Below are 46009 nucleotides of genomic sequence, written 5' to 3' on the forward strand. Positions count from 1 at the left end.
GGGCCACGCGGGCCGGGCACCTTGTCCAGTACCCGCTCCGGCACAGCCGAGAACCTCAGGCCGGCAGCACCGCGAACTGGCGCACGTAAAGATCCTTGTACGTGACCGGGCCACGCGGGCCGGGCACTTTGTCCAGGTTGATACCGGTCTCGGGCACGGCCAGGAGCTTGAACCCGTCGAGCAGCCGGGTCGGGGCGTTCCAGAAGACACCGGTGCCGGTGTAGCCGTCGAAGAAGGCCTCCGCGGCGGCGCTGTCTTCGGTCGCGATTCCGGCTGCCAGACCCGAGGTCTGCTCGTTCGCGATCCGCACGGCTTCCGTCAGCGTTTCCACCCGCGCGACGGTGACCGTTGCCTCACGGTCGGAGTCCAGCGCCCACTCGTAGCCGATCGCATGGTCATGCGGCGCGAGCGAAGGCATCACCTTCCGCTCCGCCAGCGCCTCGGCGATCACCGGCCAGACCCGGTCGTACACCGCCGAGTGGATCAGCAGGAGGTTCAGCCTGTTGCACACGCCAAGCCGGTCCAGGCTGGTGAACACCAGGGACCGGACCTTTTCGGCGTCCGCGGCCACGTCGACGTACAGCACGCCGCCACCGTCGGCATGGGCCAGCGTGCGAACACCGTGCGTCGCGGCCTCGGTGGCCAGCGACCTGGTGCTCTCGCCGCTGCCACGCAGAATCACCAGCGGAACCAGATTCGGCAGCTGGACCAGCGCACCCGCTGCCTCACGCTCCACGCGCGGCACGAGTTGGATGACGTCGGAGTCGATCCCGGCCTCGGCGAGCGCGGGCGCGATCACGACGTCCAGCAGGCGCTGCGCCGACCCCAGCGCGGCCGATCCGGTGCGCAGCACGCCCGCGTTCCGCGACTTCACCAGCTGCGAGGCCACATCGACCGTGACGTTCGGCCGCGCCTCGTAGTTCGCGCCGATCACGCCGACCGGGCGCCGCCGCTCGACGAGCCGCAGCCCGCCGTCCAAAGTGGACACCGGGATGGACCGCTCCTGATGCGGCGCGCCCGCGAGCAGTCGCAGCTGCTCGGCCATTCCGGTCAGCCGTTCGCCGGTGATGGTGAGCCTGTCCAACAGTCCCGCGCTCATGCCGTCCTCGCGGGCCTTCGCGACGTCGGCACGGTTGGCCTCGAGCACCGTCTCGCGATTCTCCAGCAGCAGGCGCGCCATCGCCTTCAGTGCGCTGTCGATCGCCTCGTCCGGTGCCGTGGCCAGCGCCGGCGCCGCCACCTTGGCCGCCCGCGCGCATTCCTCGACCGCCTTGGCCACCTCGTCGGGCACAGCGCACCTTCCTTTCCCCGCTTTCGCGGACTCCAGTGTGCCGTACCGGCAGCTCACCGCTGCAGCGCGGGCTCCAGCAGCCACGCACCGCCGATCAGGAGGCAGCCGACCGTGATGACGACGAGCATCAGCACCCACAGGGCCGCCGGCGTGCCGGTCAGCCTCGCGAGCTGATCCGCGTCGGAATCGCGGGCCGCGCCGCGACGCCGCTTGCTCTGCAGCTCGAACACCGGCCGGATGCCGCCGAACAGCAGGAACCACGTGATCAGGTACACGAACCAGGCCTGCACCTGAGGCCCGGCGACGAGCGCCACCGCGGCGAGCCCGCTCGCCGTGAGCACGACGGACAGCACGCCATAAGCGTTGCGCACCATCACCAGCACGCCGAGCAGCAGCATCGCGGCGATGGCGAGCAGCACCGTGACGCGATCGGCGGCGACCAGCGCCGCGAACCCCAGCCCGAGCACGGCCGGCGCGGGGTATCCGCCGAGTGAGGTCAGCACCATGCCCGGCCCGGACGGACGGCCGCGCGAGAGCGTCACCCCGGACGTGTCCGAGTGCAGCTTGATGCCCTGCAGGCGCCTGCCCGCCAGCACGGCGACCAACGCGTGCCCGGCCTCGTGCACGATCGTGATGATGTTGCGCGCGAGCCGCCACGGAGCGCCCGACAGCACCAGCAGTAACGCGAGGCCGCCGGTCACGAGCGGCACCCACACCGCCGGATTCGGCTGCGCGCCGAAGATCCCGACCGGCGAGACGAGATCACCTGTGTCCGCGAGATGCACGGGCGCAGCTCACCACATCGGATGTCGGGCCTCTGTTATCACCCCCGCCCGGACGTAGGCCGACACGATCGACAGGAGGCCAACCTCCATGCCATGGCTGTTGCTGCGGCCAGCCGTAGCCGTGACTGTGGCCGTGCCGTGACTGCGGCTGCGGCCGTGCCCTGGCCGGGGCCGCACCGTGGCTGCGGCGGTGACCGTGCTCTGGCCGTCTCTGGGCGTGGCCGCGACCGTGAACGCAACCGTGGCTGTGGCCGCGCCATGGCCGGGGCTGGGCTGCGGCCACGGCGTGGTCTGGCGGTGGCCACGACAGACGGTCGGCTCGGCATCGGCTCGGCATCGATCGGCGCGGTATCACCTCCGCTCGTTTGGCATCACCCCTGTCCGACGCTCAGGCGCGCCGTTCAGGACTGCTCGGCCAGGCGGGCCTCCCGGTGACTCCGGAACAGCAGCGCGACCCAACTTCGGTACGGGCGCCAGCCGTCCGCGACCGCGGCTAGATCGGCCGCCGTGGCCGCCGGCAAGGCGTACAGCTCGCGCATTTCCTCATGCAGCCGCTGCTCCTTGTCGGGGAAGACATCGGGGTGGCCCGCGCCGCGGACGAGGATCAGCTGCGCGGAGAACGGCCCGATACCCGGCAACTGTTGGAGGCGCTCTAACGCTTCCCCGGGGTCGAAGGCGCGCAGGGACTCCGCCTCGAGCAGCCCTTCCTGCGCAGCGCGGGCGATCGCGCGCAACCGTTCGATCTTCACCTCCGGCAGGCCCATCGGTTGCTCGATCGCCTGCAATGCCCGGGGCTCGGGGAACGACGCGAGCCGCTGGCCACCGACCTCGACGGCCTCGCCGTGGCGTTCGGCGATGCGCTGTTTGATGCGCGCCGCCTGGGACATCCGGATCCGATTCCCGATGATCGTCCAGCATGCCGCCTCGTACGGCGAATGGAACAGCACCGGGCGCAACCCCGGATACCGCGCCTGCAGCCGCCCCACCACGGGATCTCGCTCACCGGCCGCGAGGAAGCCCTCGCCGTCCACATCCAGCGAGAGGATCCGCCGCACCTGACGGACCACCGCCTCGGCCTCCTCTTCCCCCGCCACAACGGAAACCTCGACGCTGCCGAGCGTTCTTTGCCGCACCAGCGCACCAGCATGCCGCCAGCTCCCCTCGACTGGGAACGCGAGCCTCAGCACGCCCGGCTCGCCCGCCGCGTCAGGCCTCGCCGCGGGCGTGAACCCTTCGAGGAAGCGTGCGGACGCAGCGAGATCGAACGGGCCCTCGGCGTGCAGTACGGCGGGCTGGTGCAGGGTGCTCGTCATCAGGAACCTCCATGGTCGGATCGGATGCGGTCACCATAACGACGACCACCGACAATTCCGGACGGCCCGAAAACCGGTTGCCCCGGTTGCTAGCGTCGAGGCCATGGGAACGTTGTGGGAGTCCTGCGTGGTGTGCGCCCGGCCCCGGCCGCGGCTCGCCTGAACGCAGCGGCTTTCTCGCAGCCTTCGGCCCGGCCGCTGCGTCATGAGCTCTCCTTCCCTTCTCATGACGTGGAGTCTTCATGCCAGCGGCACCCCGTGCCCGGCATTCCGGTGGTGTGCATTTCCTTGCCGTGCCCCGGATCGCCCGCAAACTCGTCCAGTCCTGCCCACTCGATCACACCGATCTCGTCGTCGAGTTCGGCGCCGGTCAAGGCGCCATCACCACTCATCTGGCGGAAACCGGCGCGCGCATCCTCGCGGTCGAACGAGATCCCGAATTCATCCGAAAGCTGCACAACCGGTTCGCTCAGCGTGACAACGTCCGGGTAATCCAGGCCGACGCACGACAGGTTCCTTTGCCGCACAAGCGGTTCTCGGTCGTCGCGAGCATTCCGTATGCTCTCTCGACCGCCCTGCTCCGGCGCCTGCTCGGCTCGCGGCGCACGACGCTGACGCGGGCCGCGCTGATCGTCGAATGGGGCTTCGCCAGGCGGCTGGCCGCCACGGTCCCGCGAGATCTCGAGCAAGCCTGGTGGGCCGCGCGCTTCGAAATCCGGATCGCCTCGCGGATATCTGCGCACTGTTTCTCCCCACCACCGCGCGTCGATTCTGCGCACATCGTGGTCACCCGAGGGAAGCCGGTGCCGGAAAGACCACTGTGGACACTGTTGGCGACCGCGTACCGAGACCCGCACCAACCGGTTCGCCGAGTCGTCGCGCGCCCGCGAACCCTGCGTGCGGCCGGAATCGATCCCACCAGGCCGGCGGGCCTCGTGGCGCCGACCGCCTGGGCCGAACTCGCCCGGCACCTCGCCGCGGACCGCGGCCTGCACTGGCCGCCGTTGCCCCGAAGAATCCGCTGAGAATTCTCAGGAAATTCTTCTCAGCTATTTTCCAGGTTGTTCCACAGGTATTTCACAACAACCAGTCCGAAGCTGGATGCCATGAGCGAGAACGACTTCCGGCCGGGCCACGCGGACGGGTACCAGCCGCAGCAGCAGAGCTACCCGTACTACTACGCCCACCAGCCCACCCCGGCCGGGCCCGCCCTCGCACCCCCGCCCCGCAAGAAGAAGCGGGTCGCGGCGCTGGTCAGCGCTACCGCGGTCGCGGCGGCGCTGGTCGGCGGCGCCAGCGGTGCCGCCATCGTCGGCCTCGAGGGTGGCTCGTCCGCGGGATCGAACTCCACCGCGGCCGCCACCGCGGTCTCCGGGACCACCAGCACCGACGTCAGCGCGGCCGCCGCGAAGGTGCTGCCGAGCGTCGTTCAGGTGAACGTCACCACCAGTCAGGGTGAAGCCATCGGCTCGGGCGTGATCCTCAGTGCCGACGGCAAGATCCTGACCAACGCGCATGTCGTGTCCGGCGCGGTCGGCAACGTCACGATCACCCTGTCCGACGGCACGAAGTACCAGGTGAGCGTGCTCGGCGCCGACACCAAGGCGGATATCGCCGTCCTGCAGGCGAAAGGCGCGAGCGGCCTCACCGCCGCCACGCTGGGAAACTCGAGCCAGCTGCAGGTCGGGCAGGAGGTCGTCGCCATCGGATCGCCGGCCGGGCTGCAGAACACCGTCACGTCCGGCATCGTCAGCGCGCTCAACCGGCAGCTGTCGGACATCGGCACGGGCGGGCAGCAGTCCTCACCGTTCGATCAGACGTCCGCCCGGTCGGGCGACTCGCCCAGCTACACCGCCATCCAGACCGACGCCGCGATCAACCAGGGCAACTCGGGTGGCGCGTTGGTCAATATGGCCGGCCAGGTGATCGGCATCAACTCGGCGCTCTACAGCCCGTCGTCGTCCGCGGGATCGGTCGGCATCGGGTTCGCGATCCCGATCAACGACGCGAAGACCATCGTGAACCAGATCGAGAACGGCTGAGCGGGTCGGGGAACAGCGGAACGGGCCGTGGTCGGGGGCGGCCCGTTCCGCTGTGTCGTGTCACCTGCGGGCACCCGGGCGCGTTAAGGTTTTTCGGTGACCGACCGTCTTGTCTGGATCGACTGCGAGATGACGGGGCTCGACCTCGCCAAGGATGCGTTGATCGAAATCGCCGTCCTGGTGACCGACGCCGAGCTGACCGTCCTCGGCGACGGCCTCGACCTCGTCATCCACGCCGACGACGAGATGCTGGCCAGCATGCCCGACGTCGTCCGCGAGATGCACGCCAAGTCCGGGCTCACCGACGAGGTCCGCCGCTCGGCGATCACCCTCGAAGAAGCGGAGCAGCAGGTCCTCGCCTACGTCCGCCGGTACGTGCCGGACGCCAGGAGCGCGCCGCTGGCGGGCAACTCCATCGCGACCGACCGCGGGTTCATCGCCCGCGACATGCCGGCCCTCGACGCCCACCTGCACTACCGGATGGTGGACGTGTCCTCGGTCAAGGAGCTGGTCCGGCGCTGGTACCCGCGGATCTACTACGCCAAGCCCGAGAAAGGCCTCGCCCACCGGGCCCTCGCGGACATCCGCGAGTCCATCGGCGAGCTCGACTACTACCGGCGGACGGCGTTCGTGCCGCAGCCGGGGCCGACCAGCGACCAGGCTCGCTCCGCGGCCGCTGAGGTGCAGCGGCAGCATGGTGGATAACCCCGTGCGCACCCGCCGGAGCGGCACGCTACGATATCCCGGCTGAGGTTGACCGGCGCCGGTTCCTCGCATGGTGGGTGTAGCTCAGATGGTAGAGCACCTGGTTGTGGTCCAGGATGTCGCGGGTTCGAGTCCCGTCACTCACCCCATGGCCCCACCACGCTCGCCGCTTGTTGCGGCTTCGCGTGGTGGGGTTCGTTGTATTTCCCGGTGGCCGAGCCCCCGGAGCCCCGCGGTGCGGCTTGTTGCGTGGGCGTGCGCTGGGGGCGTTCCGTGAGGACCAGCATTGGGTTGGGCCGGTGGGGACCCTCCGTGAAGGCGGGTGTCCGGGCGTGCTAACCTTTTCCTCGTCGCTGAGGGGAAAACTCCTCGCGGGCGCCATTAGCTCAATTGGCAGAGCAGCTGACTCTTAATCAGCGGGTTCGGGGTTCGAGTCCCTGATGGCGCACTCTTTCCCCAGGTCACAGGCCTGGGGTTTTTGCTTTCAAGGTCACGGCCAACCGAAACCCAACCCTTCCCCGCTGACTACGTACCCAAGCCCTCCCGAAAACGTCCGCAGCGGCGGGGTTGGCGACCTTCCGGCCCACGTACACGTCCTGGGTTAGCGAGGGCCACGCTACTGGGCGTGAGATCCCAGTCCAGCTTTGCGAGCCGTCGCCTACGGCGGAGCATGTTCACGGCGAACGCAGGCAGCGGGAGCGTCCGTTCGCCGCTGTCGGTCTTCGGCGGCGTCGGGCGGCCAGGCCCATGATCCCGGAGAAGACACTACGCACCGTTTTCGTCGTGGACGCGGTCCGCCGCTTGCGGATCGTCTTGAGCAGCGTGTCCACGCGCGGCGTATCGACCTGCTCCAGCGAGTTCGGCGCTATCTCCCTCGCGTCCACTGAGTCCTGCAGCTCCGTCAACCGGAGGTCCGCGACCACGGAGGACTTGCTGTCTGCCGTGATCGTCGCTCCCGTCGAGGCGCCTGCCCGGTCACGAAGTGCGGTGAGCAGGTTGTTGGTCGCCGCCGACTCGCTGGCTCCGGTACGACATCAGGCGGTGGATCAGTCCGGAGGTTGCGACCCCACCACGGCTAACGATGTCCATCGCGTCGCACGTGCACCGCCACTCGCACTCGGGATCGACCCGATCTGCAACTCTGTCGACAGTGACGTACCGCTCGGCTGTGATGCTTTGCTGAGTACGCGGCAGACGACGATGATTAGCGGCTACTCCGGCGGCAGGTCAACGGCGGGGGTCGCGAACAGTCTCGAAGTAGGCTCGAATGCTGTCCGTTTCCCTTTCTGCTCGAGAACCCGGAAGCCGCTTAGGCTTGATAGGCGCCCCGAGTGACCTAATCCGGAGTTGTTTCCCGTCGTTCAGTTTTAGTACCGGGCCGTACAGGGAACGGCCAGTGCGACCCGTTGCGCCGACCCAACCGAGTTCCACGGACTCCACTTGATCCCACGTGACGTGCTTGCGACGTGTCCAGCCTTGTTCGGTGACGCCCGTCTCATCGAGGGTGACGCCCCTGAAGCAGGCAGCGAAAAGCTGCCACAGCCCCGAGACGAGCCAAACTCCGAACCACAGACGTTCGAATATCGGGGCACCTTCCATGAAGGCGCCCAGGCCGATGAGAACGAACACCAGCCCAAGTGGCACGCCAATGACCCGACTGCCCGCAGGCCGCATTCGCACAGCGTCCAACATACGTCCGACGCGCGGCCAGAAGGTACCGGAGACGCGTAACGGTTTATCGCGTCAGCATGACGCACGGTTCGTCCACAACGGGGACATGGCTTTCTTGTTCGCCGATCGGCGGTATTGTCGTTTGACACGGCGAATTGGGGTCTCAGATGAAGCTGAAATGGTGGAAACGGGACAAAACGGCCACGCGAAAAGTTGCACTCCAAGCTATGAAGGCTATCCGTCGGCAGCAACGGTCCAGCGGCCCTCTCGGACGCCGGGATCCATACCACTCCCCCATCGACAGCCCAAACTTCTCTGGAGGCGTCTCCGGGGGCAACAATCTTCCCGGTTGACGGGCCCCGCCAACCGAAAGCCAGTAGTCACTAGCGCTGACGGAGCGTTACGGCAAACATGAGTGTCCGTGGTCGAGGGAGTCCCGCTCAGGACACCGGCATCGACGGGGCCGCTGTCCTCGGGTCGCGGGAAAGGCGGTGATGGCGATCAAGCGGATGACCTTCTTCGACCTACGAGCGGTACCTCACGGCGAACGAGCGGTCGCCGGTCTCAGCATGGTTGGTCGTCTCTTGGCACCGGCCGAAACGCCTCTTACGCTCTAGCCGACGAACGGCTCGGCAACCGAAACGCCTTCGCTCCCCCGCGAACGACGGCCGAGTTTCTGTGCGCACGGCAGAGAGGAAGTGTGGGAACCATGGAGTCCGCTGCATCCCCGGCGTGGGAGACCCCCGAGTTCGACGAGGTCGCGGTCGCGCCTGAGGTGACGATGTACCTCGGCAGTCTGGAGGACTAGCAGGTTGGGGCGGAGGTCGGAGAATGTGGTTGCGGGTACTGGGTTCCGCGGCGGGCGGAGGCTTCCCCCAGTGGAACTGTGACTGCCCGGGCTGCCGCGCCGCGCGCGACGGTTCCCGGCCCTGCCGCCCCCGGACGCAGTCTTCGATCGCGGTGAGCGCCGACTACCGCCACTGGTTCTTGTTCAACGCCTCTCCCGACATCCGGGCCCAGATCGAATCGTTTCCCGCCCTGCATCCGCGGGACGGCAGGGAAACCCCGGTCGAGGCGGTACTGCTCACCGACGCCGAACTGGACCACACACTCGGACTGCTGCTCCTGCGGGAAGGGCGCGGAATACCGCTCTACACCACGGAAGCAGCGCGGCAGACACTCGAGTCCGGGTCCGGGATATCGCGCACTCTCGAACGGTATTGCCCGGTCGATTGGCGACCCGTCGTCCCCGGCGTCGAGGAACCGCTCGGCGGCGGGTTGTCCTACCGGGCCTTCGATGTGCCCACCACCAAACGGGCCCGCTTCGGCACCACAAGCGATGTGGTCGGGTATCGCCTGACCGATCGGCGTACCGGCCGGGCCGCCGTGTACCTGCCCGGAATGCAGCAGCTCACCCCGGACGTGCTGGCACAGCTTGACGATTGCGCGTGCCTGCTCATCGACGGGACCTGCTGGAGCGACGACGAGATGAGCGAACTCGGCCTGGCCGGCAAGACCGCGCGGGCGATGGGACATCTCCCGATCGACGGCCCCGACGGGAGCCTCCGGCAGCTGTCCTCGCTACCCATCGAGCGGAAGGTCTACCTGCACGTCAACAACACGAATCCCATCCTGCTGGAGGATTCGCCGGAGCGACGGCTCGTCGAGAAACAAGGAATGGAAGTCGCGGTGGACGGGCTTGAGATCGAGGTGCGATGACGATGACCACTACGGTGACGGCGACGGACAGCTTCATCGACGCGCTGCGCTCCCACGCGCGGCGGTACCACGACCACCACCCGTTCCACGTCGCGATGAACGAGGGGCGGCTCAGCCCGCCGCAGATCCGGGGCTGGGTGGCGAATCGCTTCTACTACCAGCAGAACATCCCCCGCAAGGACGCCGCGATCCTGTCCAACTGCCCCGACCGTGAAGTACGGCGAAGGTGGATCCGGCGCATCGTCGATCACGACGGCACGGTCGGCGGTGAGGGCGGCATCGAGGCATGGCTGCGCTTGGGCGAGGCGGTCGGCCTGGCCCGCGAAGAAGTCGAAGACGGCCGGCACGTGGTGCCCGGGGTGCGGTTCGCCGTCGATGCCTACGTGACGTTCGCGCGCACCCGGCCGTGGGTCGAGGCAGTGGCGTCCTCGCTGACCGAACTCTTCGCGCCGGATCTGATGGCCGAGCGACTGGCCGCGTTCGAGCGCTACTACACCTGGATCGACGGCAGCGGCCTGGCGTACTTCCGCGCCCGGCTGCGGCAGGCGCCTCGCGATTCCGAACACGCCCTCGAGGTGGTGACCGAGTACTGCCGGTCGGCGGAGGAGCAGGCGCGGGCCGTGGCGGCGCTGTCGTTCAAATGCGACGTGCTGTGGAGCATGATGGACGCGATCGACCGGGCCTACGTGGAGTGACGATGGGGACGGCGATCGCCGCGGCCGACCCGTCGAGCCGGCCCAAACTCAGCAGGCATGTGCGGTTGCGGTTCGATCGCGCGCGCGACCGGCATGTGCTGCTGGGGCCGGAAACCGTCGTGGTGCTGAACCGGACGGGCGCGGACATCGTCGGCCTGTGCGACGGCGATCGCACGGCGGCCGAAATCGTGGCGGACCTGAGGGCGCGCTACGACCACGTCGTCGGGGACGACGTGCTGCGGTTCCTCGCGCGTCTCGCCGCTCGACGATGTCTGGAGCTCACTGATGGATAGACCGTTCGGCCTGGTCGCGGAGCTCACCTACCGGTGCCCCCTCGCCTGCGCCTACTGCTCCAACCCGGTCAACCTGGCCGACTACGCGGACGAGTTGAGCACGGATCAATGGCTGCGCGTGCTCGCGGAGGCGGCCGAACTCGGCGTCCTGCAATGCCACCTGTCCGGCGGTGAACCGCTTCTCCGCCGCGACCTGGTGGACCTCGTGGCGACCGCGAACGAACTCGGCCTGTACACGAACCTCGTGACGAGCGCGATCGGTTTGTCGCGGCCCCGCGCGGAACAGTTGCGCGCGGCGGGTCTCGATCACGTGCAGATCAGCATCCAGGCCGACGAACCCGCGCTGTCCGACCGGATCGCGGGTACGCCGTCGTTCGAGCGGAAGATCGAGGCGGCTCATGTCGTGAAGGAACTGGGCTGGCCGCTGACGCTGAACGTCGTGCTGCACCGGAAGAACATCGATCGCATCGCGGAGGTCGTGCGGTGCGCCGAACGGCTGGAGGCCGACCGCCTCGAACTGGCCAACACCCAGTACTACGGCTGGGCCTGGCGCAACCGCGCCGCGCTGCTGCCGAGCAGGGCGCAACTGGAGCAGGCCGAGGAAGTGGTGCGCGCCGCCCGCGCGCGCCTGGCGGGGACCATGGACATCCTCTACGTCCTTCCCGACTACTACAGCCGGTACCCGAAGCCTTGCATGGGTGGTTGGGGAGCGCGCCAACTCATCGTGGCGCCCAACGGCGACGTCCTGCCCTGCCTTGCCGCCCACTCGCTCGGGCTGCCGCGCGCGAGCGTGCACGAGGATTCCCTGGCCTCGATCTGGACGGATTCACCGCTGTTCCAACGGTTCCGGGGCACGGACTGGATGCCGGATCCCTGCCGGAGTTGCGACCGCCGCGACATCGACTTCGGCGGCTGCCGGTGCCAGGCGTTCCAGCTCACCGGCGACGCGGCTCGCACGGATCCGGTCTGCCATCTCTCACCGGACCATGGGATCGTCACCGAGGCGGTGCGCGCGGCCAACGAAAGGACGCACGAAGACCTGCTGACCGCTCGGCCTCATCGGGGCTAGGAGGTAGTGACGTGGCGCTCGGCATCATTCCGCTGCTGGCCCTGGCGTTCGGTCTCAGCCTGGACAATTTCCGGTCCTCGATCGCCCTTGGCACAATTCCCTTCGGATGGCCTCGCGCCTTGCAGATCGCGGTCACGTTCGGGGTTTGGGACGCACTGGCGCCACTGGTCGGCGGATTCGCCGGGCATTACCTCGGGAAGGCGATCAATCCGGTCGCGGATTACGTGGGACCGGCCGCGATGGGCCTGTACGGGCTCTACCTCCTGATCGGAACCTTGCGGAAACCGGAACCGGACGAGGTGGATCACCCGTGGGTGACGCTGTTCGGCATGCCGCTGTCGCTGAGCGTCGACAACCTCATCGCCGGCACCACGCTAGGATTCCTCGGGATTTCCCTGGCGATTCCGGTCGTGGTTTTCGGGACGGTGACGGCGGTCATGTCGTTCGCCGGATTGTGCGTCGGACGGATGGCGACCCGCGTGATTCGCATCCGGTCCGATCTGTTCAGCGGGATCTCGCTCATCGGCGCGGCGATCATCTTTCCGCTGGTGTTCACGTAGCCTGAAGGGCGCCGAACGCACGTCCGGCGCCCTTCGGACCTCGCTCGTCAGTCGTCCAACCGGGCGACGTACATCGTCACCTCAGGCGCCACTTCGACCTCGTCGAATTCGGGCGCCTCCCACGCGGCGAGCTGAGACTCCAACGGATCCACCTCCTCTCTGTCGCTTTTGGACGGGCGCCCCTAGTCGGGAAGGGCGAACACGACCAGCGCGCTTCCGTGGCCGGCGCCGAGCATGCCGGGCAGGAACCCCTCGATCCAGCCGCCCCAGCCGACCGGCACGGCGACATACTGCTTACCGTCGACCTGGTAGGTGATCGGGCTGCCGTGGTGGCCGCTTCCGCACTGGAACTGCCACAGCTGCTCCCCGGTGCGGGCGTCGATCGCGTTGAACTCTCCGGACGGCTCACCGGCGAAGACCAGATCGCCACCCGTGGCCAGTAGGGACGCGCACATCGGAAGTTCGTTGCGCCAGCGCCATTTCTCTTCGCCTCCTGCGTCGAAGGCGCTGACCGAACCGGTCATGTCCTCGGCGTCCACCTGAACGCCCGCGCCCCAGTACGGGATGCTTTCCTTGAACTCCCGGCGCCGCCGGGTGGCGGTGGCGCCGACATCCTGCACCGGCACGTAGAACAGTCCGGTCTTCGGGCTGTAGGCGGCGTGTGTCCATTCCTTGGCCCCGGCCGGTCCCGGGTAGAAGTGCACCGGCTCCCCCTCCTGGTCCGGGTACCTCCTGGGGGTGACCTTGCCGTCCCGCGTGATCACGCCCCAGTCGATCCGGTCCACGAAGGGGGTGATCTGGACGAGTTCGCCGTTCGTGCGGTCCACGACGAAGAAGTAGCCGTTCTTGTCGAAATGCCCGAGCAGCTTGCGCCCGCCCGACTCGAACAGGATGCACTCCGAAATGCTGTCGTAGTCCCATACGTCGTGCGGTGTGCACTGGTAGTGCCAGCGGATCTGGCCCGCGTCGACGTCCACCGCGATGATGCTGTCGGTGAAGAGGTTGTCGCCCTCGCGCACCGCACCGTCGAAGTCGGGCGCCGGGTTCCCGGTACCCACGTACAGCAGGTTGGTCTCCGGGTCGAAGGTGCCGGTGACCCAGCAGTTCGCGCCGCCGCGCGCCCACGCCTCGCCGTCCGACGGCCAGGTCTCGGAGCCGGGTTCCCCCGGCTTGGGCACGGTGTAGCAACGCCAGGAGTGCTCTCCGGTGTCGATGTCGAAGGCGTCCAGGTGCCCGCGCACACCGAACTCCCCGCCGGAGCTGCCGACGATGACCAGGTTCTTGACGACCAGCGGGGCGACCGTGGCGCTCTCCCCCGCCCGCACGTCTCCGTACGTCCTGTCCCAGACCCGCTTACCCGTGGTGGCGTCCAGCGCGAGCAGGTGGGCGTTCCCGGTGACCATGAAGACCTTCCCCTTGGCCACGGCGACGCCGCGGTTCACGTTCCCGCAGCACAGCGAGACGTCATAGGGGACCGCGTGCTTGTACCGCCAGATCTCCTGGCCGGTCTTCGCGTCGAGTGCCCAGAGCCAGCCGTCCCAGCCGGAGACGAACATGACGCCGTCGACGACGATCGGAGTGGCCTCGAACGCATACGTCGACGCACCCGCGATGATGCCGCTGGTGCCGGCCTGGAACATCCAGGCGGGTCCGATCCGCTTGACGTTTTCGGTGTTGATCTGGTCCAGCGGGCTGTACCGCTGCCCGTTGTACGCGCCGTAGTAGGTCAGCCAGTTCTGCGGCTCCGAACGGGCATCGAGAATCCGCTCGTAGGTGACGTTGGAAACCACGGCCGGTGCCGTCCCGGTCTTGCCGCTCAGCGTTCCCTGGTCGATGGCGACACCCGCATCGACGTAATCGACGGTCATTGACTACTCCTTTCCTACGGCCGCGGCTGGTCGGGACGGTCGAGGCGGGCTTCCGGCGGAACGTCTCCGAGCACGACGATGGCGCCGGTCAGCCCGCGGCCTTCGTCGTTCCCGGTGGGCGAGCTGTACCAGTAGTAGCCGGGCCCGTCCAGGTTGAGGGTCGCCTTTCCCTTCGAATGGTTCACCAGCCAGATGAACTTCCTGTCGCCGTTGCTCGGCAACAGCGCGCAATGCGTGTTCAGGTCGTCGTTGATGAGTTCCAGTTCGAGATCACCCCCGTGTGGCATCACGAGAATCGCCGGGTCCCAGGCGATTTCGTCGGGCTGGATGCGGATTGTCGCGGACATCCGGCCATCGGCGCTCTCCGTGGCCCTGGCGACATTTCCGGTCCCCAGTACTCGGCCGATCGCTGCCCTGTTCTGCTCGTCCAACCCGATCTCGCTCAGCAGGTCGGCTCGTTCCTTCGCGCTCGTCGTCATGGGACTTCACCTCCTTGTGGCTGGTCGGTACAGCTTCCGCTCCTGGCGGCGATTCCGGACCGGCGTCCCGTTCGTCCGCCCCGGGCTACCGTTCGTGCCTGGCAGGCAACCGCTACCGACCGAGGTTCATGACCTTGTCCCACGCGGCCACGAAATCGCGCACGAACTTTATCGAGCAGATTCACGAAGAAGTCGTTGGTCAGCGACCCCGGCGTCGAGGTGAAGACGCCGAGCGGGGACTGCTTGTGGTTGGCGTCCAGCACGCGCAGGCCGCCGACGAGCACGGTCATCTCGGGCGCGCTCAGGGTCAGCAGGTTCGCCCGGTCGACCAGCAGGTACTCGGGCGGCAGCCGGTTGCCCTTGATGGGGTCGGCGAGCGAGATCCTCGTGGCTCCGGCCTGGGAGTCGTTGAAGCGCTCCTGGATCCGCTCCAGGGTGCTGAGCACCTTCGCGAGCGTGCCGGGCTCGTTGACTTCCCAGTTCCACTGGGGCTCCAGGCGGATACGCGCTCCGTTCGCCCCGCCACGCTTGTCGCTGTTCCGGAAGGTGGTGGCGGTCGCCCACGCGGTCGAAACGAGCTCGGGACCCGGCTCCTCGATCGGGGCGGCCTCGGGTTCGGGGCCCAGGTGCGGCGGAAGGTGTCGCGGATGTCCCGGGCCGCGGTGAGCGGATCCGGGCCCCAGTAGACATCGTCATCGGGGTGGCCGAAGTCGGCCGGCCACCAGTCGCGGCCGTACCCGCCCGCGGCGGGATGCGCGCGGCGCCGGACCACGTGGTGGGCGCCGGCGGTCTGGTCGTAGTTCCTTCCGTAACCGGCGTCAGGACTCTCCGGCACGGAACTGCCCTCAAATGTCCAGCGCCCGGCGTACGGCCGGGGCGTTCCGCCGGGACACGGGCACCATCTTGGTCGCCTCGCCGTCCATGATCAGGAACAGCTCACCCTTGAGCCGCCGCTCGACCTCCCGGATGCGGCTGAGGTTGACCACATACCGGCGGTGCACCCGCAGGAAACCGGCATCCGCCAGCTCGCTGTCGAGCTTGTCCAGGCCCGGCGAGGCGGCCCGCAGCTGCCCCTGATCGGTGGCCAGCCAGACGTCGTTGCCCTCCGATTCGGCGAAGGAGACCTCCGACAGCCGCAGGAGCACCATCCGGTTGTCGCGCGTCGCGACCACCCGGCGCGGCTGCGCCGGGGAGTGCGGGGCGCCCTCCGGCTGCGGGAGCTGCTCCCCGTCGGACACCCCGAACGAGACCAGATGCCCGACCAGGTGCCCGGACAGGAAGACGGGCCGGATGCCGATCGGTGTCGGCTCGTCAGCCAGATGGGTGAAGATCTGGGTCGAGCCGATCCAGTCGGGGTTGCGGGCCGCCTGCGTGCTGGCGTACCGGGCGGCTCCGATCAGTTCCGGCAGGCCGGGTTTCCAGCGCACCGTCGGATCGACCGCCGGTGTGGAGCCCGGGACGCCGAGAAGCACGCTCGTCGTGTCGTCGGCGATCACGACCTTGCCGGCGGTGTCCACGGCGGCAAGCGGTGCGCTGGAGCGTGCCCTGGCGTTGTTGTACGCGGCGACCAGTTCGGCCCCACCGTCGCGAGCGCGTCTCGTCAGCGTGCACTGGGTCTTCCTGGCGGCGTTCATCAGCCACGCGCCCACGGACGCGGGAAGCTGGCTGCGCCAGCAGGAGATGTTCAGCACCGCGATCGGTTCCCTGGTCACCACGTCACGCACCGCGACGCCCGCGCAGGCCCAGCTGTGGAACGCCTGGCACCAGTGCTCCGCACCCCGGACCATCACCGGGGCGTGCGCCTCGAGCGCCGTGCCCATGCCGTTCGTCCCGGCCGCGTACTCGGACCAGCAGTACCAGGGCGCCAGGTTGCAGTCGGCGGCGATGGTGCGCGTGGCCTGGTCACCCCATTCGGCGAGGATCCGGCCGGTCGCGTCGGTGACGGTCACGATGCCCCCGGCGTTGCCTACTTCATGCGCCACGGAGGCGGCGCGAAAACCCAGCTCGGCGAAGACGACATCGTGTTCGGGCGTATGGTCGACCTCCGCGACGGCCACCGGAGCTTCGGTCAGGTACGGGTCGACCCGGTACTGCTCGCGGCACCGGTGCCAGGAAATCGCCACCTCGGGCCGCACGCCGTGCACGTCGTCCTCGCCGTGCACGAAACGTTCCCATGCCGAGTACACCGTGCCCTTACCCGGGCCGTCCGACTTCGGCCCGCCTCGATACCGTTCCCGCATGTGCCGACCGCCTTTGGTCCGTCATCGACGCCGGACGGCAAAGCCGGCCCCGCGCCGGTGACCACTCACGCACGTGTAGCTTCCTGATCCGGCGCACGTTCGACGCCGGAATACCGGGTGGTTTAACGAATGTAGAGGTTCACGATCGCTCTCAGCAAGCGTCCGCGGCAAGTCTTGCGGCCGCCGAACGGGCGAACGGCCCGCAATGCTTGAGAAGGCGCGAACGGGGTATCAGGTGGGTGACAGAGAGCAGCCGACGAGGGGTAACCATGACTCCTAGACGAAACTGTCCCGCCGAGCCCGGCGTTCCGGAAGCGTCTCGGCGGGGCGTAGCGGTGAACCTTTACTACCGCAAGGTAACCTCAGCGGTCCGGCCTTTCGTCGCCGGCGGCCAGGAAAACGTGTGGTGCGAGGACACCGGTGAATGGTGGCCTTTCACAGCCGACGCCATCGGCTTGTTCACCTTGCGGATCGAAGCCGGCGATCGCGCGCTCTGCGCGGCACCCGGCCAGTAGTGCGGGCGCGCAGCAGTCCATTTTAGACACTCCGGGACCGGCCCCGAGCCAGGGGCGTAAGACCCCGGCGCTCCCGGACTTTGGCCCCTGTGCCCGGGCCGCCTGGTTGGCACGCTGGCCGTATGAACGCCGCCGACGATGTCTTCGAGCGTGCGGCCCGCGATCCGGGGCACGCCGCGTTCGCCCGCAAGATCGATGGCACCTGGCAGACCGTCACGTCGCGGGAGTTCGCCGAGCAGGTCGCCGGGCTCGCGGCCGGGCTGATCGCGGCGGGCATCAAGCCGGGGGATCGGGTCGGGGTCATGTCGGGCACCAGCTACGCCTGGGTGCTCTGCGACCTCGCGATCCTGACCGCGGGCGCGGTGACCGTGCCGGTGTACGAGACCTCCTCCGCCGCGCAGGTGGCGTGGGTGCTCGCGGATTCCGGCGCGACCGCGGTGTTCACCGGGGACGAGCACTGCCGCGCGATCGTCGAGCAGGCGAACGTCTCCTCCGTGGGGCGAGTCTGGCCGATGGACCCCGGCACCCTGGACCGGCTCGGAGCCGAAGGCGCCTCGGTGCCGGGCGAAGCGGTACGGCAGCGGCGGCTCGCGGTCACTCCTGACTCACTGGCCACAGTGGTCTATACCTCTGGGACGACCGGGCGCCCGAAGGGATGCCTGCTCAGCCACGGCAACCTGGCGGGCGAGGTGGGTGCGGTCGCGGTCGCCGACGGGATCAGCGACCAGGTGCTGACCGAGCGCGCGTCGCTCCTGCTCTTCCTGCCGCTGGCGCATATCCTCGCCAGGGTCGTGCAGTTCGCCGCGATCCACAACGGTGCGCTGACCGCGCACACCAGCGACGTGAAGAACATCGCCGCCGAACTGGAGACCTTCCGCCCGTCGCTGGTGCTGGCGGTACCGAGAGTGTTCGAGAAGCTGCACAACGCGGCTGCACGCAAGGCCGCGAAGGCCCGGAGCGCCGGCCTGTTCCGCGTGGCGGAGGAGACCGCGATCGCCTACAGCCGCGCGCTGGAACACGGCCGCCCCGGGCCCTGGTCGCGCATCGTGCACCGGCTGTTCGACCGGCTCGTGTACGCGAAACTGCGAGCGGCGATGGGCGGCAGGGTGACCTTCGCGGTCAGCGGCGGCGCACCGCTGTCCCCCCGGCTGGCGCACTTCCTGCGCGGCGCCGGGGTCAACATCCTCGAGGGGTACGGGCTGACCGAAACCACCGCCGGGGTCACCCTGAACCTGCCCGCGAGCCAGCGAATCGGCACTGTGGGCCGGCCGCTTCCGGGCTGGGACGTGCGCATCGCCGCCGACGGCGAGGTCCTGGTCCGTGGCCCCGGCGTGTTCGGCGGGTACCGGCGCGACGAGCGGTCCACCCGCGAGGCGTTCGACGAGGACGGCTGGCTGCGCACCGGTGATCTCGGCCGACTCGACGACGGGTACCTGACGATCAGCGGCCGCAAGAAGGACCTGATCGTCACCGCCACGGGCAAGAACGTCGCGCCGGCCAGGTTCGAAGACCGACTGCGCGGGCACTGGCTGATCGAGGAGTGCATGCTGGTCGGTGACCGGCGGCCGTACGTCGGCGCACTCGTCACCCTCGATCCCAACGGGTTCGCCGACTGGAAGCAGGACCACCGGAAACCGGCCTCCGCCACCGTCGCCGACCTGCGCCACGATCGCGATCTCGTCGCGACCGTCCAGAGCGCGGTCGACGAGATCAACCAGACCGTGTCACACGCCGAGGCGGTCAAGCGGTTCGAGATCGTGCCCGCACGGTTCGACGTCAGCGAGGAACTGACCCCGACGCAGAAGGTCCGGCGCGAGTACGTGCTGGCCAAGTACGCCGACGACGTCGCCGCCCTCTACGCCGCGGAGTCGTGAACTCGCGGTCAGAACTCGACGCGGGCGCCCAGCACCGCCGCGGCGACGGCGGGCTCACCGTCGATGTCGACCGCCGGCCGGCCGTCGCGACCGGAGAGATGCCACAGGTAGTCGAGGGCGCCGGCCCGCACCACCGCGACCGGCTCGCCCGCCCCCAGCGCCCACGTTCCGCCGTTCGCCCCGGTCAGCGTCAGGGTGAGCGAAGGCCCGGCCCATGTCCCGGCAAGGTCGCGCAGCACCTGGGCGACGATGCCGCGGTCGTGCTCGCCCGTGGTGAACGTCCGGCCGGTGGCCCGCGCGATTTCGAGCCGGTGCAGCCAAGTGTCCCGATTGGACAGAACATCGAAGAGGTAGGCGAAGCGCAGGTCCGGCAGGTGCTCTTCGGGGAACAGCCGCGCGAAGCTTCTTCGCCGGATGAACCCCGGCGCGCGCTTGCGGGCGCGAACCGCCTTCGGCCCGAACCGCACCAGCAAGGCCCTCAACTCGCCGGGCGTCCGGTCGCCGTATTCGAGAAGCTGCAAGGCATTGTGCGCCTCCAGCGCGGTGCGGCCGGGGAACCGGCGGCGAGCCCGCCGTAGCTTGCCGGGAATCGTCCACGGCCGGGCCGATTCGACGTGCTGGCCCGCCAGGTGGGCGACCACGTCGCGCACCGTCCAGCCCGCGCTGGCGGTGGCCTTGCCCCAGTCGTCGGCGGAAAGCTCGGCGAGCAGCGCGTTCAACGCCTCGACCTCCGCCAGCCCTTCGACCGCCGCCTCCTGGGGTGTCATGGCTGCTCCTCAGCCTTCGGCGCGAAGTACTGGACGAACATGGCGAAGGCGCGCGGCAGCAGCGAACTGAACCGACCGGCTTCGTAGCCGGCGTCGGGCTCGTTGGCCAGTTGCTGGGTCAGCGCACCCGAAACGAGGATCGACACGAGCGCGACCCCGTCGTCGGAGTCCGCCGCGGGATCGAGTTCACCGGCGGCGACCGCGTCCCGCAGCGTTGCCCGCACGATCTCCACCATCTCGATACTGGGCCGGAACGCCTCCTCGGACGGCGTGAAATCCGGCACGGGCCGCCATGACAACAACTGCGCGACCACCGGATTCGCCATCGCGAGCCGCCCGATCGCCTCGATCGCGGCCAGGAGCGCGGTCAGCCCGGGCGCGCTCCCCCGCACCGCCCGGGCCACCGCGTCCCGCTGGTGCTCCGCCCCCTCACGGAACACCTCGTCGTAAACCGCGTGCAATGACGCGAAATGCTTGTAGAGCGACGGCTGCCGGATGCCGACCCGCCGCGCCACCTCGGACAGGCTCAGCCCGGCGACCCCGCGCTCGGCCATCACCTCGACCGCGACGTCGAGAATCTGTCGCCGCGTACCGACCCGGCGGCGCCGCTCGACCGTCCCCGTCATCCACGCACCCCCAAGCTATAGCTTCTAGCTTTGGCTAGAGGTTATAGCTTTTCGGGTGCGCGGGCAAGCGCCGCGGTGGTTTCAGAATCCGATGGCTTCACGCAGCAGCAGGACGGTGGCGCGTCCGGGGTGCGGCTCGGCGTTGAGCACGAGAAGGCGGTTGACGGCACTGGGTTGCCCGTAGACCGCTCGCGCGCGGGCGTCTTCCAGCGGGAGCGCGTGCTCTTCGACTCGGCGGAGCGCGGCGGCCAGATCGGGCACCACCTTCTGCGCCCCGACGATCCAGAGCGCGCGGGCGGCGCCGCCGGCGTAGGAGGGGATCTGACTCCCGCTGCCCGAGGCGGCCACGAGGGAGCCGGTTTCGGTGACCGCGGCGACGCTGCCCATGACGACGTCCGGGGCGGCGATCAGGCACCGGATCTCGTCGGCCTGCGTGGCGCGGTCCATGGCCACGACACGCGGCCTGATCGCCTGGTACCGGCCACTGGTGTTGATGTCCTCCTCGATCCCGGACAGGCGAAGGGTCTCGCTGGCCCCGGTGAACACGCTCGCGCCCTCGGGGATCAGATCCCGCACGCGGCTGCGCGCGGCGGCGGCGTCGGCGAGGATTTCGACCATGAAACCGTGCGCCTCGAGCGCGGCGGCCACCCGCTCCAGGCGCTCGGCGGGGGCCGGGTCGGTGAACGAGGTCGCGGAGCCGGGTGCCGAGCCGGTGAGCGGCGTCGTGTCGAGGTACCTCATCTCGTAGACCCGCTCGGCGAACTTCCAGCCGTCGCCGGTGCGCCGGTAGCGGTCGTGGTAGATGGCGAAGTTCAGCCCTTCACGGCCGTCGCGAGTGCGGGCGAGTTCCTGCAGGTAGGCCCGACCGGTCGCGGTGTCGCCGGCCACCTCGATCGTGCCCGGGTGGGTGGTCTGTACGAAGAAGTCCCATTGCGCCTGCAGTCGCTTGGCCCCGGTGCGGATCTCGTCCCGCCCGGCGAATTCGGCGGGGATGTCGGGCATCCGCAGCGCGCCGTCCGGCGTGAACAGCGACGCGAGACGGTCGCGATCGCGCATCATCACCGCGTCGGTGAACTCGCCGCGCAGCGCCTCGATCTCGACGCGGTCCGCGATCGCCTGGAAGTCGTTCATCGGGTTCCCTCCTCGTCACATCCGAGCCGGTGTGTCCGTCTCACCAGTACGACAGGGCGGCGCCCGGAAATGTGAGGCCTCACAGTTCGGGGCGCCGTTCCGTCGAACCGGTGAGAGCAGCCGCGAACGAGGGAGCCGGTGCACCATGACCACCCGACCAGGGCCGGAGCCCGGCCTGACCGCGATCATGAGCGAGCGGCGCCGGCTGATCAATCTCGCCTACCGGCTCCTCGGCTCGCTGACCGAGGCCGAGGACGCCGTCCAGGACACCTACACCCGCTGGTACGCGATGTCCCGGGAGCGGCAGGAGGCCATCGAATCCCCCGGCGCCTGGCTGACCACGGTCGCCAGCCGCATCTGCCTCGACCTGCTCGGTTCGGCTCGGGCCCGGCGCGAGACCTACACCGGCGAATGGCTGCCGGAGCCGCTGCCCGAACACCCGGACGGCGACCCCGCCGACCGGGTCACCCTCGACGAGTCGATCAGCATGGCGTTCCTCGTCGTGCTCGAATCGATGACCCCGGCCGAACGCGTCGCGTTCGTCCTCCACGATGTCTTCCGCTACCCGTTCGCCGAAGTCGCCCGGATCGTCGGCCGCACACCCGCGGCCTGCCGCCAGCTGGCCTCCTCCGCACGCCGCCGCATCCGCGCCTCGCGGGTTCCGACGGCGCCGGCGGCCGAACAGGCCGCCATCGTGCGGGAGTTCAAGCAGGCGTGGGAAGCCAGGGACATCGACGCCCTCATCGGCCTCCTCGATCCCGACGCCACGACCATCGCCGACGGCGGTGGGCTCGCCGCCGCCTACCTCCACCCGATCGAGGGCGGTGACCGGATCGCCCGTTACCTGACCGACCTCACCAGCCGGGCAGGCGAGCTGACGCTGCTGGAGCGCATGGTCAACGGGCAGCCCGGACTGGTCGCGCGGTACCAGGGCGTCACCGCGACGGTGTTCGCGTTCCACGTCGCCGGCGGGCGGATCACGCGCATCTGGGCGATGCGCAACCCCGAGAAGCTCCGCCCCTGGACGGCGGGCTGACGCTCGCCCGTCGTGCCGGCCCACACGCGCGGGGTCGGTAAGGGCGGCCGGGCACGGACTCGCGAGAACCTGGACGTTTTCGGCTTCACAGCGGCGCGGGCCGATCTCGACCGGCTGTCCACTTTGGACTGCGGTGGGTGAACGGGGCCGGACCCCGACACGATGAACGTCGCGTGAACCGGTTGTGATCTGGCTCCGTGAGCCAATACCGTGCGGGAGTGGCCACCGATCAGCTGCTGTCGCAGGCAACGGCCGCGAGCCGGGCTGACCTCACCGAGGCAGCCAGGCTCGCGGCCGTTCGCCGTTACGACATCCTCGACACCCCGCCCGACGGGGCGTTCGACCGGATCGCGAAGCTCGCGGCCCGCCTGCTCGGCACGCCCATCGGCACGGTGTCCCTGGTGGATACGGACCGGATCTGGTTCAAGGCGACCAGCGGCCTCGCCGTGCGGCAGATCGGCCGCGACCCCGGGCTGTGCTCGTCGGCGATCACGTCCGACGTGCCCTACGTGGTGCGCAACGCGCTCACCGACCCGCGCACGGTGAACAACCCGCTGGTCCACGGCGATCTGGGCATCCGGTTCTACGCGGCCGCGCCGGTCATCACCGCCGACGGCCACCGCCTCGGCACGGTGAACGTGCTGGACACCAAGCCCCGCGAGACCGGGCCGGTCGACACGGCGACGCTCGAAGATCTCGCCGCTGTCGTCATGGACGAGCTCGAGCTGAGGCTTTCCGCGCTTGCCACCCTGCGCCAGGAGCGTGAGCAGCGGGAACGCAGTGACGAGCACCGCGCCACGGTCACCGCGATCGCCTCGACCCTGCGGCAGACGGTGCTGCCGCCGGCCCTGCCCCGGGTGCCCGGACTCGAGCTGGCCTGCCACTATCACTCGGCGACGCCGGGCGACGTGACCGGCGATTTCTACGACGTGCTTTTCCTCGGCGAACGCCAGTGGGCGTTCTTCGTCGGGGACGTAGCCGGTCACGGCGCGCCCGCGGCGGCGGTGACCTCCCTCGCCCGCTACACGCTGCGGTCGGCCCTGTTCCGCGGGCTCACCCCGGCAGACGCGCTCGCGGAACTGAACGACGCCCTCCTCCGGGACGAGCATCTGCGCGAATGCTGCACGCTGCTGGTCGGGTGGTACGCCGAGGACTTCGCGAAGGTCACGCTGGCCGGCGGCGGTCACTGCCCGGCGTTGTGGCTGGGCGAGGGCGAAGTGCGCCAGGTCTGGCCCGAGGGCGGGATGCTGGTCGGCGCGCTGCGCGACGCCACCTTCGTCACCAGGACGCTGCACCTGGCGGAAGGGCAAACGCTCCTGCTGCACACCGACGGCCTGATCGAGGCGCGCCCGGACGGGGCGCCGTTCGGCGAGGAGGGACTGCACGCCTTCCTCGGCGAGGCGAACCCCCGGGGCGCCCGCGAGACTGTCGACGCGCTCACCGACCTGATCGCCGGCTTCGACCCCGCCCCGACCGACGACGTGGCCCTGCTGGCGCTCAGCCGGACAGCGCGTCCTCCCGAGTAGCGAACACCGGGATCTCCTGATCCAGACCCGTCAGCTGCAGCGGGCGCGCGGTGGCGCTGCTCGGCGCGACCACCCGGAGCCTGGTGTGCGTGCCGGCCTCCTGGCGCGCGGCGACCAGCGCGGTCAGCCCGGCGGAGCCGAGGAACTCCACCCCGCCGAGATCCACGACCAGCGTGCGCGGACGGTCACGCAGCGCCGACCGCAGATGTTTCTCGAAGTCCGGGGCGGTCACCATGTCGATATCGCCGGACACCACCAGCACCGTGGCCGCGTCGTGTCTTTCCACTGTGACACGGACCGTCTGCCCGTTCGGGGGCTCGGCTTGCGGTTCTGGCTCGACGGGGTTCACAGCGCAAATATCTCACAGCTGCAGGGAAAGCACAGGGTGTCTACCGCTGGCAAGAGAAAGCCCGCTGACCTCGGTTCCGGGTCAGCGGGCCTTCGGCGAAGCGTGCTCAAGCGGCGTCCGCACGCGTACGGCGAACCAGCTTCCGCCGCTCCGTGTCGGTCATACCGCCGAAGATGCCGTGGTCCAAGCCGGTGTCCAGGGCGTACTCGAGACACTCGGCGCGGACCGGACAGCGTGCGCAGACGGCTTTCGCCCGCGCGACCTGCCGGGCACCCGGGCCCATCTCGGACACGGGGAAGAACAGTTCGGGGTCCTCGTCCCGGCAGGCGGCTCGCTCCTGCCAGTCGCCCTGATATGGCATTTCCTTGCCGCCTCCTCTCCATCGTGTGTCAGGCATGGCTCGACCCGCTCCGCGTTCGGTGAGGGTGCACGAGACGTGCCAACCAGCCGCCTCCTCAACGTGCGCAGACCGGGGTTTCTTCCCGGCCCGTGGCTGTGGTGTTCCGCACCCTGCGGCCGCACCCCTGCATAGTGGCTCTGACGTGCTAAGTTGGAATTCAAGACGAGGAGGAGCGGATGCCCGCACGGAAGTGCTCGATCGCGAACGCGCTCGAGGTGATCGGCGAGCGGTGGACGCTCGTCGCGCTGCGCGAGGTGCTGCTGGGGCAACGGCGGTTCGACCAGATCGCGGCGAACACGGGCGCGAGCCGCGACATCCTGGCGACCCGGCTGCGCAAGCTCGTCGAGCACGGCGTGCTGACGAAGGAACGGTACGAAGAGCACCCGCCCCGCTACGAATACGTGCCGACGGAGGCGGGCCGCGCGCTGGGCCCGATCCTGCACGACCTCATGCAGTGGGGCGACGAGTACGTGACCGAGGGCCCTGCGCCGACGGTGTGGGAACACTCGTGCGGCGCCGAACTGCACACGAAACCCGTCTGCGCGCACTGCGGCGCCCCAGTCGAGCCCGGCCAGTCAAAACTAACCCGCCTAGGCGGCGTCCCCCAGTAACCCCACCCTCCGCCGGCCGAGGGTGGTGGTTAGGAGGCTGTTGTTGGGGCGAGGTTGCGGTAGGCGGTCAGGTCGGGCTTCGCGGTGCGACGGTGGTATTCCCAGACGAGCCCGGGCCAGTTGGTCGAGATCCGGCCGCTCTCGTCGCGGTACCAACTCTGGCAGCCGCTCCACACGCTGCGCGAAAGCCGGCGCTGCACCTCGGCGTCGAAGGACTCGGCGACCTCACGCCGGACGTCCACGACGGACGCGCGGCCGGCGGCGATCTGCTCCAGGATCTGCAGGACGTACCGGCACTGGTGCTCCATCATGTAGATGATCGAGTTACCGCCGAGGTTCGTGTTCGGACCATAGATCAGGAACATGTTGGGAAAGCCGGGCACGCTGATACCGAGGTACGCGTGCGCGCCGCCGGCCCATTCGCCGGCCAGTTCGCGCCCGCCGGCGCCGCGGATCCGCATCGGCGCCAGGAATTCGGTCGCCTTGAAGCCGGTGCCGTAGATGATCACGTCGGCCGCGTGCTCGGCCGCCCCGGTGCGCACGCCGTCCGGAGTGATCCCGGTGATCCGGTCGGTCACCACGTCCACATTGGACTTCGTCAGCGCCGGGAACCACTCGGTGGAGAACAGCACCCGCTTGCACCCGGCCCGGTAGTCCGGGATCAGCCGGGCCCGCAGCCGCGCGTCGGGCACCTGCAGCCGCAGCTGGGTCCGGAACAGCAGCTCGACGATCTTTCCCAGTGGCTGGGCCGAAGTCAGCGCCATGGTCAGGAACTCGCCGCTGGTCCAGACGCCGAGACGCCCGGCCAGCTGGGTGACCGGCAGCGCCCGGAACAGGCGGTGGTGCCACTCGCGATACGCCCGGTCGGGCTTCGGGATCACGTACGGCGCGGACCGCTGGAACACCGTCAGGTGCGCGACCTCCGGCTGGATCCGCGGCACGAACTGGATCGCGCTCGCCCCGGTGCCGATCACGGCCACGCGCTTACCGCTCAGGTCCACGTCGTGACGCCACCGTGCCGAGTGGAAGATCTCCCCGGTGAACGTGCCGGCGCCCGGGATGTCCGGCATCGCCGGCCGCGAGAGCTGGCCGACCGCGGGGATCAGCACATCCGCCTCGACCGTCTCGCCGTCGCCCGTCTCGATCCGCCAGCGTCCGGTCTCCTCGTCGAACTCGGCGCCGGTGACCTCGGTGTTCAGCCGCACCCGGTCCAGCACGCCCGCGTCCTTCGCAGTCCGGCGGAGGTAGTCGAGGATGTCCGGTTGCTCCGAGTACCGGCGGGACCAGGTGGGGTTGGGCGCGAACGAGTACGAGTACAGCGGAGACGGCACGTCGCAGGCCGCGCCCGGGTAGGTGTTCTCACGCCACACCCCGCCGATGTCGCCGGCCCGCTCGAAGACCGTGAAGTCGGTGAAACCGGCCCGGTCCAGCATGACGGCCATGCCGAGCCCGCCGAACCCGGCGCCGATGATGGCGACCTTCGGCCTCCGGGCGGACCCCGTCGTCGCGTTCACATGCAGGACGGTAAGCGTTCGCCCACCCCCCGGCCAAGACAACAGCGGACAGCCGATCCATAATTCCGGCCATGACGCAGCTGGCCGAGCCGGTCGTCCGGCACTGGGACTTCCCGCGCGGGATCGCGAGCGTCCGCCTGCTCACGCGGTTCGCGGGCGAACGGGGTCTCGGCATGGACGAGGTCCTGGCCGGCAGCGGGCTGACCCCGGCCCGGCTCCAGGACTCCGCCGCCGAGGTCGAAGCGCGCCAGGAACTGGGGGTCGTGCGCAACCTCGCCGCGGCGCTGCCCGACGCCGGGCTCGCGCTCGGCCGCGAGTACCACGCCGCGACGTTCGGCATCTTCGGTTTCGCGTTCCTGAGCAGCCCGACCGTACGCGACGCGGTCAACCTCGCGTTCCGCTACCTCGACCTGAGCTTCGCGTTCAGCATGCCGCGAGCGGTCGTGGCCGGGGACCGGGTGCAAATGGAACTCGACGACACCGCGCTACCCGACGACGTCGCGCGCTTCCTCGTCGAGCGGGACCTGGCCGCGATCCACACGATGCTCGCCGAACTCCTGCCGACGCCAGTTCCGTTGCTGTCACTGAATCTCCGCTATCCCGAACCCTCCACTGTGGAGGAATATACGGCGATCTTCGGAGTGCGGCCCCGGTTCGCGCAGCCGGGCAACGTGGGCACCTTCGACGCCACGTTCCTCGACGCGCCACTGCCACTCGCGAACCCGCAGACCGTCGCGCTGTGCGAGTCGCAGTGCCGCACGCTCGTGTCGCAACGGCGCAGCCGGGCCGGGATCGCGGACGAGGTCCGCGCGCGGCTCACCCGGTTCGGCGCGCTGGCGGGCGGCATGCCCGCGGTCGCCCGCGAACTGGGCATGAGCACGCGGACGCTGCGCCGGAAGCTCGACGAGTCGGGCACGAGCTTCCGCACGCTGCTCGACGAAGTCCGGATGGCACTCGCCGAGGAGATGCTGACGACCGGGGCGCTGTCCATCGAGGACGTGGCGATCCGGCTCGGTTACGCGGAGGCGTCCAGCTTCATCCACGCGTTCAAACGCTGGAAGGGCACCACCCCGGCGGCCTACGGGCGCCGCGTTTGAGGTTCCGGAAGGCATCGGCCCCGGAGACCTGGACAACGTTCGCCGGTTCGCGGTCGCAACACCCGGCCGGGGTTTTTCGGCCGACGCCGCGGTAACGGGTGGCGGGTGGAACGCGACTACCAGCTGAAACAGGTTTGACGGCCACGCTTGTGGGCACTCCGGTACAGGTCGGAACCGGGAGGAACGATGGCCAGACACAGCTTCGAAGAAAACGACAACGACGAGAAGTGGGGCGGTCCGGAACTGGCCGAGAAGCACGAGGGCCAGCCGCAGAGCCATCGCCGCGAACGCGACAAGGCGAAGAGGCTCGAAAAGGACGGCAATCAGACCGAACGGTCCCGCTGACACGTTTCGCCCATCCCCCGATTAGGTCGCCACTGACCATGACCGTCGTCGTGGCCGGGCAGATCGCCCATGAGACGGCCGGCGCAGGCATGGAAGCCGCCGCGTCGACCGTGCAGCACGCGGGCGGGCGCCCCTGGTTGTCCGGCCGATGGACGGCGCTCCTCCGGTTAGGCTTGGCCGGTAGCCGTATGGAGAGGGGCAGCAAGTGCCGGTCAACACCCGATGGTGGCGCAGCGCGGCGATCTACCAGATCTACATCCGGAGCCTGACCGACGCGAGCGGCGACGGGGTCGGCGATCTCGCGGGTATCCGCGCACGCCTGCCGTACCTGCGCGACCTGGGTGTGGACGCGGTGTGGATCACGCCGTGGTACCCGTCCCCGATGGCCGACGGCGGTTACGACGTGGCCGACTACCGCGACATCGATCCGCTGTTCGGCACGCTGGCCGAGGCGGAAGCGCTGATCGCCGAAGCACATGAGCACGGCCTGCGCCTGATCATCGACCTTGTGCCCAACCACACGTCGTCGGCGCATCCGTGGTTCGCCGAGGCGCTGGCCGCGGGGCCAGGTTCGCCGGCGCGCGAACGCTACATCTTCCGCCACGGCAAGGAATCCGGTGCGCCGCCGAACGACTGGAAGAGCGTGTTCGGCGGTCCGGCGTGGACCCGGGTGCCCGACGGCGAGTGGTACCTGCACCTGTTCGACTCGAGCCAGCCGGACCTGAACTGGGAACTGCCCGAAGTCCGCACGGAGTTCGAAGCCGTGCTGCGGTTCTGGCTCGACCGCGGGGTCGACGGGTTCCGCATCGACGTCGCGCATGGGCTGATCAAGCAGCCCGACCTGCCCGATCTGGGCATCGACCACGAGGAGATCACCGGCCCCCCGGACCGGGCGAACCATCCCCACTGGGACCGCGACGGCGTGCACGAGATCTATCGCTCATGGCGCCGGGTCGTCGAAGAATACGGCGAGGACAGGATCTTCGTCGCGGAGGCGTGGGTGGCCAATCCCGAACGACTCGCCCGGTATGTCCGCCCCGGCGAGCTGCACAGCGCGTTCAACTTCGACTTCCTGCGTGCCGCCTGGGATCCGGTGAAGCTGCGCGAGGTGATCGACTCCAGCATCGGCGCGCTGCACGCCGTCGGCGCCCCGGCGACCTGGGTACTGTCCAATCACGACGTCGTCCGGCACGTGACACGCTACGGTCGGCCGGATCCCGGGCAGCCGTCGGATCTTGAGGTCGGGCGCCGCCGTGCCCGCGCCGCGTTGTTGCTGATGCACGCCCTGCCCGGCGGCGTTTACGTCTATCAGGGCGAGGAACTCGGGCTCGAAGAAGTCGAGGACCTGCCCGAAGCGGTCCTGCAGGACCCGACCTGGGAACGGTCCGGCCATACCGAACGCGGCCGCGACGGATGCCGGGTTCCGTTGCCCTGGCGGGGAACCGAGCCGCCGTTCGGCTTCGGCCCTCACGGATCGTGGCTGCCCCAGCCGGGACATTGGAGCGCCCTGACCGCGGAAGCCCAGCTGCGCGACGAGGATTCGATGCTTTCCTTGTATCGCAAGGCTCTGCATCTGCGGCGCCGGCATCCCGCACTCGGCGAAGGCGAACTGTCCTGGTTGGACTCCCCCGCCGACGTGCTGCTGTTCAGCCGTGAACCGGGTTTCGTGTGCGCGGTGAACCTTTCCCCCACGCCGGTTCCCTTGCCACCGCACGAGCGAGTGCTGCTGACGAGCGAACCGTTACCGAACGGGAAGCTCCCCACCGACACGGCCGCCTGGCTGCAGGTTTAGAGGTGGGAGAAGGCCCGCCGCTGTGATCCGGGAGTCAGTCGGTTGAAGCCTCGTCCGGCTCTGGGTTGTCGGACACAACCTCTTCAACAGGAACTTTCCGATGCTCGCGCCGCTCTCGGACCTCGATGTTAGAGGCTGCGGGTTCAGGGCGCGTACGCGGCCAGACCGAACAGATCGAACAGCTGCTGCTGGGTCGCGTCGCGGGCGGTGAGGATGCGGCGCGTGCGCGGGCGGCCGCCGGTGGATGGGTAGCGCAGCACGGTCTCGCCGATGCGCGCCAGCTGGTCGAGCAGTTCACGCACGGACAGATCGAGCCCGGCGCGGTCGGCCTCGCGCCGCATCAGGTGGGTGACCGCCGTGGCGAGCGCGCTGACCAGCGAGTGCACGGCGATCCGATGCTCGCTCCAGTCCCATCGGGGCGCGGGCGCGGCGACGAACGAACCGTTCAGCATGCGGAAGGTCGAATCGAGGTGGTATCGCGCCCGGTACGCGGCGACGACGTCCGCGACCGGCCAGTCGTCGTGGTCGGTCACCAGTAGCTGCTTGCCGAAGAACTCCTCGTCGAGCCGGGCGCGCGCGGTCTGGTCGATGTGGGATTCCAGCCGGAGCTCGCCGGGCCGCGTGCCGGAAAGGCGCGCGCTCAGCACCCGGTCGACCCAGCGCACGCGGGTGATGCGCGCGATGTCGGTGAGCAGTTGCTCCCTCGGGCGCCGGTTCGAACCGGCGGCCAGCGCGAGCGCGAGCCCGTCCAGCTGGCGGGTCGCGCCGCTGAGCGCCTGCGCGAAACTCCGTGCCTGGGCCGCGTGCAGCCGCGCCGAATGGGTCAGCACCACGCGGCGGCTCGCGCCGAAGACCGTGGCGCGCGTGTCGAGCGCGGTCAGCCCGGGATAGCGGCCGGGATCCACCGCCCGCCGGGCCGAGGCAGGCCGCGTGAGCAGGTCCGGAAAGTCGCCGAGCGGCAGGGCACCCACGAAATGCGGTCCGGAGTCCAGGTCCAGCTGCGCATGCTGCCCGGTGTCGAACACGACCGTCACCTCCCCGGGCCGGCGCGCGCCCAGCCGCTCCACCGCGACGCCGAACGGCTCCACCCCGTGCCCACCGCGCAGGTACGCGCGGGACACGAGCGGGATCGCGCCGTCACGGCTGACGATCGCGCTGAGCCCGGCGAGCGTCGCGTCGGCGGTGTCCGATTCCGCGTAGGTCGCGAAGTTCGGCACGTCCACGGCGAGCGTGGTCGGGTCGGGCAGGTCGATCCGCGCGGAGACAGCGTCCTCGATGCGTTCCAGCTGGGGCCTCGTGAGCCGCCTGGTCACCCGCCAGAACTCTTCGTCACTCACGGCGCCCGCGGGAGGCCGTGGCCGGACGAACCGCGCCGCGGCGGCGCTTTTCCACCACTCGGCCAGCCCGGTGCACGACCCCGTCGCGCGATGCAGCACGGCGAGCGTCAGGTACATGGCGATCTTCGCGCGCCGCGGGCCGAGGGCACCCTCGATCGTGCGGCGCACCTGGAGTCGCTCCAGGGTGGACCACACCGCGGCGACATCACCGAACGTCAGATGCCTTGTGGATTCGGGCAATCCGGCCGCACCGTCGAGGGCCGCGGCCAGATCCTCGGCGGCGCCGAGGTAACGCTGGGACACGATCTTGGGCGCACCGTCCACGCGCTCGGACCGCACCAGGTAGTAGAAGGTCCGCCCGTTGATCCGCTTGCCCACGATCGACGCCATACTTTAGGTAATACCGCCCGCGAGCTGTCCCGGCAACCACAGCAACATCACTGAGCTGCGGAAACTCGTCGCGCTCCCGGCCGGCCGGCGGAATCACCTGCGCGGTCATGGAGATGGCTCACCCGGCGGACCTAGGTTGGGCCGTATGGCATCCGCTGAAGGGCAGGACCGTCCGACCGCGTCCGCGATGCGCCGCGCGCTGGCACGTGCGCGCGACGGGAAGACGCTGGACATCGCCGAAGCGACCGTGCTGCTGCACGCCCGTGACGAAGATCTCGCGGCGCTTTCGGAGCATGCTTCACGGGTCCGCGACGCGGGCCTCGCCGCAGCTGGGCGGCCGGGCGTGATCACCTACAGCCGCAAGGTGTTCATCCCGCTCACCCGCCTGTGCCGGGACCGGTGCGGGTACTGCACGTTCGCGACCGTGCCGGGCAGGGTGGACACGCCGTTCCTGTCCCCGGACGAGGTGCTGAAGATCGCGCGCGAGGGCGCGGCGGTGGGCTGCAAGGAAGCGCTGTTCACGCTCGGCGACCGGCCGGAAGACCGTTGGACGGCAGCGCGCGAATGGCTCGACGCGCATGGGTACGACGACACGCTGTCCTATGTGCGCGCGATGGCGATCCTCGTGCTGGAGGAGACCGGGCTGCTGCCCCACCTCAACCCGGGTGTGCTGACCTGGCAGGACCTGCAGCGGCTCAAACCCGTCGCGCCGTCGATGGGCATGATGCTGGAAACCACCGCGACCCGGCTGTGGAGTGAGCGCGGCGGGCCCCATTACGGCTCGCCGGACAAGGATCCCGCGGTGCGGCTACGGGTACTCGAGGACGCCGGGCGGCATTCGGTGCCGTTCACCACCGGAATCCTGATGGGAATCGGCGAAACCTACGCCGAGCGCGCGGACTCGTTGTTCGCGATCCGCGGCACGGCACGGGCCTACGGCGGGATCCAGGAAGTCATCGTGCAGAACTTCCGCGCGAAACCCGACACGAAGATGCGGGCCACGCCCGACGCGGATCTGCAGGAACTCGCGGCGGCGATCGCGGTCGCGCGGCTCGTGCTGGGCCCGAAGACGCGCATCCAGGCGCCGCCGAACCTGATCGGCAGCCAGTACGAACTGATGGTGCGCGCGGGGATCGACGACTGGGGCGGGGTTTCGCCGCTGACGCCGGATCACGTGAACCCGGAGCGCGCCTGGCCGCAGATCGGCGAGCTGGCGCGGCGCACCGCCGAGACCGGTTACGAACTGCGCGAGCGGCTGACGATCTATCCCGAGTACATCCTCGCCGGTGAGCCGTGGCTCGACCCTCGGGTCGCGGGCCACGTCGCCGCGCTGGCCGATCCCGAAACCGGGCTGGCGCGCGACGTGAAGCCCGTCGGCAGGCCGTGGCAGGAGCCCGAAGGCGGCTGGCAGGAGCAGGGGCGCACGGACCTGCACGTCGAGGTGGACACGGTCGGCCGCACGAGCGACCGGCGCGGCGACTTCGATTCCGTGTACGGGGACTGGAACGCGCTCAAGTCGAAGGTCCCCGCCACGGTTCGCCGGATGGACACGGACATCGCGTCCGCGTTGCGGCGCGCGGAAAAGGACCCGGCCGGACTGTCCGATGAGGACGCGTTGGCGCTGTTGCACGCCGACGGCGCGGACCTCGACGCGCTCGCCGAACTGGCCGACGGCCTGCGCCGCGACGCGGTGGGCGAAGACGTGACCTTTGTGGTGACGCGGAACATCAACTTCACCAACGTCTGCTACACCGGTTGCCGGTTCTGTGCCTTCGCCCAGCGCCGCACCGACGCCGACGCGTACACGCTGTCGCTGTCGCAGGTCGGTGATCGCGTGGACCAGGCTTGGGAAGCCGGGGCGACGGAGATCTGCATGCAGGGTGGGATCCACCCGGATCTGCCCGGTACCGCGTACTTCGATCTGGCGGCCGAGGTGAAGCGCCGCCAGCCGGAGATCCACGTGCATTCGTTCAGCCCGATGGAAGTCGTGAACGGCGCCTCGCGGACCAATCTGTCCATTCGGGACTGGCTGACGCGCGCGCACGAGTCCGGTGTGGACTCGTTGCCCGGTACGGCGGCGGAAATCCTCGACGACGACGTGCGGTGGGTGCTGACGAAGGGCAAACTCCCGACGTCGGCCTGGATCGAGGTGATCAGCACCGCGCATTCGCTCGGCATTCCCACCACTTCGACCATGATGTACGGGCATGTGGACACGCCGGAGCACTGGGTCGGACACCTCAAGCTGATCGCCCGGCTGCAACGGGAATCGCTGGAACGCAACGGGCGGCGCGGGTTCACCGAGTTCGTGCTGCTGCCGTTCATCCACCAGAACGCGCCGATCTACCTGGCGGGCCTCGCGCGCCCGGGCACGACGGTGCGGGAGAACCGGGCGGTGCACGCGCTCGCGCGGATCCTGCTGCACGGGCTGATCGACAACATCCAGTGCTCGTGGGTGAAGCTCGGCGAGGACACCTGCCAGGCGGTGCTGCGAGGCGGGGTCAACGACCTCGGCGGCACCCTGATGGAGGAGACGATCAGCCGCATGGCCGGGGCGGACAACGGTTCGTACAAGACGATCAGCTCGCTGGAGGCCATGGTCGAGCCGCTCGGCCGCCCGCTGGTGCAGCGCACGACGTCCTACGGCCGCCCGAGCGCCGAGCGCGTCGCCGCGGCCCGCCTGAGCGACGGCGTCGCGCAGGCGGTGCGGAACCCGCTGCCGATCGTCAGCTGATCCGCACCGTGCCGTCCGGCTCCACCCACCAGCCGGGGTTGTGGGCGATCTCCCAGATGATGCCGTTGGGGTCGCGCACGTGGGCGTGGAAGATCCCGCCGAACTCGCCGGACTGCGGTGGTTTCAGCACGGTCCCGCCCGCGGCCGCCATCTCGTCCACGACCGCCCGGACCGCGTCCTGGCTGTCCACGTTGTGCGAAAGCGTCGCTCCCGACACGGTGGCGTGGTCCGCCCCGTCGGCGAGGTCCTGGTTGAACTTGGCCGCGGTGAACAGGCCCAGCAGCACGCCCGGTGCGACCTGGAAGAAGATGATCTCGCCGGGCACGTCCGCCAGCGGCTGCCAGCCGAGGGCGTCGGCGTAGAACTTCCGCGCGGCATCGAGGTCGGCGGTGGCGAAGGTGATGAAGTGCACGTTCTGTCGCATGATGTCCCTTTCCCGCCCGGCGTGAGACGCTGAGCGCGTGGTGTACTCGGCCAGGCGCGGTGCCGTGACCGGGGCCGTGCTGTGGGAGGTGCGGGCCGCCGGCGAGCATCGTGTGCTGCCCGATGGCGCCCTCGACCTCATGTGGCACGAAGGCCGCCTCACGGTCGCCGGCCCCGACGCGACCGCGACGAGCGTGCGCGCCGAACCAGGGTCCCGCACGTTCGGCCTGCGGTTCCCGCCCGGGGTCGCGCCCTTGCTGCTCGGCGTACCGGCCGGGGACCTGGTCAACCGGCGGGTCGCGCTGGCGGACCTCGTCACGGGGACGCCCGGCGCCGGACCGGATCTGCTCGAACACGTATACGTCGACCTGTGGCGGAGGGCGGATCCCGACCCGGGACTGATCCGCCTGGCCGCCTTGCTCGACCGCGGCGCCCGCCGCGGTGTGCCCGTCGCCCGGCTGGCCGGCATGGTGGGGCTGACCGAGCGATCGCTGCGCCGGACGAGCCGCGACCTGTTCGGGTACGGGCTCAAAACCCTGAGTGGTATCCGCCGGTTCCAGCGCGCACACGAACTCGTGCAAGGCGGCGCGGCCCTCGCCGCCGCCGCGGCGGAAGCGGGGTACGCCGACCAGGCCCACATGACCCGGGAGATCACGCGGTTCGCGGGCATCACACCCGGACGGCTCCGTACGGCAAGCACGCGCTCACCCTAGGAAGCGTTCTCGAACCCCGTCTTGAACAAACCGGCGGGCGCCGGGCCAGACAGGGTCCTTCGGCCCTGGTCCGGGTCCCGGCGAGCAGGGAAGGTAAGAGACATCAGGAACTTCTCGGTCACGCCGGTCGCAGTGATCCGGGAACGGCCGGGGCGGCGACTCCCACACCTCCCTCGCTACCCCGGCCATCCTGACAGGAACTCAGCGGCGCGAAGCACGTCCGCATACCGCACGTACAACGACGCCAGCCCGAACCGCAGCACGTCGGGCGGGCGGAAGTCCCCGATGATGCCGGACTCGGTCATCGCGGCCATGACGCGTTTCGCGTCCGGCCACCGGACCGAGATCTGGTTGCCCCGCTTGTGGTCCCGCGGCGTGAGCACATCGGTACCCGGCACGAGTTCGTCCAGGCACCGCAGGAAGAACCCGCCCAGCGCGAGCCCTTTCGTGCGCACGTGCTCGATCGTCACGCCTTCCCACACGTCGAGCGCGGCGTCCAGCGCGAGCATCGACAGGATGTCCGGGGTGCCCGTCCTGGCGCGCGCGATACCCGGGGCGCTCGCGTAGCCCTCGGTCATGCCGAACGGGTCCGCGTGCCCGGCCCACCCGCTCAACGGCTGGTCGAAGCGCTCCTGCCATTTCGCTGGCACGTAAAGGAAAGCCGGTGCGCCCGGCCCGCCGTTGAGGAACTTGTAGGTGCAGCCCACGGCGAGGTCCACCCCGGCGGCATCCAGCCCGACCGGCACCGCGCCGGCGCTGTGGCACAGGTCCCACACGGCCAGCGCCCCCGACGCGTGCAGGCCGGCGGTGAGCGACGGGAGATCGTGCAGCAGGCCCGAGCGGTAGTCGACGTGGTTGATCAGCGCCGCCGCCGTCCGTTCCGACACCACGGCCGGGATCTCTTCCGGGACCACGCGGCGGATCTCGTGCCCGGTCAGGCGGGCCGCGCTCGCCGCGATGTAGCCGTCGGTCGGGAACGTGGTGGCGTCGACGAGGATCTCGGGCCGGTAGGGGTTCAGCCGGACCGCCGCGACCAGCGCCTTGAACAGGTTGACGCTCGTCGAGTCCCCGACGACGAGCTGGCCGGCGGCCGCACCGACCAGCGGCGCGATCCGGTCGCCGACCCGTTCCGGGGCCTGCCACCAGCCCTCGTCCCAGGACCTGATCAGCCGGCCCGCCCACTGTTTCCGGACCACCTCGTCCAGCCGGGCGGCTACCGAGCGTGGTGGTGCGCCGAGCGAATTCCCGTCCAAATAAGACATTTGTGACTCGAGTTCGAACTCCGCCCGCTTCCCCGCCAGCGGGTCACGGGCGTCGAGTCCGGCCGCCACCTGCGACAACGACATGCGAGTCCTTTCCAGCGCCGAGGGCTATCCCCCGTGTTCGCCGTCACATACAGTAGGTCCACCCGCGCCGAGCACAGGAGGTCAGCGGTGACCAACGAGACGTCCGTCGTCGACCGGGCCAAGGGCCAGACCATCGTCAAGCTACTTCGGCGCAACGCGGAAGAGTACGCCGACCTGCCCGCGCTGACCTCGCTCGACGCCGACGGCGAGCCGACCCTCACGTGGGCCGAAGTCCGGCGCGAAGTCGCGGTGCTGTCGCGGGGACTGGCGGATCTCGGGCTCACGCGCGGCGACCGGATGCTGATCATGGCACCGAGTTCGCCCGAGCATCTGATCGCCGACCTCGCGGCGGTGCATCTGGCCGCGATCCCGTGCACCGCCTACGCGACGCTGAGCGCGGACCAGATCCGTTATGTCGCCCGGCACAGCGGCGCCCCGGTCGTCGTGCTGCAGGGGATGGACGAACTCAAGCGCTGGCAGCAGGTGCTCGACGACCTGCCGAAGCTGCGCCACGTCGTGATGATCGAGAGCGAGGCGGTGCCGGCCGGCGACGACAGGTTCCTCAGCCTGGCTGAGCTGCGCCGGCGGGGCACGGAACTGCACGAGGCCGAACCCGGGGTGTTCGAGCGGGTGCAGGCGGGCATCCAGCCGTCCGATCCGCTTTCGATGATCTACACCTCGGGCACGACGGGTGAGCCGAAGGGCGTCGTGCTCACGCACGCCAACGCGATGCACGAGTCGTACGCGATCCAGGCCAGGCACGGCATGCCACTGCACGTCCCGAACATCGCCTACCTGCCGCTGGCGCATATCGCCGAGCGCGAGGTGTCGATCTACCTGCCGATCACCCTCGTCGGTCACGTGCACACGCTCGCCGACCCCACCGGGATCATGGCGGCGCTCGGCCGCGTACATCCGCAGGGCTTCTTCGCCGTGCCACGGGTGTGGGAGAAGATGGTGGCGGGCTTGAAGAACATGCTCGCGAACGCCCCGGAAGACCGGCGCATCGCGCTCACGCAGGCGAACGAGCTGCTGCAGCAGGGCTACAAGCTGCGGAACGCGGGCGAGCCCGTCCCGGCCGAGCTCGCCGAGAAGATCGCCGTGACCGACCGCACCGTGCTCGCGCCGGTCCGCCAGCTACTCGGCCTGGACAGGCTGGTCTTCTGCTCCAGCGGCGCCGCCGCGCTGCCGGTCGAGGTGCTGTACTTCCTCGCCGGGCTCGGCGTGGAGATCCACGAGGTGTGGGGGCTCTCGGAGACCACCGGCGCCGTCACGGCCAACAGCGCGAAGGAGTTCCGCGCCGGCACGGTGGGCAAACCGCTCGCCGGCACCGAGGTGAAGGTGGCCGGGGACGGCGAGTTGCTCGTGCGCGGGCCGCTGGTGTTCGCCGGCTACCTGCAGGACGACGGCTCGATCAAACCCGCCGTCGACGAGGACGGCTGGTACGCGACCGGTGACATCGGCGAGATCGACGAGGACGGGTACGTCACGATCACCGACCGCAAGAAGGAACTGATCATCACCTCCGGCGGCAAGAACATCGCGCCCACCCGGATCGAGGGGCTGCTCAAGGAGCATCCGCTGGTCGGCCAGGCGGTGGCGATCGGCAACGACCGGCCGTACGTGACCGCGCTGATCGTGCTCGACGACGAGATCCTGCCCGGCTGGGCCGCGGCACGCGGGATCGAGTACACCGACGCGACCGCGCTCGCGTCTCATCCGGCGGTGTGCCAGGAGATCGAGAGCGCGGTCGAGGCGGCGAACGCCAGGCTGGCACGGGCCGAGCAGATCAAGCGCCACCAGCTGTTCACGAAACCGTGGACGCCGGAATCGGGCGAGGTGACGCCGACGCTGAAGCTCAAGCGCCGGATCATCGACGACCGCTACGCGGCCGAAATCACCGCGCTGTATACGTGAGGCGTGCTCAGGCGGTCCGCAACGGGGTCGAACCCGTCCATTTCCGCAACCGCGGCGGCACGCGCTTTTCCAGGCCGTACGGCTCGAGGTGCGCGCTGAACACCTCGTCGAAAGCACGCCGGACCGTTTCGGTGTCCCAGGTCTGCCGTTCGAGAATCGGGGCCTTCAGGTAGGGCTGGCCGATGATGTGCAGCTGCGGTCCGTTGCAGCGCACGAGCTGGCCGGTGATGCCCTCGGCGTCGTCGGACAGCAGGAACAGCACGAGCGGCGCGATCCGCGAAGGCGTCCGATCGGGCGGGCAGTTTCGCAGGGAACGTTCGGACTTCCAGACCATCCGGGTGTGCGCCAGGGGGCATACCGCGTTCACCCGGATGCCGACCGACTCCAGGTCCAGCGCCCAGGAATAGGTCAGCGAGGCCACCGCGCCCTTGCTCGCGGCGTACACCCCGAGCTTGCGCTGCCCGAGCGAAGCGCCGGACGAGATGTTCACGATCGCGCCGCCGGTGCCCTGCTCGACCATGGCCCTGGTCGCCGCGATCCCGGTGTACATCACCCCGAGCACGTTGACTTCGACCAGCTCACGCACCTGATCGGGCTCTTCCTGCCAGGGAAGGGCCTCGTAGTTCAGCCCGGCGTTGTTGACCAGGCCGTCGATCGAGCCGAACTCGTCGACGCACGCCCGGACCATGGCCGCGGCCTGGTCCGGGTCGGCCACGTTGTGCCCGCTCGCCACGGCCCGGCCGCCGTGCTCGCGGATGTTCGCGGCGGTCCGCTCGGCAAGGTCGGCGTCGATGTCGTTCGCGACGACCCGGACGCCCGCCTGCGCGAGGTGGACCGCGAACGCCTCGCCGAGCCCGCGACCCGCGCCCGTCACCACCACCGCGCGGTCACGCAGACCCGCCAGTTCCATGCTCATCTCCCACTCCCGACTGGCCAGCCCCGACGCAGCCATCACCGGCTCCCACTGGCCCTGAGACCAGTCTTCGTCACCGTGACTCGAACGCCAGACGACCGACGACGAGCGGTTAGCAAGCTGCGCCGAACGAGTGATCGCTGACCAGCGGGACATACCGCCGCGGCTGTCAGCGGCACTGACCGTGTGCGCCGTTCGTCGTAATCCGAAGGTCGGGTATCAGGTCCGGATGGGGCCAAACCCGGGATACCGTCGTGCAGTGACTGTTCGCTTCCGCGCGGTAAGCGGCATACTGGCTGTTGTCTTTCCTGTCGCTTGGGTGAGTGCCCGTTCCCGGCGCCCCGCGGCGGACGAAAGAATGCGTGGGCGTGATCGCGTTCACCCGAAAGGGGGGAGCTAGCAGGATGGTGAGGACTCAGGCACGGCCGAGCATGCGCTCGACCCTGGCCAACGTCGAGTTCCGCACCGTGTGGCTGGCCGAAGCGCAGTCGACCGTCGGTGATCAGCTGACGATCGTGGCGCTCGCACTGATGGTCTACCAGCGCACCGGGTCCGCGCTGCTGTCCGCGATCGCGTATGCCCTGACCTTCCTGCCCGCGCTCGCGGGCGGGCTCGGCCTCGCCCAGCTGGCCGACCGGTTCCCGCGCCGGAGCGTCCTGGCCGTCTCGGCGGCGGTGCAGGCGGTCTTCGTCGGGGCGATGGCGATTCCCGGGATGCCACTGGTTCCGCTGTGCGTGCTGGTGGTGCTCGCCCGGCTCGCCGGCGCCCCGTCCAACGCCGCGCAGAACGCGCTGACCAGGGAGATCTTCAGCGACGACGAACGGTATCTGCGCAGCCAGGACATCCGCGGCATCACCACGAACACCGCGATGCTGCTGGGGCTGGCCTCCGGCGGCTTCCTCGTCACCGCCGCGGGCCCCTCGGTCGCGCTGGCCATCGACGCGGCGACCTTCGCGATCAGCGCGCTCGCGCTGGCGCGCTGGGTCTCTTCGCGTCCCGCCGCCGACAACGGCGACGGGAGCTGGTTCGGCGCGATCCGGTGGGTCGCCGGCCAGCATCGGCTCCGGGTGCTGCTGGGACTGTCCTGGCTCGTGGGCCTCGCGGTGATCCCGGAAGGGCTCGTGGCCCCGCTGGCCCGGGAGATCGGCGCACCCGATCAGGCCGTCGGCTGGCTACTGGCGGCGGACCCGCTCGGCTTCGTGCTCGGGGTGTTCCTGATGTCCCGCTACGTCTCCGCGCAGGCGCGGAAGCGGGCGCTGGGTGTGCTCGCGATCGTGCCGACCGCGTGCCTGCTCGTGTTCTCGGTCCGGCCGGACCTCGTCCTGTCCCTGGTCGCCCTCGCGGCCGCGGGTGCGGCCGGGGCGTACATCGTCACGGTGGGCGCCTCGTTCATCACGTGGGTGCCCAACGAACTCCGGGGCGGCGCGGGGGGTTTGTACCGCACCGGGCTTCGGGTGGCCCAGGGGCTTGGTGTCGCGGTGGGTGGTGCGGTGGCGCAGTGGCTCGGTTCGGCCACCACGGCGATCGCGGTCGCGGGCGCGGCGGGCGTTCTGCTCGGCATCCCGCTCGCTGTGTCGTGGGCCCGCCTGCAGCGGGACGAGACCGAAACAGCCGGGGCGTTATGAGCGAGCACACCGCCGGGCGGCATCAGAAGTCACGGTTCGACACGACCGGCTCACCTCCAGTTTTTGCGGACGAAACAAACGCGAAGCAGCACGGTCACGGATCAGAAGTCACGGTTCGACACGAAGAACACCCTCTCCCACGGCAGCGAAACAAACGAGTTTTCAAGTACGGCGATCAGAAGTCACGGTTCGCCACGGCGGGTCACCTCCATACCTCACGCACACAAACAACCACGTACAACTCTCCGCATCATCAGAAGTCGCGGTTGGACAAGAAGAACACCTCCGATCGGTGCTCGGCCGGGCATCGACGTACCACTGTGGACGAGGTCTTCGCCCGCGCGGTGCGATCGTATGCGGTGGGATGATACCTGTTGAAGGAAAGTACCCGGTGCGCTTCCGGGCACAGCAAAGTTACCTCGCGGCAGCGGGGTTCGTCGAGAGAAGGTGATCCAGTGCCACCGCCACACCCGCGGCCGGGATCGCCGACGCTGACGGGGCAAACGGGCATCCCGGCCGGCAATGGCCTGCCGCGCGTACCGGACCAGGCCACCGGCGGCCCCCCCGGGGTGGACACGTCGCGTGATTCGGTGAATACTCGCCGCTCGTACAGACCACAATATTGGGCTTTGTGGCGACGGCCCAAACCATTCATCGCATTCCTGGTGGTGGCCGAACTCGTCGCACTCGCCTGGTTCGTCCGCGTATTTCTGGATACGCCCGCACCCGATCGTCTCGATTTGTTGCGCTTCGGGATTCTGACCGCCGGGGCGACCGTGCACATCCAGATGACCCGGAGACAGGAAGAACGCCGGAGAAATCGTGTTCGCACGGTCCTGATCGACCTCACGGCGGTGTGGGTCTTTCCCGCCGCGATTATTCTTCCGGGCACGCTGACGATCGCGCTCGTCCTGCTGATTCGCATACAGCACTGGTTCGTCGCGCGCCGCCCCGCGCACAACTTCGTCTTTTCCTCCATCACGCACATGCTCGCCGCGACGGTGGCGCATCAGATGGTCGTGATACTCGGCGGGCCACAATGGGACTCGCTCACGGTGGCGGGCTCGCTGGGCGAATTCGGCAAGCTCCTGCTCGTCGGACTGGTCTACGAAGCCGTGCAGATCCTCTACGTCGGTAGCATCCTGAGCCTCGCCGCGCAGGCGAGGCCGACAATTCGCGGCGTGCTCGGCAGCAAGGCGGACAACCTACTGGAGGCGATCACGATCGGGCTCGGCGCGGTGACCGCCATCCTGCTCGTGATCCTCCCACCGACCGTCGCGATCATGGCCGTGGTGACGGTCGTGTTCAACCGCCTCGCCGAACTCGACCAGTTGCAGGACGACGTGCGCACCGACCCGAAGACCCAGGTCTACAACATGCGCGGCTGGACGGAGTCGGCCGAGCGCGCGCTCGCGCGGGCGACGAAGGCGGGCGACGGCCTCGGCATCCTGATGATCGACCTCGACTACTTCAAGTGGATCAACGACACCTACGGCCATCCGGCCGGTGACGACGTGCTCCGCAACCTCGCCCAGCTGCTGGACGAGGTGACCAGGCCGAGCGACGTAGTGGGCCGGTTCGGCGGCGAGGAGTTCCTCGTGCTGCTGCCCGAAACCGACCAGGCCGCGGCGACCGGCGCCGCCGAACGCATCAGGTCCGCGGTCGCCCGGCTGCGCATCGTCACCACCGACAAGCGCGGCGACCAGATCACGGTGTCCGACCGGACGGCGTCCATCGGCGTCGCGGTGTATCCCCATCACGGCGATTCTCTGGAGAAGCTCATGCAGGCCGCGGACGCCGCCGTGTACGAGGCCAAGGAAGGCGGCCGCAACCAGGTCCGGCTCGCCGAGCACCGGCGGCCGCACGGCGTGAAGCCGGCCCACTAGGGTACGTGCGGATCCTGGGGGTTTCCCCGGTGTTCGAAAGCCGTTGTCCCTGCCACCCTGGAGTTCATGATCGCCCGAGCCGAGACCGCACGGATGAGGCGGCGCCTGTCGACCTCGGCCTGGTTGCTGGTGCTGGCACTGGCCCTGCTGACGTTCGGCTTCGTCGCGTCGCGGCCGTCCTCACCGCCCTACCGCCCGCCGACCGGCGGGGCCGCCGCGGCACAGCGCGCGATCGAGGCGCTCACCCACCCCGGCGCCGAGCCGACCGCGCTGAGCCTGCTGCCGCCCGACTTCACCAAGGTGACCGGCGTCGTCCCCGGTGCACTGCGTGCACGCGACGGCACGGTCCGCGCGGTGCATGTGGACGGCGGGTGCTCGACGCCGTGGGGCGACGACAACACCAAATGGGACTACAGCGTGCCGTGCAAGGCGCACGACCTCGGCTACGACCTGCTCCGCTACGCGGACAAGATCGGCCAGCCGCTCGCGCCCGGCGTGCGCGCGTCACTGGACGCCCGGCTCTCGTTCGACATGCACAACGCGTGCCTGCTCAACCCGATGGGCTCGGCGCGCACCTGCCAGGTCGTCGCGTCCCTCTACTCCGCCGGCCTGGTGGTCAACTCGTGGCATCAGCGGTGGGGCCCGCCCGTCGGCGATCCGGTCGGGCCGATGCTCGCCGGGGTCACGGTGATCGGCTGCCTGCTGGCGTTCCGGCTGCGGGGCTGGCTCGGTGCCCGCCGCGCCCGCACCCCGCGCCGGGCACCGGCCCCCGCCCGCGCGCCAGCCTCGAGCTGGGTCACGCTCGGCGTCGCGAGCCTCGGTTTGCTGATCTTCGGCGAGTCGGTGATCCAGCTCGCGAGATGGGCGGGCGCGGGCGAGTCGTGGCTGTGGCCGCTGACCTGGCTCACGCAGCTGGCGCCGGTGTTCTTCTTCGCGGGCGGCCGGGCGAACGCGGCCGGCTGGCAGGCGGTGCTCGACGGCGGCGGCGGGTACCGGCAGTACCTCGCGCACCGCGCGAGCTGGCTGCTGCGGCCCGCGCTGATCTTCGTGGTGGTGACGCTCGTCGTACCGCTCGCGCTGGAGCTGCTGGGCATTCCGGACAGCACGAACGCGACGATCATGCGGGTCGCGCTGCACCCGTTGTGGTTGCTGGGCGTCTACCTGCTGACGATGGTGGCCGCTCCGGTCATGCTGACGCTGCACCGCCGCGCCCCGGTCGCGACCACGCTCACGGTGCTCGGGCTGGTCGTGCTGGCCGAGTTGAGCGCGGGGTGGTTCGGCGCGAGGATCCCGCACTATCTCGCCGCGTTCGGGCTCGCGCTACTCGCCCAGCAGGTCTCGTTCGGGCGCCTGGCCGGCCGCCGCTGGCTCGTGGGCGGAGCGCTCGCGGGGCTCTCCGGGCTGGTCCTGCTGACCACGGTCGGCGGCACGGACCCGAATCTGCTCGGCGCCCCGGGCGCGCCGCCCGCGCTGGCCGCGCCGGCGCTGCCGGTGCTGCTGCTCGGTGTGGCCCAGCTTTCCTTGCTGGGGCTGGGCGCACCTCTGCTGAACCGGCTGACCACGCGTCCCGTGCTGGTGAGGGTGGTCCGGTTCGCCTTGCGTGCCCCAATGAGCCTGTACCTCGGGTTCCTCGCCGCCGTCCTCCTGCTGGTGACGGTGGTGTACCTGCCCGTGCGGCCTTCGGACGCGCTCGCCTGGCTAGCCGGCCCGCGCCCGCTGATGGCGCTGGGGCTGCTGGCCGTACCGGCGGTGATCGTGTTCTGGTGGTTCGAACGGCACGGCGACGGTTCGGTGCCGCCGCATCAGGCACAGCCGACAGGCTGGCTCGCCCACGCGGCGACTGCGCTCGGCACCGGTTTCGCGACCATCGGCCTGTTCGGCTTCGCACTGACCCGGTTCGGCGGTGACACCGGCCATACGCTGCTCGGTCTCCCGCTCGACCCGATCCAGAACCTTATCCAGCTGCTGCTCGGGGTATACCTGCTCAACGCGGTCCGCACCGGGCTCAGCGCGGCCATGAGCACCTGGGTCGTCACGGCACTCGCGTGCGTCCCGCCGCTGCTCGAGGCGGCCGACGGGTTCGACGCGGACACGGTCACCCTGCTCGTCCACGGGCTCACCGCGATCTTCGCCGTGGCGGCCGCCGCGAGCACGCTGCTCCCAGCGAGGACGGTGGCTGAAAACACGTAAGCCGGGTGTTGTGAGCCACATCGGCTGATCGATATGCGACGCTACGGCAACCGGGTGATTCGACCGCGCGTCCACCGGGAGGCCGGTCGCGGGGAAAGGAGCGGGCGTGGAGTATCCGCCGCGGAACGAGCGCGGGGCGCCCCGCCGTCCGGCCCCGCGGCAGGGCCGCCCCGCCGACGCCCGCTACGCCGGCCCCGCCCGCCGCGGTGGACCGCCGCCGCC

General features: G+C 69.6%; 43 protein-coding genes, 2 tRNA genes and 1 pseudogene. 26 read left to right on the forward strand and 20 right to left on the reverse strand.

Annotation, left to right across the window (positions count from 1 at the left end; genetic code table 11):
• Nucleotides 1-55: 55 nt before the first annotated feature.
• The 3 genes from FG385_RS17570 to FG385_RS17580 all read right to left on the reverse strand — a co-directional run bounded on the left by FG385_RS17570 (nucleotide 56) and on the right by FG385_RS17580 (nucleotide 3389).
• On the reverse strand, nucleotides 56-1291 hold the full coding sequence (locus FG385_RS17570) for an aldehyde dehydrogenase family protein (protein WP_139097824.1): 1236 nt from the start codon (nucleotides 1289-1291) through the stop codon (nucleotides 56-58).
• A 53-nt stretch (nucleotides 1292-1344) separates the two neighbouring features.
• A complete protein-coding gene (locus FG385_RS17575; RefSeq protein WP_200834508.1) occupies nucleotides 1345-2034 on the reverse strand; it encodes a M50 family metallopeptidase in 690 nt (229 codons plus the stop codon).
• Between the two features lie 443 nt (nucleotides 2035-2477).
• Entirely contained in the window at nucleotides 2478-3389 is a 912-nt protein-coding gene (locus tag FG385_RS17580) for a DNA-3-methyladenine glycosylase family protein (RefSeq protein ID WP_139097826.1), read from the reverse strand.
• A gap of 242 nt (nucleotides 3390-3631) precedes the next feature.
• On the opposite strand from FG385_RS17580, the gene FG385_RS17585 reads away from it, so the two are divergent.
• From FG385_RS17585 to FG385_RS17605, 5 genes are all read left to right on the forward strand, one after another.
• A complete protein-coding gene (locus FG385_RS17585; RefSeq protein WP_139097827.1) occupies nucleotides 3632-4414 on the forward strand; it encodes a ribosomal RNA small subunit methyltransferase A in 783 nt (260 codons plus the stop codon).
• Nucleotides 4415-4495: 81 nt separating this feature from the next.
• Nucleotides 4496-5431: a S1C family serine protease gene (locus tag FG385_RS17590; RefSeq protein WP_139097828.1), complete on the forward strand. Its 936-nt coding sequence runs from the start codon at nucleotides 4496-4498 to the stop codon at nucleotides 5429-5431.
• Nucleotides 5432-5527: 96 nt separating this feature from the next.
• The gene (gene orn / locus FG385_RS17595) at nucleotides 5528-6136 is read left to right on the forward strand and encodes an oligoribonuclease (protein ID WP_139097829.1); all 609 of its coding nucleotides are present in this window, start codon (nucleotides 5528-5530) and stop codon (nucleotides 6134-6136) included.
• A 73-nt stretch (nucleotides 6137-6209) separates the two neighbouring features.
• Nucleotides 6210-6285: transfer RNA gene (locus FG385_RS17600), tRNA-His, on the forward strand.
• Nucleotides 6286-6511: 226 nt separating this feature from the next.
• A tRNA-Lys gene (locus FG385_RS17605) sits at nucleotides 6512-6584 on the forward strand.
• Between the two features lie 226 nt (nucleotides 6585-6810).
• Here the strand turns inward: FG385_RS17605 and FG385_RS17610 are convergent.
• Together FG385_RS17610 and FG385_RS35625 are read right to left on the reverse strand one after the other, a co-directional pair.
• Nucleotides 6811-7041: a hypothetical protein gene (locus FG385_RS17610; RefSeq protein ID WP_139097830.1), complete on the reverse strand. Its 231-nt coding sequence runs from the start codon at nucleotides 7039-7041 to the stop codon at nucleotides 6811-6813.
• A 322-nt stretch (nucleotides 7042-7363) separates the two neighbouring features.
• Nucleotides 7364-7828 carry a PH domain-containing protein gene (locus tag FG385_RS35625; protein WP_139097831.1) on the reverse strand — a complete coding sequence of 155 codons (465 nt, stop codon included), beginning with the start codon at nucleotides 7826-7828 and terminating at the stop codon, nucleotides 7364-7366.
• Between the two features lie 688 nt (nucleotides 7829-8516).
• On the opposite strand from FG385_RS35625, the gene pqqA (FG385_RS17620) reads away from it, so the two are divergent.
• Genes pqqA (FG385_RS17620) through FG385_RS17645 form a run of 6 tightly spaced genes read left to right on the forward strand, consistent with a single transcriptional unit; the run spans nucleotide 8517 to nucleotide 12143 of the window.
• Nucleotides 8517-8615: a pyrroloquinoline quinone precursor peptide PqqA gene (gene pqqA / locus FG385_RS17620; protein ID WP_139097832.1), complete on the forward strand. Its 99-nt coding sequence runs from the start codon at nucleotides 8517-8519 to the stop codon at nucleotides 8613-8615.
• Nucleotides 8616-8638: 23 nt separating this feature from the next.
• Nucleotides 8639-9526, forward strand: coding sequence for a pyrroloquinoline quinone biosynthesis protein PqqB (gene pqqB / locus FG385_RS17625; protein ID WP_139097833.1), 888 nt, complete (start codon nucleotides 8639-8641; stop codon nucleotides 9524-9526).
• A gap of 2 nt (nucleotides 9527-9528) precedes the next feature.
• The gene (gene pqqC / locus FG385_RS17630) at nucleotides 9529-10221 is read left to right on the forward strand and encodes a pyrroloquinoline-quinone synthase PqqC (protein ID WP_407645505.1); all 693 of its coding nucleotides are present in this window, start codon (nucleotides 9529-9531) and stop codon (nucleotides 10219-10221) included.
• A 2-nt stretch (nucleotides 10222-10223) separates the two neighbouring features.
• Nucleotides 10224-10514 (forward strand): pyrroloquinoline quinone biosynthesis peptide chaperone PqqD, encoded by a 291-nt coding sequence (pqqD, locus tag FG385_RS17635; protein WP_139097835.1) that lies wholly within the window; start codon nucleotides 10224-10226, stop codon nucleotides 10512-10514.
• Nucleotides 10507-11583 carry a pyrroloquinoline quinone biosynthesis protein PqqE gene (gene pqqE, locus FG385_RS17640; RefSeq protein ID WP_139097836.1) on the forward strand — a complete coding sequence of 359 codons (1077 nt, stop codon included), beginning with the start codon at nucleotides 10507-10509 and terminating at the stop codon, nucleotides 11581-11583. The genes pqqD and pqqE overlap by 8 nt, the downstream gene beginning before the upstream one ends.
• Nucleotides 11584-11594: 11 nt before the next feature.
• The gene (locus FG385_RS17645) at nucleotides 11595-12143 is read left to right on the forward strand and encodes a manganese efflux pump MntP (protein ID WP_139097837.1); all 549 of its coding nucleotides are present in this window, start codon (nucleotides 11595-11597) and stop codon (nucleotides 12141-12143) included.
• 47 nt (nucleotides 12144-12190) lie between these two features.
• On the opposite strand, the gene pqqA (FG385_RS17650) is transcribed toward FG385_RS17645, so the two are convergent.
• The 5 genes and pseudogenes from pqqA (FG385_RS17650) to FG385_RS17670 form a co-directional block, all read right to left on the reverse strand.
• Nucleotides 12191-12286, reverse strand: coding sequence for a pyrroloquinoline quinone precursor peptide PqqA (pqqA, locus tag FG385_RS17650; protein WP_139097838.1), 96 nt, complete (start codon nucleotides 12284-12286; stop codon nucleotides 12191-12193).
• Nucleotides 12287-12325: 39 nt separating this feature from the next.
• Complete coding sequence (locus FG385_RS17655) at nucleotides 12326-14011, reverse strand: PQQ-dependent dehydrogenase, methanol/ethanol family (protein WP_139097839.1); 1686 nt, start codon at nucleotides 14009-14011, stop codon at nucleotides 12326-12328.
• A gap of 14 nt (nucleotides 14012-14025) precedes the next feature.
• Nucleotides 14026-14490 carry an MSMEG_3727 family PQQ-associated protein gene (locus tag FG385_RS17660; RefSeq protein WP_139097840.1) on the reverse strand — a complete coding sequence of 155 codons (465 nt, stop codon included), beginning with the start codon at nucleotides 14488-14490 and terminating at the stop codon, nucleotides 14026-14028.
• A gap of 112 nt (nucleotides 14491-14602) precedes the next feature.
• A pseudogene (locus FG385_RS17665) lies at nucleotides 14603-15071 on the reverse strand (catalase/peroxidase HPI); the annotation flags it as partial.
• Nucleotides 15072-15335: 264 nt separating this feature from the next.
• Nucleotides 15336-16730 (reverse strand): DNA-binding protein, encoded by a 1395-nt coding sequence (locus FG385_RS17670; RefSeq protein WP_139097841.1) that lies wholly within the window; start codon nucleotides 16728-16730, stop codon nucleotides 15336-15338.
• Between the two features lie 335 nt (nucleotides 16731-17065).
• Between FG385_RS17670 and FG385_RS17675 the strand changes: the two genes are divergently transcribed.
• Nucleotides 17066-17245, forward strand: coding sequence for a hypothetical protein (locus FG385_RS17675; RefSeq protein ID WP_139097842.1), 180 nt, complete (start codon nucleotides 17066-17068; stop codon nucleotides 17243-17245).
• A gap of 122 nt (nucleotides 17246-17367) precedes the next feature.
• The gene (locus tag FG385_RS17680) at nucleotides 17368-19119 is read left to right on the forward strand and encodes an AMP-dependent synthetase/ligase (RefSeq protein WP_139097843.1); all 1752 of its coding nucleotides are present in this window, start codon (nucleotides 17368-17370) and stop codon (nucleotides 19117-19119) included.
• 8 nt (nucleotides 19120-19127) lie between these two features.
• Here FG385_RS17680 and FG385_RS17685 read toward each other — a convergent pair whose 3' ends face one another.
• From FG385_RS17685 to FG385_RS17695, 3 genes are all read right to left on the reverse strand, one after another.
• Nucleotides 19128-19886 (reverse strand): maleylpyruvate isomerase family mycothiol-dependent enzyme, encoded by a 759-nt coding sequence (locus FG385_RS17685; RefSeq protein ID WP_139097844.1) that lies wholly within the window; start codon nucleotides 19884-19886, stop codon nucleotides 19128-19130.
• The gene (locus FG385_RS17690; protein ID WP_139097845.1) at nucleotides 19883-20512 is read right to left on the reverse strand and encodes a TetR/AcrR family transcriptional regulator; all 630 of its coding nucleotides are present in this window, start codon (nucleotides 20510-20512) and stop codon (nucleotides 19883-19885) included. The genes FG385_RS17685 and FG385_RS17690 overlap by 4 nt, the downstream gene beginning before the upstream one ends.
• An 81-nt stretch (nucleotides 20513-20593) precedes the next feature.
• Nucleotides 20594-21643, reverse strand: coding sequence for a nuclear transport factor 2 family protein (locus tag FG385_RS17695; RefSeq protein WP_139097846.1), 1050 nt, complete (start codon nucleotides 21641-21643; stop codon nucleotides 20594-20596).
• A 145-nt stretch (nucleotides 21644-21788) separates the two neighbouring features.
• Between FG385_RS17695 and sigJ the strand changes: the two genes are divergently transcribed.
• The 3 genes from sigJ to FG385_RS17705 all read left to right on the forward strand — a co-directional run bounded on the left by sigJ (nucleotide 21789) and on the right by FG385_RS17705 (nucleotide 24205).
• Entirely contained in the window at nucleotides 21789-22679 is an 891-nt protein-coding gene (sigJ, locus tag FG385_RS17700) for an RNA polymerase sigma factor SigJ (protein ID WP_139097847.1), read from the forward strand.
• A gap of 12 nt (nucleotides 22680-22691) precedes the next feature.
• A complete protein-coding gene (locus tag FG385_RS35325; RefSeq protein WP_268815932.1) occupies nucleotides 22692-22820 on the forward strand; it encodes a hypothetical protein in 129 nt (42 codons plus the stop codon).
• Between the two features lie 77 nt (nucleotides 22821-22897).
• Entirely contained in the window at nucleotides 22898-24205 is a 1308-nt protein-coding gene (locus tag FG385_RS17705; RefSeq protein WP_235022618.1) for a PP2C family protein-serine/threonine phosphatase, read from the forward strand.
• Here FG385_RS17705 and FG385_RS17710 read toward each other — a convergent pair.
• Together FG385_RS17710 and FG385_RS17715 are read right to left on the reverse strand one after the other, a co-directional pair.
• Nucleotides 24177-24554, reverse strand: a complete 378-nt coding sequence (locus tag FG385_RS17710; protein ID WP_235022619.1) for an STAS domain-containing protein — start codon at nucleotides 24552-24554, stop codon at nucleotides 24177-24179. The two genes, FG385_RS17705 and FG385_RS17710, sit on opposite strands and share 29 nt — an antisense overlap.
• Nucleotides 24555-24660: 106 nt before the next feature.
• Complete coding sequence (locus FG385_RS17715) at nucleotides 24661-24915, reverse strand: WhiB family transcriptional regulator (protein WP_139097848.1); 255 nt, start codon at nucleotides 24913-24915, stop codon at nucleotides 24661-24663.
• 215 nt (nucleotides 24916-25130) lie between these two features.
• Here FG385_RS17715 and FG385_RS17720 point away from each other — a divergent pair, with 215 nt between their 5' ends.
• The gene (locus FG385_RS17720; protein WP_139097849.1) at nucleotides 25131-25565 is read left to right on the forward strand and encodes a winged helix-turn-helix transcriptional regulator; all 435 of its coding nucleotides are present in this window, start codon (nucleotides 25131-25133) and stop codon (nucleotides 25563-25565) included.
• Nucleotides 25566-25594: 29 nt separating this feature from the next.
• Here the strand turns inward: FG385_RS17720 and FG385_RS17725 are convergent, their stop codons facing one another.
• Nucleotides 25595-27079, reverse strand: coding sequence for a flavin-containing monooxygenase (locus FG385_RS17725; protein ID WP_235022620.1), 1485 nt, complete (start codon nucleotides 27077-27079; stop codon nucleotides 25595-25597).
• Between the two features lie 71 nt (nucleotides 27080-27150).
• Here FG385_RS17725 and FG385_RS17730 point away from each other — a divergent pair, with 71 nt between their 5' ends.
• The 3 genes from FG385_RS17730 to FG385_RS17735 all read left to right on the forward strand — a co-directional run bounded on the left by FG385_RS17730 (nucleotide 27151) and on the right by FG385_RS17735 (nucleotide 30313).
• Entirely contained in the window at nucleotides 27151-28176 is a 1026-nt protein-coding gene (locus FG385_RS17730) for an AraC family transcriptional regulator (protein WP_139097850.1), read from the forward strand.
• A 186-nt stretch (nucleotides 28177-28362) separates the two neighbouring features.
• A complete protein-coding gene (locus tag FG385_RS33970) occupies nucleotides 28363-28521 on the forward strand; it encodes a hypothetical protein (protein WP_160148838.1) in 159 nt (52 codons plus the stop codon).
• Between the two features lie 205 nt (nucleotides 28522-28726).
• Nucleotides 28727-30313 carry a glycoside hydrolase family 13 protein gene (locus tag FG385_RS17735; RefSeq protein WP_139097851.1) on the forward strand — a complete coding sequence of 529 codons (1587 nt, stop codon included), beginning with the start codon at nucleotides 28727-28729 and terminating at the stop codon, nucleotides 30311-30313.
• A gap of 143 nt (nucleotides 30314-30456) precedes the next feature.
• Here the strand turns inward: FG385_RS17735 and FG385_RS17740 are convergent, their stop codons facing one another.
• Complete coding sequence (locus FG385_RS17740; protein ID WP_139097852.1) at nucleotides 30457-32040, reverse strand: IS1634 family transposase; 1584 nt, start codon at nucleotides 32038-32040, stop codon at nucleotides 30457-30459.
• Between the two features lie 145 nt (nucleotides 32041-32185).
• Here FG385_RS17740 and FG385_RS17745 point away from each other — a divergent pair, with 145 nt between their 5' ends.
• A complete protein-coding gene (locus FG385_RS17745; RefSeq protein ID WP_139097853.1) occupies nucleotides 32186-34774 on the forward strand; it encodes a bifunctional FO biosynthesis protein CofGH in 2589 nt (862 codons plus the stop codon).
• Here FG385_RS17745 and FG385_RS17750 read toward each other — a convergent pair.
• Nucleotides 34767-35198 carry a VOC family protein gene (locus tag FG385_RS17750; protein WP_139097854.1) on the reverse strand — a complete coding sequence of 144 codons (432 nt, stop codon included), beginning with the start codon at nucleotides 35196-35198 and terminating at the stop codon, nucleotides 34767-34769. The two genes, FG385_RS17745 and FG385_RS17750, sit on opposite strands and share 8 nt — an antisense overlap.
• A gap of 37 nt (nucleotides 35199-35235) precedes the next feature.
• On the opposite strand from FG385_RS17750, the gene FG385_RS17755 reads away from it, so the two are divergent.
• Nucleotides 35236-35910, forward strand: a complete 675-nt coding sequence (locus FG385_RS17755) for a helix-turn-helix domain-containing protein (protein ID WP_200834506.1) — start codon at nucleotides 35236-35238, stop codon at nucleotides 35908-35910.
• A gap of 176 nt (nucleotides 35911-36086) precedes the next feature.
• Here FG385_RS17755 and kynU read toward each other — a convergent pair whose 3' ends face one another.
• The gene (kynU, locus tag FG385_RS17760; RefSeq protein WP_139097855.1) at nucleotides 36087-37256 is read right to left on the reverse strand and encodes a kynureninase; all 1170 of its coding nucleotides are present in this window, start codon (nucleotides 37254-37256) and stop codon (nucleotides 36087-36089) included.
• Between the two features lie 87 nt (nucleotides 37257-37343).
• Here kynU and FG385_RS17765 point away from each other — a divergent pair, with 87 nt between their 5' ends.
• On the forward strand, nucleotides 37344-39173 hold the full coding sequence (locus FG385_RS17765; protein ID WP_139097856.1) for an AMP-dependent synthetase/ligase: 1830 nt from the start codon (nucleotides 37344-37346) through the stop codon (nucleotides 39171-39173).
• Between the two features lie 7 nt (nucleotides 39174-39180).
• Here FG385_RS17765 and FG385_RS17770 read toward each other — a convergent pair whose 3' ends face one another.
• Nucleotides 39181-40089: an SDR family NAD(P)-dependent oxidoreductase gene (locus tag FG385_RS17770; protein ID WP_139097857.1), complete on the reverse strand. Its 909-nt coding sequence runs from the start codon at nucleotides 40087-40089 to the stop codon at nucleotides 39181-39183.
• Between the two features lie 428 nt (nucleotides 40090-40517).
• Here FG385_RS17770 and FG385_RS17775 point away from each other — a divergent pair, with 428 nt between their 5' ends.
• From FG385_RS17775 to FG385_RS17785, 3 genes are all read left to right on the forward strand, one after another.
• Nucleotides 40518-41711 carry an MFS transporter gene (locus FG385_RS17775; RefSeq protein WP_139097880.1) on the forward strand — a complete coding sequence of 398 codons (1194 nt, stop codon included), beginning with the start codon at nucleotides 40518-40520 and terminating at the stop codon, nucleotides 41709-41711.
• Between the two features lie 629 nt (nucleotides 41712-42340).
• Complete coding sequence (locus tag FG385_RS17780; RefSeq protein ID WP_139097881.1) at nucleotides 42341-43597, forward strand: GGDEF domain-containing protein; 1257 nt, start codon at nucleotides 42341-42343, stop codon at nucleotides 43595-43597.
• 66 nt (nucleotides 43598-43663) lie between these two features.
• Complete coding sequence (locus FG385_RS17785; protein WP_139097858.1) at nucleotides 43664-45787, forward strand: phospholipase; 2124 nt, start codon at nucleotides 43664-43666, stop codon at nucleotides 45785-45787.
• Nucleotides 45788-46009: the final 222 nt, after the last annotated feature.

It is taken from the genome of Amycolatopsis alkalitolerans, assembly GCF_006152065.1.
Lineage (GTDB): Bacteria > Actinomycetota > Actinomycetes > Mycobacteriales > Pseudonocardiaceae > Amycolatopsis_E > Amycolatopsis_E alkalitolerans.

Coding starts and splice junctions, on each gene's coding strand:
- FG385_RS17670 (WP_139097841.1), bottom strand. CDS start 16,730: ATGCGGGAACGGTATCGAGGCGGGCCGAAGTCGGACGGCCCGGGTAAG.
- kynU (WP_139097855.1), bottom strand. CDS start 37,256: ATGTCGTTGTCGCAGGTGGCGGCCGGACTCGACGCCCGTGACCCGCTG.
- pqqE (WP_139097836.1), top strand. CDS start 10,507: ATGGATAGACCGTTCGGCCTGGTCGCGGAGCTCACCTACCGGTGCCCC.
- pqqD (WP_139097835.1), top strand. CDS start 10,224: ATGGGGACGGCGATCGCCGCGGCCGACCCGTCGAGCCGGCCCAAACTC.
- FG385_RS17590 (WP_139097828.1), top strand. CDS start 4,496: ATGAGCGAGAACGACTTCCGGCCGGGCCACGCGGACGGGTACCAGCCG.
- FG385_RS17685 (WP_139097844.1), bottom strand. CDS start 19,886: ATGACACCCCAGGAGGCGGCGGTCGAAGGGCTGGCGGAGGTCGAGGCG.
- FG385_RS17660 (WP_139097840.1), bottom strand. CDS start 14,490: ATGACGACGAGCGCGAAGGAACGAGCCGACCTGCTGAGCGAGATCGGG.
- FG385_RS17695 (WP_139097846.1), bottom strand. CDS start 21,643: ATGAACGACTTCCAGGCGATCGCGGACCGCGTCGAGATCGAGGCGCTG.
- FG385_RS33970 (WP_160148838.1), top strand. CDS start 28,363: ATGGCCAGACACAGCTTCGAAGAAAACGACAACGACGAGAAGTGGGGC.
- pqqA (WP_139097832.1), top strand. CDS start 8,517: ATGGAGTCCGCTGCATCCCCGGCGTGGGAGACCCCCGAGTTCGACGAG.
- FG385_RS17690 (WP_139097845.1), bottom strand. CDS start 20,512: ATGACGGGGACGGTCGAGCGGCGCCGCCGGGTCGGTACGCGGCGACAG.
- FG385_RS17655 (WP_139097839.1), bottom strand. CDS start 14,011: ATGACCGTCGATTACGTCGATGCGGGTGTCGCCATCGACCAGGGAACG.
- pqqC (WP_407645505.1), top strand. CDS start 9,529: ATGACCACTACGGTGACGGCGACGGACAGCTTCATCGACGCGCTGCGC.
- FG385_RS17720 (WP_139097849.1), top strand. CDS start 25,131: ATGCCCGCACGGAAGTGCTCGATCGCGAACGCGCTCGAGGTGATCGGC.
- FG385_RS17585 (WP_139097827.1), top strand. CDS start 3,632: ATGCCAGCGGCACCCCGTGCCCGGCATTCCGGTGGTGTGCATTTCCTT.
- FG385_RS17770 (WP_139097857.1), bottom strand. CDS start 40,089: ATGAGCATGGAACTGGCGGGTCTGCGTGACCGCGCGGTGGTGGTGACG.
- FG385_RS17750 (WP_139097854.1), bottom strand. CDS start 35,198: ATGCGACAGAACGTGCACTTCATCACCTTCGCCACCGCCGACCTCGAT.
- sigJ (WP_139097847.1), top strand. CDS start 21,789: ATGACCACCCGACCAGGGCCGGAGCCCGGCCTGACCGCGATCATGAGC.
- FG385_RS17715 (WP_139097848.1), bottom strand. CDS start 24,915: ATGCCATATCAGGGCGACTGGCAGGAGCGAGCCGCCTGCCGGGACGAG.
- FG385_RS35625 (WP_139097831.1), bottom strand. CDS start 7,828: ATGTTGGACGCTGTGCGAATGCGGCCTGCGGGCAGTCGGGTCATTGGC.
- FG385_RS17745 (WP_139097853.1), top strand. CDS start 32,186: ATGGCATCCGCTGAAGGGCAGGACCGTCCGACCGCGTCCGCGATGCGC.
- FG385_RS17580 (WP_139097826.1), bottom strand. CDS start 3,389: ATGACGAGCACCCTGCACCAGCCCGCCGTACTGCACGCCGAGGGCCCG.
- FG385_RS17680 (WP_139097843.1), top strand. CDS start 17,368: ATGAACGCCGCCGACGATGTCTTCGAGCGTGCGGCCCGCGATCCGGGG.
- pqqB (WP_139097833.1), top strand. CDS start 8,639: ATGTGGTTGCGGGTACTGGGTTCCGCGGCGGGCGGAGGCTTCCCCCAG.
- FG385_RS17740 (WP_139097852.1), bottom strand. CDS start 32,040: ATGGCGTCGATCGTGGGCAAGCGGATCAACGGGCGGACCTTCTACTAC.
- FG385_RS17730 (WP_139097850.1), top strand. CDS start 27,151: ATGACGCAGCTGGCCGAGCCGGTCGTCCGGCACTGGGACTTCCCGCGC.
- FG385_RS17785 (WP_139097858.1), top strand. CDS start 43,664: ATGATCGCCCGAGCCGAGACCGCACGGATGAGGCGGCGCCTGTCGACC.
- FG385_RS17775 (WP_139097880.1), top strand. CDS start 40,518: ATGCGCTCGACCCTGGCCAACGTCGAGTTCCGCACCGTGTGGCTGGCC.